Here is a 54,512-nt window from a genome sequence, read left to right as displayed (position 1 = left end):
TTCTTTATTGATTATCTTGCCGCGAAACACCAGCGCCATGCGGTCCAACAGTTTGCCGCACTGGGAGCAATGGGTCTGGCTGTGCTTGTAATCTTTCAGGTAACGGCTAAGCGGCCGTTTCTTCAACAGTATTCCTGGCATAAGGGGCAGTCCGATTGTCGCATGAGTCATCGAGTTGGGGGCGGCGCTCCGCCGTCAGGTATCGTTCGCCAGCCGCGCGCGCAGCCGTTTGATCGCCTGACTGTGCAGTTGGCTGACGCGGGATTCCCCCACGTCCAGCACGGCGCCGATCTCTTTGAGATTCAACTCTTCCTGGTAATACAGCGTCAGCACCATTTTTTCGCGCTCCGGCAACGCCTCGATGGCGTCGATCACCCGCTGGCGCAGGCTGCCTTCCAACAGGTGATGCAGCGGGTTGGCCTCCTCATGCCCTTCCAGCATCGGTTCCGCGCTCTCGCCATGCTCCTCGCGCCATTCGTCGTAGGAGAAAAGCTGGCTGTTATTGGTGTCCAACAGAATTTGACGGTACTCATCCAGCGAGATGTTCAGCGTCTGCGCCACTTCCGTTTCGCTCGCCGGGCGGCCGTAACGCTGTTCCAGTTGCCGCATCACCTGCGCGACCTCGCGCGCGTGGCGCCGCACGCTGCGCGGCACCCAGTCGCGGCTGCGCAACTCGTCGAGCATCGCGCCGCGAATGCGCTGCACCGCATAGGTGGTAAAGGCGGTTCCCTGTAGGGCGTCATAACGCTCAACGGCGTTTAATAGCCCGATTCCCCCGGCCTGCAGCAGGTCGTCAAGCTCCACGCTGGCGGGCAGCCTGACCTGCAGGCGCAACGCCTCGTGGCGCACTAACGGCACGTAGCGCAACCAGAGAGAATTTTTGTCCATCACGCCTTCGGCGGTATACAGATCGCTCACTATGTCTTAAACCTGCGGATAAGAGAGTCAGCGCTATTATGCGTAGGGGGCAGAATGCCAATCGGCTGAACAGTCGCACAAAACGGGCTTTATTTGCGCCATGTAATAACCGCGCGGTGCGCGAGCATAAAAAAACCCCGCCGAAGCGGGGTTTCTTTGCGACAGTTAATCGGGAGAGACGATTAACGCAGCAGGGACAGAACGTTCTGAGTAGACTGGTTAGCCTGTGCCAGAACAGAGGTGCCAGCCTGTTGCAGGATGTTGGCACGGCTCATGTTGGACACTTCGGTCGCGTAGTCAGCATCCTGGATACGGGACTGAGAAGCGGACAGGTTGTTAACGGTGCTGTTCAGGTTGTTGATCACAGAATCGAAACGGTTCTGTACCGCACCCAGGGAAGAACGCAGGCCGTCAACCTGAGACAGTGCTTTGTCCAGCGTTTCCAGAGGGTTGGACATCTTAACATCGCCACCTTCGGTGATTTTAGCCTTGCCTGCGGTTGCACCGTCTTCAGCGATGGTTGCTGATTTGTAAGTTTTGGCGCCTTTGGCATCAGTAGTCTCAACAAAGAAAGTATCTTTGCCATCAACGTCTTTACCCGAGAACAGCTTTTTACCTGCACCCATTGGGTCAACAGTCAGATCTTTACCACCAACGTTCACGGTACCGGTAACTTCTGCACCCAGTTTAGGACCTTTTTTGGTCACGTCGAAGCCATCCAGACCCAGTTTAGTGGAGTCGATTTTCTGCAGGTCGATATCGATGGTTTCACCGTCGTTAGCGCCAACCTGGATGGTCAGCTTCTGATCGCTGCTCAGCACTTTCACGCCGTTGAAGTCAGTCTGCTCGGAGATACGGTTGATTTCCGACATGCGCTGAGTGATTTCGTCCTGGATGGATTTCAGGTCGCTGGAAGAGTTGGAACCGTTCTGCGCCTGTACGGTCAGACGACGGATGTTCTGCAGGTTGTCGTTAACTTCGTTCAGTGCGCCTTCAGTGGTCTGCGCCAGAGAGATACCGTCGTTGGCGTTGCGGGAAGCCTGAGTCAGGCCTTTGATGTTAGCGGTGAAACGGTTGGAGATCGCCTGACCCGCAGCATCGTCTTTCGCGCTGTTGATACGCAGACCGGAAGACAGACGCTCAATCGCAGTGCCCAGAGAAGACTGAGATTTGTTCAGGTTGTTCTGCGCCATCAGAGACAGGCTGTTAGTGTTGATTACTTGTGCCATTGTTTGCTTTCCTTACGAGTCAGTTGCGTTCTTCGCAACACGGTTAAAAGGTTCGGGCTTGTTTGCCCACGGCGTCAACCACCGTCCCCTCAGGTATCGGCCCTCCCCTAACAACCTTTAGCAATTTTTTAAAATTTTTTGCGCCCGTTGCAATGGCGGAAATAACGCGCTTTTTCCCTCCTCTATTGCGCCATCGGTTTTTTGTTTTTTTCGGTAAACTTTTTCACCACTGGGCCGATAACGCGTAAAGCGAATAAAGTCATAATCAAGGAGAATTACTCATGGCAACGATCAGTTCATTAGGTCTCGGCTCAGGACTCGACCTCAATGGCTTGCTGGATAAGCTGACCAAAGCGGAACAACAGCGCCTGACCCCTTACACCACCAAGCAATCCAGCTACAACGCCCAGCTGACCGGTTACGGCACGTTGAAAGGCGCACTGGAAAAATTCGACAATCTCAGCAAAGAGATGGCGAAAGAAGATTTCTTCAAGGCCACCACCGCCACCGAACACGACGCCTTCAAGATCACCACCAACGCCAAGGCGGTGCCGGGCAACTATGTGGTGGAAGTGAACAAACTGGCGCAGGCGCAAACCCTGACCACCCAGGCGAAAGTCAGCGACCAGGGCGCTAAGTTAGGCGCTGAAGGCGTGACAGACCGCTCCCTGACCATCACCGCCGGCAACCCGCCGAAAGAAACCAAAATCCCGCTCAGCGACGATCAAACCTCGCTGGTTGAGCTGCGCGACGCCATCAACGGCGCCAAAGCCGGCGTCACCGCCAGCATCATGCGCGTCGGCGACAACGACTATCAGTTGGCGATCAGCTCCTCCACCACCGGCGAAAACAACAAGATTTCTCTGCAGGTCGATAACGACGACCAACTGGGCGATATCCTGAACTACAACGCTACCCGCGGCACCGGCACCGCCATGAAGCAGACGGTCGCGCCGCAGGATGCTGAGCTGACGGTGAACGGCACCGCTATCAAGCGCAGCACCAACTCGATCAGCGATGCCCTGCAAGGCGTCACCATCGATCTGAAAACCAAAACCAAAACCGATGAACCGCAACATTTGGTGATCAGCACCAACACCGCCGGCACCACCGACAAGATCAAAGAGTGGGTCGACAGCTATAACTCGCTGCTGGACACCTTCAACGCGTTGTCCAAGTTCACCCCGGTGAAAACCGGCGAAGCGCCAAACCCAACCAACGGCCCGCTGCTGGGCGACAACACCCTGCGCGGCATTCAGTCGTCGATCAAAAGCGCGCTGAGCGCAGCCCAGGACAACCCGGAGTTAAAAGGCCTGGGCAACCTCGGCATTTCCACCAACACCAAAACCGGCAAGCTGGAAATCGACAGCGCCAAGCTGAAGAAAGCGATGGATGAGAAGCCGGATCAAGTCAGCAACTTCTTCGTCGGTAACGGCAAAGACACTGGCATGGCCACCGAGATCCACAACGAGATCCAGAGCTACATCAAATCCGGCGGCATCATCGAGAACTCGACCAAAAGCATCAACACCAACCTCGATCGCCTGAACAGCCAGATCACAACGGTCACCGCCAGCATTCAGAACACCATCGATCGTTATAAGCAACAGTTCGTTCAGCTGGATACCATGATGTCGAAAATGAACGGCACCAGTAACTATTTGGCTCAACAGTTCAAGTAACCCTTTAACAAGGTAAAGAAAACAGCATGTATAACCGTAGCGGCACTCAGGCCTATGCACAGGTCAGTCTGGAAAGCGGCGCCATGAGCGCCAGCCCGCACCAGTTAATCGTGATGTTGTTCGACGGGGCGCTCAGCGCCCTGCTTCGCGCACGCATCCTGATGAACCAGGGCGATATCGCCGGCAAAGGCATGGCGCTGTCCAAAGCCATCAATATCATCGACAACGGCCTGAAAAGTGGCCTCGACCCTCAGCAGGGCGGCGAGATCGCCGAAAATCTGGCGGCATTGTACGACTACATGAAGCGTCGACTGATGCAGGCCAACCTGCACAACGACGAAGCGGCGATCGCCGAAGTGGTTAAACTGCTGGAAAACATCGCCGACGCCTGGCGCCAAATCGGCCCTAACTACCAACCTTCGCAGGACGCCGTGTAATGGAACGTCAACAGCAGCTGTTAGCCGCTTATCAACAAATTTATAGCCTGAGCAGCCAGATGATCGCGCTGGCGCAAACCGGGCGCTGGGAGGAGCTCGTCGAGCTCGAATTCGCTTACGTGACGGCGGTGGAAAAAACCGCCGCCTATACCGGGCAAGCCGGCCCGTCCATGGCGCTGCAGGAGATGTTGCGCAATAAGTTGCAACAGATCCTCGACAACGAAACCGAGCTCAAGCGTCTGTTACAGCAGCGAATGGATGAGCTGAAGATGCTGATCGAACAGTCCACGCGCCAGAACGTGGTCAACAATACCTACGGCCAGTTTCATGATCGTGCGCTGTTGCTGGGGGAACCACAGGTCCGATAAGATCGACAATACTGACGAAAATGGATTAAATAGCACTATGCGCTATTACTCTCGGGTTACGTTAGGATATTAATCTATGGCATTTGAATTATTCAGTTTATGGGTAATTGGTAAAATGCGCGCTTCGAGCCTGGCTCTCACTTTAATGGATAAACATCATCCCGACACGGACGTTTTCTGTTCAGCAGGAAATTGATTTTTGATAGATAAAACACGCCGCTGTGTTTCACGGCCCATGGAAAAATGTTGCTCCAACGCTGATCAAAGCGTAAAGATATTCTCAGATAATGGCTGCGAAATGAATATCGATGGAACGTACAATTAATCTCTGTCCTGGAATTGGCGCCTCAGCGCACATCATTCAGCATACTGAATTATTATTCCCTTCAGTCTATTTTGAGCAACCACATCTGTATCTGATACAACAAGGCCATAAGCGCGTACGCTGGCAACAACACGAAGTGGTCGCTCATCCCGGCGAGCTGTTGATTATCGACGGCGGGCAAACGGTGGACATTATTAACGGCCCGTCCGAAGACGGCGTATTCAGCTGTCAGTTGCTGACCTGCGATCCCCTGTTGCTCACCGTCCAACCTCCGGCGGAGGAAACGCCGGCGCCGATGCCGTTCGAGGCCGTCCTGGCGCTGCGCAACCTGCCCTGCGCCCTCAAGCACAGTTTTGAAACCACCGGTCTGGCGCTGACGCTGCGGCAACGCTTTCCCACCATCATCGTGCGGCATAAAATGCTGGAAATTCTGCTGTGGCTGGCCCAATTCGGCATTCGCTTTATTCACAACGAAGCCAAGGATCTGACGCAACGCGTGCGCCGCTGCCTGGCGACCGACCCGCACAGCATTTGGACGGCGGCCAAAGTCGCGGAAAGCCTGTCGATGAGTGAAGTGATGTTGCGCCGCAAACTGTCGATGGAAAATACCGCATTGCGCAATCTGATGATCGACGTGCGCATGAGTAGCGCGCTGGCCCTGCTGCAGTCGACCGACTGGCCGATCTCCGCCATCGCGCAACATGTGGGTTATGAAAGCGCATCGCGTTTCGCCGAACGTTTTCGCAAACGCTTCGGTTTCGCGCCTACCGCCATTCGCGGCCATCAAAGGATTATGGAACCCGGCTCTCAGGGCGTTGAGGCGATGGCCGCCGGAGAAACATAAATAGACGCGCAACAAAATGGCTTTATTTAACACAAGTCCCTAACGGTTGTAACAACGCTGAGATACGCTAAGCAACGCCCATCCGCCGAACAGCGAATTAAATGATGCGTAATGAAAAGCGATTATTTTCTCTGGTAATAATTTTGTTGGGGCTGTGGCTGTTAGCCTTACTGAATGAAGAAGAGATGATGCGTTTACTGGCCGCACAATAAAACGGCCAGGCTTTTTATCGTCTGGTCAGACTTCAGTCCAGTTTAACCAGAACGCCAATTAATACCGCCAGCAGCGTCAACATTAAAATACTGATCAGACGCCATCTGGATTCGCTTTTCGTGCTCATTGACCGGCCTCGAATAATAACCCTACTAATCACGTAATAATAAACGGTCACCTGCGCATTCAATAAACCTGACAGCACCATTTTCTGCCCTCTATTCGGTACATTAGTCGGTTATGGCACCGGCCATGAGCGATGCGATACCCACGGTGCCGCAAGCGCCAATTTTCCCGGCAGCTCCGCCACCAGTTTGTCTACCGCCAGCCGCACCTTGAGCGGCTGGTAAGGCATATAGGGCCACACGACGTTCACCGGGAAACTGAGGCTGGGCTCACCGCGCATGATCTCCACCAACGTCCCCGCCATCAAGCGCTCGCGCACCAGCCACTCCGGCAACCAGGCAATACCGGCGCCGGCGGATACCGCATCGACGATCCCCTGCATGTCATCCATCATCATCTTGGCCGGTGGCCTGAACGGCCGCAGCTCGCCGTTTTCACCGCGAAGCTGCCAGGGCAGCACGGCCCCGGCATGCAGATACCCCACCGCCTGATGTCGGCTTAACGCCTCTACCGTTCTCGGTTCACCGCAGCGCTGCAGATAATCGGGCGAGGCGCACAGCAGCATGCCGTGTTCGCCCAAGCGCCGGGCTACCAGGCTGCCGCTGTCCGCCAGCTCGCCAATGCGAACCGCCAGATCGAACCCCTCGTCGACGAGATCGATCCTGCGGTCGCTGAATGAAATCTCCAGCGTCAGTAAGGGATGCTCATTCGCCAGCGCCGTCAACACGGGCGCAATGCACAAATGGCCGAACAGCACCGGCACCGAGACTCTAAGCCGGCCGCTGACCTGCATCTTGCCGCTGTCGAGCTGGTTTTCCGCCGCCTGAATGTTTGCCAACGCCTGTCGGCAGTGCTCATAGTACAGCGCCCCTTCATCCGTCAGGCTCAGGCTGCGCGTGGTGCGCATAAACAACATCACGCCAAGCCGAGCCTCGAGACGCGACACGATTTTGCTGACCGCAGAGCGCGTCAGATGCAGTTTCTCTGCGGCGGCGGCGAAACTGCCGCCTTCCGCTACGGCAACAAAGGCCGGCAGCGCACTCAGATCGCTTTTCATCTTAACGCTTCCAAATTGGAATCAATTTAGTGAAAACCTATCACCACTGGTGAACCTCAAGCAATGATAACCTGCTGTCATTCCGAATCCCCGGTGAAAACCACAGATGACCGTCAGAGGACAACAGCATGAAAAAAATACTGGTACTCAAATCCAGCATTATGGGAAATGACTCGCAGACCAATAACCTGATTGACCGCTATCTGGCGGCGCGTAAGGCGAAAGGACACGAAGATCGGATCGTCGAACACGATCTGACGGCGTTGGATCTGCCGGTATTGGACGGCGAGCTGTTCGGTGCGCTGCGCGGCGCGGAAAACATCAGCCCACGCGCCAAAGCGGCGGTGGCGCTCTCCGACCGGCTGATTGCCGAACTGAAAGAGAGCGATCTTCTGCTGCTCGGCGCGCCGATGTACAACCTCAACGTCCCGACCCAGCTGAAAAACTGGTTCGATCTGGTAGCCCGCGCCCGGATGACCTTCAACTATACCGCCACCTACCCGGTGGGGTTGGTGGAAGGCGTCAATGCGCTGGTATTCAGTTCACGCGGCGGCATGCACGCCGGGCATCCGACCGATGCCGTAACGCCCTACCTGCGTTCGGTGCTGGGGCTGATGGGGATCGGCGACGTGCAATTTATCTATGCCGAAGGGCTGGATATGAAACCGCACGGCCGCGATCAGGGGCTGGCGAACGCCCACCGGCGGATCGCAGAATTGGCGGGCTGAAGCAAACGCACGACAGCATTGATTTGTTATAATATAACAAATATGATAATCGCGTTGACGCCACCTCGAGCGGCTGTCGACGCTCCTACATGACATAAATGTTTTATCGCACCTTCAGCCAGCTATTTCGATAGCTGGTTTTTTTTCCTCGGTTGGCGCTGCGGCTTCAGCATTGTCGGACTGGCCGTCACTCTAAGGTAACAGCGCCGAGCCAAATTTCACCGAAAAATAGTCGGCACGTTCATCACACCGGCATATTCATGATGTCCTGGTAGGCCGCCACCAGCTTGTTGCGCACCTGCACGCCCAGTTGCAAAGAGACCGACGATTTCTGCAGATCGACCATCACATCGTTCAGGCTGATGCCTGGCGCGCCCAGCTCGAAGTCCTGCGCCTGTTTGCGCGCCGTTTGCTGGGTCTCGCTGATCTTGCCGAGCGCCGCGGTCAGTTCGCTGGCGAAGCTGACGCCCTGCGGCGCCGCATTCTGCCCCATCTTGCCGGCCTGAACCGCCATGGTCTGCATCTGCTGCAGTACCCCTTCAATGCCCTGAATCGCCATCTGGTCCTCAATCCTCTCGTCTCGCCGGGTGACGTTTTCACCCTGCACTTCTCCAATGATGCACACCCTAGCACAGCGTTTTCGGACCTAAAGCGGTTAATTAACTGCAAAAAACCCGGCTTATCGGGCAATCGGAATTGTCTGATAAGGCGAATAATGGCCTGCCCAGAAATGGGAGCGCCGCTATTTAGAAGATATGTGTATCAGGGAGTCTGTTTTGTCACACAACGCTAACCATACCGTTCATCAGCCTGGCAGGGAGCTGCTCAGCGGCCCGTACGGGATCGTGAGCGCCATTGAAGGACGAGACCTAAAATGAGTGCTTCGATAACCGCCGGCGAAAGCCGCGACAACGGCCTGCAGGCCATCTGGAACCGTCTGCGCGCCAACCCGAAAATTCCGTTGCTGGTCGCCGCTTCCGCCGCGATCGCGATCGTCGTCGCGCTGCTGTTGTGGGTGAAAAGCCCCGACTACCGCGTGCTGTACAGCAATCTGAACGACCGCGACGGCGGCGCCATCGTCACCCAGTTGACGCAGATGAATATCCCTTACCGCTTTGCCGAGAATGGCGCGGCGCTGCTGATCCCGGCGGAAAAGGTGCATGAAACCCGTCTGCGCCTGGCGCAGCAAGGGCTGCCGAAAGGCGGCGCCGTCGGCTTCGAACTGCTGGATCAGGAAAAATTCGGCATCAGCCAGTTCAGCGAGCAGATTAACTATCAGCGCGCCCTCGAGGGCGAGCTGTCGCGCACCATCGAATCGCTGGGGCCGGTGCAAAACGCCCGCGTTCACCTGGCGCTGCCTAAACCTTCGCTGTTCGTGCGCGAACAGAAATCCCCTTCCGCCTCGGTAACGCTCACCCTGCAACCCGGCCGTGCGCTGGACGACGGCCAGATAAACGCCATCGTTTATATGGTGTCGAGCAGCGTTGCCGGTCTGCCGCCGGGCAACGTGACCGTGGTCGATCAGGCCGGTCGCCTGCTGACTCAGTCCGACGGCACCGGGCGCGATCTCAACGCCTCGCAGCTGAAATACGCCAACGAAGTGGAAAACGGCTTCCAGCGCCGCATCGAAGCGATCCTCGCCCCGGTGGTCGGCAGCGCCAACGTGCGTGCGCAGGTCACGGCGCAGATCGACTTCGCCACGCGCGAGCAAACCGATGAACAGTACCAGCCGAACCAGCAGCCGGACAAAGCCGCTATCCGCTCCCAGCAAACCAGCCTGAGCGAGCAGATCGGCGGGCCGCAGGTGGGTGGCGTGCCGGGCGCGCTATCCAACCAACCGAGCGCGCCGGCCACCGCGCCGATTGAAACCGCCAAGCCGGCGGCGGGCAATAACGCCAACGCCACCACGCAAAACGCCGCGACCACCCGCAGCGCGGCGGCCAGCGGCGTGCCGCAAAATACCCGTCGCGACGCGACCACCAACTACGAGCTCGATCGCACCATCCGTCATACCCAGCAAAAAGCCGGCACCGTGCAGCGTCTGTCGGTCGCCGTGGTGGTCAACTACCTCGGCGCGGATAAAGACGGCAAACCGCAGCCGATGAGCAAAGAACAGCTGGCGCAGATCGAAGCGCTGGTGCGTGAAGCGATGGGCTACTCCAGCAGCCGCGGCGATACCCTGAACGTGGTCAACACGCCGTTTACCGACAGCCAGGTGACCGGCGGTGAATTGCCGTTCTGGCAAAGCCAGTCGTTCATCGATCGCCTGATCGACGCGGGCCGCTATCTGCTGGTGCTGCTGGTGGCCTGGCTGCTGTGGCGCAAACTGGTGCGGCCGCAGCTGCAACAGCGCCAGGCGGCGCAACAGGCCGCCCTCGCCGCCGCCAACGCCCCTGCCGCCAAAGCGGCCGACAGCAATAAACCGAGCAACGAGGAGCTGGCGCAGCGTCGCAAATCGCAGCAGCGCGTCAGCGCAGAAGTCCAGAGCCAGCGGATCCGCGATCTGGCTGACAAAGACCCGCGCGTGGTCGCTCTGGTAATCCGCCAATGGATGAGTAACGAGATATGAGCCTGACCGGAACCGACAAAAGCGCCATCTTGCTGATGACGCTGGGTGAAGATCGCGCGGCGGAGGTGTTCAAACACCTCTCCTCGCGCGAAGTACAGCTGCTGAGCGGCACCATGGCCGGCATGAGCCAGGTTTCACACAAACAGCTCGGCGAGATACTGACCGAGTTTGAAGACGACGCCGAGCAATATGCGGCGCTGAGCGTCAACGCCAGCGACTACCTGCGCTCGGTGCTGGTCAAGGCGCTGGGCGAAGAGCGCGCCGCCAGCCTGTTGGAAGACATTCTCGAATCGCGCGAGACCACCACCGGCATGGAAACGCTCAACTTTATGGAGCCGCAGAGCGCCGCCGATCTGATCCGCGACGAACACCCGCAGATCATCGCCACCATTCTGGTGCACCTCAAACGCGGCCAGGCGGCGGACATCCTGGCCCTGTTCGACGAACGCCTGCGCAACGACGTGATGCTGCGTATCGCCACCTTCGGCGGCGTGCAGCCGGCGGCGTTGGCGGAACTGACCGAAGTGCTGAACAACCTGCTCGACGGCCAGAACCTCAAGCGCAGCAAAATGGGCGGGGTGCGCACCGCCGCCGAGATCATCAACCTGATGAAAACCCAGCAGGAAGAAGCGGTCATCGACGCGATGCGCGAATACGACGGCGAGCTGGCGCAGAAGATCATCGACGAGATGTTCCTGTTCGAAAACCTGGTGGAAGTCGACGATCGCAGCATCCAACGCCTGCTGCAGGAAGTGGAAGGCGAGTCGCTGCTGATCGCGTTGAAAGGCGCCGAACAGCCGCTGCGCGAGAAGTTCCTCAAGAACATGTCACAACGCGCCGCCGACATCCTGCGCGACGACCTGGCCAACCGTGGGCCGGTGCGCATGTCGCAGGTGGAGAACGAGCAGAAAGCCATCCTGCTGGTGGTAAGACGCCTGGCGGAAACCGGCGAAATGATCATCGGCGGCGGCGAGGACACCTATGTCTGATCGCATTAACACCCTGCCCTGGCAGCCCTGGTCGCTCAACGATTTGGGCGAACAGAAACCGGTTCTCGACCTGCCGCCATTGCCGGATCTCGAACTTGACGATCCGTCGCCGGACGCGCAGGCCGAATTACAGCAGCAGCTGGCGACGCTGCGCCTGCAGGCGGAGCAACAGGGCCAGCAACTGGGCTATGCCGACGGCCAGCAGAAAGGCTATGAGGCCGGTTTTCAGTCCGGTCTGGAAGAAGGCCGTCAGCAAGGGCTGCTGGAAGCGCAGCAGCAGCAACAGCCGCTGACCGCCCACTGGCAGCAGTTGGTTACCGAATTCCAGCACACGCTGGACGCGCTCGACAGCGTGATCGCGTCACGGTTGATGCAGTTGGCGTTGACCGCCGCCAAACAGGTGCTGGGCCAGCCGCCGGTGTGCGACGGCACCGCCCTGCTCGCGCAGATCCAACAGTTGATCCAGCAGGAACCGATGTTCAACGGCAAGCCGCAGCTGCGGGTCCACCCGGACGACTACCCGCGCGTCGAGCAGCAGCTGGGGGTCACCCTCAGCCTGCACGGCTGGCGCCTGCTGGCGGACGGTGAACTGCATCCGGGCGGCTGCAAGGTCAGCGCCGAGGAAGGCGATCTCGACGCCAGCCTGGCGACGCGCTGGCATGAACTGTGCCGCCTGGCGGCACCGGGAGAAGTCTGATGACTGCGCGTCTCGGCCGCTGGCTGAGCTCTCTGGATACGCTGGAAAAGCGCATCGCCCGCGCGCCGACGGTGCGCCGCTACGGTCGCCTGACCCGCGCCACCGGGCTGGTGCTGGAGGCCACCGGCCTGCAGCTGCCGCTCGGCGCGACCTGTCTCATCGAACGGCACGACGCCGGTGAAGTGCAGGAAGTGGAAAGCGAAGTGGTCGGCTTCAACGGCCAGCGGCTATTCCTGATGCCGCTGGAAGAAGTGGAAGGCATCGTGCCGGGCGCGCGGGTTTACGCCCGTATCGCGCCGGAAGGCCAAAGCGCCGGCAAACAGCTGCCGCTCGGCCCGGCCCTGCTGGGGCGCGTGCTGGACGGCAGCGCCAAACCGCTCGACGGCCTGCCTTCGCCGGAAACCGGTTACCGCGCGCCGCTGATCACCGCGCCGTTCAATCCCTTGCAGCGCACGCCGATCGAGCAGGTGCTGGACGTGGGGGTGCGCACCATCAACGGCCTGCTGACCGTCGGTCGCGGCCAACGCATGGGCCTGTTCGCCGGCTCCGGCGTCGGTAAGAGCGTGTTGCTCGGCATGATGGCCCGTTATACCCAGGCGGATGTGATCGTCGTTGGCCTGATCGGCGAACGAGGCCGCGAGGTCAAAGACTTTATCGAGAACATTCTCGGTGCCGAAGGCCGCGCGCGCTCGGTAGTGATCGCAGCACCGGCGGACGTGTCGCCGCTGCTGCGCATGCAGGGGGCGGCTTACGCCACCCGCATCGCCGAAGATTTCCGCGACCGCGGGCAGCATGTGTTGCTGATCATGGACTCCCTTACCCGCTACGCCATGGCGCAGCGTGAGATCGCCCTGGCCATCGGCGAGCCGCCGGCGACCAAAGGCTATCCGCCTTCGGTCTTCGCCAAGCTGCCTGCGCTGGTGGAACGCGCGGGCAACGGCATCAGCGGCGGCGGCTCCATCACCGCTTTCTACACCGTGTTGACCGAGGGGGACGATCAGCAAGATCCGATCGCCGACTCGGCGCGCGCCATCCTCGATGGCCACGTGGTGCTGTCGCGGCGGCTGGCGGAGGCCGGCCACTACCCGGCGATCGACATCGAAGCGTCAATCAGCCGCGCCATGACGTCGCTGATCGACGAAGAGCATTACCGCCGGGTTCGCACCTTCAAACAGATGCTGGCCAGCTATCAACGCAACCGCGATCTGATCAGCGTCGGCGCCTACGCGGCGGGCAGCGATCCATTGCTGGACAAAGCGATGACGCTGTACCCGCAGATGGAAGCCTACCTGCAGCAGGGTATCTTCGAACGCAGCGGCTATGATGAAGCCTGTCAACAGCTGCAGCAGTTGATTGTTTAACGTCACCAGAGGCGCACAGCGATGAAATCACAATCCCCCCTGATTACCCTGCGCGATCTGGCGCAGGATGCGGTGGAGCAAGCCGCGCAACAGCTGGGTCAGGTGCGGCAGGCGCAGCAAGCGGCGGAGCAACAGCTGTCGATGCTGCTCAACTATCAGGACGAATACCGCCAGAAGCTGAATCATACGCTCTGCGACGGCATGGACAGCTCACGCTGGCAAAACTACCAGCAGTTTATCGGCACGCTGGAGCAGGCCATCGACCAGCACCGCCAGCAGCTGCTGCAGTGGGGGCAGAAAGTGGATCACGCGGTGAAGCAATGGCAAGACAAACAACAGCGGCTGAACGCTTTCGAAACCCTGCATACCCGCGCAATGAACGCGGAGCAGCAGCAGGAGAACAAACGGGATCAAAAATTGATGGATGAATTCGCTCAACGCAGCGCACAAAGGAATATCAACCCATGAATCTGAACGCCCTGCCCGGCCTGGCCTTACCCGGCGACGCCGGCGGTCTGACCGAACTGACCTCGGCGCTGGACGAAAGCCAGCTGTCGTCCGCTTTTGCCCAGCTGCTCGGCGCGCGTTTCGCGCCCGCCGCCGATGGCAAACCTCAGCCGGCCACGCTGAGCGCGGACGAGGAGCGCGCCCCGGCCCTGAGCCGCAACCAGCTCAATCAGCTGCTGGCCACCTTCGGCGAGCGCGGCGGCCTGTTGCCGAACCTGTCAGCCTCAGCCGACGCGCCTTCTTCTGAAGCCGTTGAAGGCGATGCGCCCGCCGCCGGCGATAAACCGGCGCAGCCGCCGATCGTCGCCGCCAAAGAGCTGGATGCCGCGACGCTGCAGGCGCTGTACGCCATGCTGCCGGCCGCGATCGTCGCTCAGGCGCAACCGGCCGAAGGCCAACGGTCGCTGCCGATGGAAAACGCTGACGAGGCCACTGCGCTGCAGCCCGGCAACGGCCTGCTGAACATCGCGGCGGCCGGTGATAACACCGCCGCGCGCTCGTCGGCGGCCTCCGCCCCGGCGGTGACGGGCGCGAAAGCGCCGGCTACCGATGGCGACAACGCTGCCGCGGCGCTCCCGCAGCCGACCAGCGGTGAACGCGCAAACGCCGCACAGCCGCTGCCGGCGAACGATGCGCAGCAGCAACCGACGCTCAATCACGCTGTCGCCCTGGCCGCCGCCAGCCCGACGCAAACGGCCGCTCCGGCCAGCGCGCTGGTGACTGCACCGCCGGCTCCGCAGCTCAACGCGCAGCTGGGCAGCCCGGAATGGCAGCAGGCGTTGAACCAACAGGTGCTGATGTTCCACCGCAACGGCCAGCAGAGCGCCGAGCTGCGCCTGCACCCGCAGGAACTGGGCGCCTTGCAGATCACGCTGAAACTGGACGACCAGCAGGCGCAGCTGCACATCGCCTCCGCGCACGGTCAGGTGCGTGCGGCGGTGGAAGCGGCGATGCCGCAGCTGCGGCACGCGCTGGCGGAGAGCGGTATCAACCTGGGGCAGAGCAGCGTGGGCGGCGAGTCCACCCCGCACTGGCAGCAGGCGCAACAGCAGGCTTCCAACGGCCAGGGCCGTTCCAGCTATGCTGAACATCATGGCGCTGACGGCGCAGCCGCCGAGGGCGTCAGCGCACCGGCGACGCTGCAGCGTATGGCCAGCGCGGTCAACGGCGTCGATATTTTCGCCTAAGTCGCCGCAAACGCCCAAGCTGGCACCCATTTGCGCGTCTATTCAGGCTATTGCACGCCACAATAGACGCGATAATACCTTTACATGTCATGCGTGCGGCTTTGCCGCGCGCTATGCCCGCCGCCTCGCCGGCCGCGGGTGGAACAACAGGAATTAGATTTCGCTATGTCTCAGAACTCCCTTCCGGCAGCACCGAAACGCCCCCTTCTGGTCATCCTGCTGGTGTTGATCAGCGTCGTCGCCTGTGGCGCCGCGGGCTACAGCTGGTGGCTGCTGCAACAGCATAAAAACGGCGCCGAACCGGCCGCAGCCAAACAGCAACCGCCGGCCGCGCCGGTGTTCATGCCGCTCGACACCTTTACCGTCAACCTGGTGACGCCGGACAACAACCCGGATCGCGTGCTGTACATCGGCCTCACGCTGCGTCTGCCGGACGAAAGTACCCGCCGCCAGCTGAACGATTTTCTGCCGGAAGTGCGCAGCCGTCTGCTGATGCTGCTCTCCCGTCAGGAAGCGAGCCAGCTGGCCAATGAACAAGGGAAGCAACAGTTGGTGGCGCAGATTAAGGACGTGCTCAGCCCGCCGCTGGTTAAGGGACAACCGAAGCAGGTGGTCAGCGACGTGCTGTTCACCGCCTTCATACTGCGGTAATCACTATGGGCGATAGCATTCTTTCACAGGCAGAGATCGACGCCTTGCTCAACGGCGACAGCGCGGGTGATGAACCCGAGGCGGTGGTCGGCAAAGAGAGCGAGGTCAAGCCTTACGATCCGAACACCCAGCGCCGCGTGGTGCGCGAGCGCCTGCACGCGCTGGAAATCATCAACGAACGTTTTGCCCGGCAGTTCCGCATGGGGTTGTTCAACCTGCTGCGCCGCAGCCCGGACATTACCGTCGGCCCTATCAAAATCCAGCCGTATCACGAGTTCGCCCGCAACCTGCCGGTGCCGACCAACCTGAACCTGGTGCATCTGAATCCGCTGCGCGGCACCGCCCTGTTCGTGTTCGCGCCGAGCCTGGTGTTCATCGCCGTCGATAACCTGTTCGGCGGCGACGGACGCTTCCCGACCAAGGTCGAAGGCCGCGAGTTCACCCCGACCGAACAGCGGGTGATCAAGCGCATGCTGCGCCTGGCGCTGGACGCCTACGGCGACGCCTGGAGCGCCATCTACAAGATCGACGTAGAGTACGTGCGCGCCGAAATGCAGGTGAAGTTCACCAACATCACCACCTCGCCGAACGACATCGTGGTCACCACGCCGTTCCAGGTGGAGATCGGCGCGCTGACCGGCGAGTTCAACATCTGCATTCCGTTCGCGATGATCGAACCGCTGCGCGAGCTGTTGACCAACCCGCCGCTGGAAAATTCGCGGCAGGAAGACAGCCACTGGCGCGAAACGCTGGTGAAGCAGGTGCAGCACTCCGAACTTACGCTTACCGCCAACTTCGTCGATATCCCGATGCGGCTGTCAAAAGTCCTGAAGCTGCAACCGGGCGATGTATTACCGATAGACAAGCCGGAACGCCTGATCGCCCATGTGGACGGCGTACCGGTTCTGACCAGCCAATACGGCACGTTAAACGGGCAATACGCCCTGCGTGTTGAACATTTGATTAACCCTATTTTGAATGCTCTGAGTGAGGAACAGCCCAATGAGTGATCCTAAGCAACCGTCTGGCGAAGGAAAGGAATCCGTGGACGATCTGTGGGCTGATGCGTTTAACGAGCAGCAGTCTTCAGAGAAATCCGGCGCGAGCACCGAAGGGGTGTTCAAGTCGCTGGAAGCTCAGGATGCGCTCGGCAGCCTGCAGGATATCGACCTGATCCTGGATATTCCGGTCAAGCTGACCGTGGAACTGGGGCGCACCAAGATGACCATCAAAGAGCTGCTGCGCCTGTCGCAAGGCTCGGTGGTGGCGCTGGACGGCCTGGCCGGCGAACCGCTGGATATCCTGATCAACGGTTACCTGATCGCACAAGGTGAAGTGGTGGTGGTGGCCGACAAGTTCGGCGTGCGCATCACCGACATCATCACCCCGTCCGAACGCATGCGTCGACTGAGCCGCTGATGACCGCCGCCGCGCCCGTTACCGTGCAAAGCACCCAACAACCCGCCGCGCCGGCCCTGCCGGCCGGTTCGGTGTTGATGCAGGTCAGCAGCGCGCTCGGCGGCATTCTGCTGCTGATCCTGCTGGCCGGTTGGCTGTTCCGTCGGCTGGGGTTCGCCCCGCAGGCGCGCAACAACAAACTGCTCAACCTGCGCGCCAGCTGCCAGGTCGGGCAGCGCGAACGCGTGGTGGTGGTGGAAATCGACGACACCTTGCTGGTCTTGGGCGTCACCGCCCAGCAGATCACCCCGCTGCACACCCTGCCCGCCCCGCCGAAAGACGAGGGCGAGACCAACGCGGCGACACCGGCGGACTTCCGCCAACTGATGCAAAAAGTACTGAAACGCCCGGAAAAATCGGCATGACCTCGACTCTTCATACCCTCGTCCGCCGCCCGGCGGTTTGGCTCCCTGCCGCCCTGCTGCTGATCAGCCCGGCGGCTTTTGCACAACTGCCGGGGCTGATCAGCCAGCCGCTGGCCAACGGCGGCCAAAGCTGGTCGCTGCCGGTGCAGACGCTGGTGCTGTTGACCTCGCTGACCTTCCTGCCGGCCATGCTGCTGATGATGACCAGCTTCACCCGCATCATCATCGTGCTCGGGCTGCTGCGCAACGCGCTGGGCACGCCGTCGGCGCCGCCGAACCAGGTGATGCTGGGGCTGGCGCTGTTCCTGACCTTCTTCATCATGTCGCCGGTGTTCGACAAGGTCTATCAGGACGCCTACCTGCCGTTCAGCCAGGACAAAATCGGGCTGGAGGTCGCGCTGGATAAAGGCGCGCAGCCGCTGCGCGAGTTCATGCTGCGCCAAACGCGCGAAACCGATCTCGCGCTGTACGCCAGACTGGCCAATCAGCCGCCGCTGGCCGGCCCGGAAGCGGTGCCGATGCGCATCCTGCTGCCCGCCTACGTCACCAGCGAACTGAAAACCGCTTTCCAGATCGGCTTTACGGTGTTCATTCCGTTCCTGATCATCGACCTGGTGGTCGCCAGCGTGCTGATGGCGCTGGGGATGATGATGGTGCCGCCCGCCACCATCTCGCTGCCGTTCAAGCTGATGCTGTTCGTGCTGGTCGATGGCTGGCAGCTGCTGCTCGGCTCGCTGGCGCAGAGCTTCTATTCGTAACCCCTGACCGGAGAAAGCGAGATGACACCTGAATCGGTTATGGCGCTCGGCACCGAGGCGATGAAAGTGGCGCTGGCGCTGGCCGCCCCGCTGCTGCTGGCGGCGCTCATCAGCGGCCTGGTGGTCAGCCTGCTGCAGGCCGCCACCCAGATCAACGAAATGACGCTGTCGTTCATCCCCAAAATTCTGGCGGTAGTGGCCACCATCATCATCGCCGGCCCCTGGATGCTGAACCTGTTGCTGGACTACATGCGCACCCTGTTCAGCAACCTGCCTACCCTGATCGGCTGACCGTGCTCACTTTCGACAGCGCCCAGCTCACCGTCTGGCTCAGCCACTATTTTTGGCCGCTGCTGCGCATTCTGGCGCTGATCAGCACCGCGCCGATATTCAGCGAAAAGCAAATCAGCAAAAAGGTCAAAATCGGCCTTGGCGGGCTGATCGTCATCCTGATCGCGCCGACGCTGCCCGCCAGCAATATTCCCATCTTCTCCGCCGCCGGCCTGTGGCTGGCGATTCAGCAAATACTGATCGGCGTGGCGCTGGGGTTGACCATGCAGTTCGCCTTCGCGGCGGTGCGCCTGGCGGGCGAAGTGATCGGCATGCAGATGGGCCTGTCGTTCGCCACCTTCTTCGATCCCAGCGGCGGCCCGAACATGCCGGTGCTGGCGCGCCTGCTTAACCTGCTGGCGATGTTGCTGTTCCTCAGCTTCGACGGCCATCTGTGGCTGATTTCGCTGCTGGCTGACAGCTTCCATACCCTGCCTGTCCAAACGCAGCCGCTGAACGGCAACGGTTTCCTGGTGTTAACCCAGGTCGGCTCGCTGATCTTCATCAACGGCATGATGTTGGCGCTGCCGCTGATCTGCCTGCTGTTGACGCTCAACATGGCGCTCGGCCTGCTCAACCGCATGACGCCGCAGCTGTCGGTGTTCGTGATCGGCTTCCCGGTCACCATGACCTTCGGCATCATGACGCTGGGCATGATGATGCCGATGCTGGCGCCGTTCTGCGAACATCTGTTCGGCGAAGTGTTCGATCGACTGGCGGCGGTGATCGGCGGCATGACCTTCTGAGCCCCTGTGCGGCACCTTCCTTTCCCCCTCTTCCGCCTGAGACAAAATGGCAATAAAAACGCTTTCTTGGGACAAAAGCCTGAGAAACGGCTTTTATCCGGATTAAGGTTCAAATGTCTCCGGCGGCTTGAATAAATAAAACCCCGACTTAAAATAGACCCGGTAGAAAAAATATCGCCCGCACCCCGTCAGTCACCCGCGGCGATAATACAAACTTATTGGTTAGAGAAAAACAAAATAACGCAGCCACGCAGGGTTAAATGCGTGGTAGATAACTTACACCCTGAATAAATGCGTCTGGCAGCCTGCCGGCTGCAGGGCGCAGCATCGACCTTTGCTAACTACAGGAGCGAGATCATGATTAAAGCGAAAAGCAACCGCAAAGCACGCCGGTTATTCGGCATGGCCCACTGGAAAAGCAACAAATTTAAAGTTGCCATCAGCGAAACGGCCGCCGGTGAAAAATGGAAAGTGGTGAAGAAAAAGAAATAATCCCGTACGGTTTTTAGCAAAACATTCCGGGTTGCGCCCGTATCCGGCCTCTGCTGCGCCATTCGACGCTGCACCGGAACGGCAACCCGGCTCCTGCCGTAACCGGCATTGATCACCCGTCGGCAAGCCATGTCGACATCCTGTGCATTTCATTGTCAGGAATGAAATAATGCAGCACGTCGCCCTCGCTGCCACGCTAAATTTAAAGGTAATGCATTAATAATTTGCTTTACTCACATCTCTTATTTATTCACTGACAAGAAAAATAGATTTCCCACCTTATCCCCCCAGCGTTATATTGGAAGCAACCTTACAGACAGCACGCTGCAATCCTCACCCAAATATAATCGGTGTAAACATGAAGATAAAATTCCAGCTGAGTGATTTATTCATCAGCAGCATCGCCCTTTTGATCATGAGCACTATTTTAAATACGCTGGGTTTTTCCTGGGGATTATTTGTTCTTCCGCCTGGCGTCGATAGTTTCGTCATCATCCCGTTTACTTTATTTGGCTCATTGAAGTTGGCCGAGTGCCTCTATACGCCAATACGGTGGCTGTTCAATGAGAGCCGCAAGCCTCAAATCGAAAACAACGTCCCTAAAAATAACGCCAAGTCGCGTTAACAGGAGATCGACCTATGCTGAGAGAACTGACCAGAGAAGAAATGCAACGGATGGGCGGTGCCGGCGACGGCAATAACGGCGGCGATAGGGATCGCGGCGTGCCTTTCCGCTAAGGCTTAAGGTGAATGGGAACACGCAGACAAAAAAAGGCGCGTCGCTCAGTCAGTAGTGGGAGAACGAACGACGCGCCAAACGAGTGCGCCCGGTTTCAAGAAGCCTCCCTCCCCGCGGGGCGGAGAGGGCATTTTCTAAGCGCACTAAAGGGAAACCCGTCGCGGTCAGGCAACGGGGTATTGCTCTTAACGATTCATCTGGAACAACGACATGCCCTGCATATCGCTAAAGGTTTTATACGACGCCTGCAGCGCCGCCTGCTGCATGAAATAAGACGAGATAGACTCGGCCAGGTCGGCATCCGTCAGCGCGCTCATCTGGATCTGGTTGGTCATGTCACGCTCTTTGCCGATGCTGTCCAGTTGATCCATCTCCTGCAGCTGGCTGCCCAGCTCGGCGCGCACGCTCAGCACGTTGTTGTAGGAGTTGTCCAGGCCGCGGTTGGCTTTCGCCAGCGCATCGTTCACCTGCTGCTTGGTGGCCTCGTCGGCGCCCTGCAGCGGGATTTTCAGCGCATTCAACGCGATGTCGATGCTCTCGAAAATGTTGCTGACCGGCGCGCTGCCGTCCGGCTCTGGCTTCGGGTTGCTGGTCAACGACATGAACACCGCGTTGCCGGTATGGCCGATGGTCATGGTGCGGTTGGCGTCCACTTTCTGCTCTACCGTCTTGTCGCCCCCCTGATAGCTGACGGTGCCGCCGTTGTCGACAAACGGCGCCTTGTCGTTCACGTATCCGCCGAACATATAGCGGCCGTTGCCGTCGGTGCTGTTGGCCTGGTTCAGCAGCTGATCTTTCAGCCCCTGCAGCTGGGTGGCCAGCGACTGGCGGTCGTTATCGCTTTCGGTGCCGCCGGCGTTGACGATCAGCGCCTTCATGTCCGCGATGGTGGAGGTCGCTCCGGCCAAGACCGTTTCTTCCATCGACACGTTCTGACGAGCGAAGGTGCGCGCCAGCGTGTACTGGCTGTTTTCCGCCTGCGATTGCGACAACATCACCGCGCGCGACGCCGCCAGCGGATCGTCGGACGGGTTGATCACCCGCTTGCCCGAGGAAAGCTGCTCGGCCGCCTTCATGAACAGCGACTGGTTGCCCGTGATGCCGTTCATGTTCTGTTGGTACATCATGCTGGTGCTCATGCGCATGCTGTGGGTTCCTTACTCTGAGCGACCGGCGCCGTTATCGGCGCCGATTAACAATGAAATCAACGAATATTCAGCAGCGCGTCGAACAGCGAGCTGGCGGTCTGAATCACCTGCGCGTTGGCCATGTAGTACTGCTGGAAACGCAGCAGCTCGCCATACTCTTCGTCAAGGTTGACGCCGGACATCGACTGCTGTTGCGCGCCCAGCTGCGTGACGATCTTGGCCTGCGAGGTGGCGATGGCCTTGGCGGCAGCGGTCTGGTTGCCGACGCCGCTGACGATGCCGGCGTAAGCGCCGCTCAGGGTCGCCTTGCCGTCCACCAGGTTTTTGGTTTGCAGATCCAGCAGCTTCTTGGCGTTTTCGTTATCGCCGCGGCCGCTGTCGTCTTTACCGGCGGCGGCGATCTTGGACGAATCGGTGATGGCCACTTTCAGATTGCCCGCCACGTCGCTGACCGGCTTCACGGTGAAGCTGTCTTTGGCCTGCGCATTGCCGTCGATGCTCACTTCCAACCCGTCGAAGTTCAGCGTCGGCTTGCCGTCGGCGCTGGTGCCCGGCGTCGCGTTGACTTTTACGTTGTCCGGCAGGCGGCTGACCTGCCAGTTGCTGCCGTCGAACTCGACGCGATAATCGTTGGCCTTCACCTTGCCGGTATCGGTGTAAGAGACCGACAGCGACGCGTCGCCGGTGTTGCGGGTGTTATCCACCACCCGGCCGCCGCTGAAGCTGAAGAAGTCGCCGCCCGCGTCGCCGTTCAGATCGAAGCCGGCGCGATGCTGTTGGTTAAAGCTGTCCGCCATCGCCAGCGCCAACTGGCCCAGCTGATTGCGCACGCCGTCCAGCGTTTCGCTGCGGAATTTCAGCACGCCGCTCAGCGTGCCGCTGGTGATCTGGCCTTCCGGCACTTCGCTGGCGCCGTTGCCGCGGTTATAGCCGATGGTCAGACGGGAAGGATCGCTGCTGGAAGGCACGGCTTCCACCTGATAGGTGTTGCTGCCCTGCACCAGGGTCAAGCCGTTGGCGAAGGAGACGGTATAGGCGTCGCCGTCCTGTTGCGTGACCTGTACGCCCACCAGCTGGTTCAATTCGGTGACCAGCTGATCGCGCTGATCCAGCAACGCATTCGGCTCGCCGCCGGCGCTGCCGCGCAGGCGGGTGATCTCGTCGTTCAGTTTGGCGATCTGTTGGCCGTAGCTGTTGATCTGCTGCGCCGTATCGCTGATCTGTTGATTAACGCCGTTATCCATGTCGCGCAGGAATTTATCGGTGTTGTTGAACTGGTTCACCAGGCCGTTGGCCTTGCCCAGCACCGTCTGGCGCGCGGCGTCGTCACCGGCGTTGCTCACCAGGTTCTGCAGGTTGGTGAAGAAGTCCTGCATGTTGGTCGACAGCGGGTTGGTCTTGCTCGCCAACAGGTTGTCGATCTGCGAAATCTTCTCGTAATAGGCGTTTTGCGCCCCGAACGCGCTTTGTGCGCCGCGCAGCTGGTTGGTGATGAACTGGTTGTACTCGCGGTTGACGCTGGTGACGGTCACGCCGTTGCCGATAAAGCCGCTCATGGTGGCCATGCCGCCGTTCTGCGCCAGGATCGCGGTCTGGCGGTTGTAGCCCGCCACGTTGTAGTTGGAGATGTTGTTGCTGACGGTACTGAGCGCCACCTGAGCCGCATTCAGCCCGCTCATCGCGGTATTGATTAAGCTATTGGACATCGGAATTCCTTATGCTGCGGCGCCGGTGGCCCACAGGGTTCTTAATTGAGCTGCTGAGCCTGTTCGCTCAGCCTGTTTCGGTTATCGGCAAAAATGAGAAGAACTTGAGGAAAAAAAGCGGCAATGCGGTCAGCATCCAGCCAGCCTCCATTGCCGCCGATCCCCTAACTCATTGGCGCCGCTGCGGCGTCAAGAATGACGGGGATTTAGAACAAATCTTTCAGATCGTGGGTGTAAGCTTTCACCGCCTGCTCCCCGGCGTTCTTCATCTGCTGAATCACGCTGACCAACTTGCTGGCGTACTGGGGATCGGTGGCATAGCCGGCGCGCTGCAGCGCATGCGCCGCCTGTTCCGGGCTGCGCGCGGCGGCCACGTCGGCGTAGCGCGGGTTGTTGGTCAGCAGTTTGACGTAATCGGCGATCGCTTCGACGTACGAGCCGTAGACGCGGAACTTCGCCTTCACCTTCTTCGCCGCGCCCTGTTCGAACTCGGTGGTGGTGATCTCCGTCACCGGCCCGTTCCAGCTGCCGCCGGCCTTGATGCCGAACAGGTTGTAGCTCGGCGTGCCGTCTGAGGTCGGGATCTCGCGCTGCCCCCAGCCGGACTCCAGCGCCGCCTGCGCGACGATCAGCTGATGCGGAATGCCGCTCTGCTGGCTGGCGACCTTCGCCGGTATCGACAGGCGCGCGACGAAGTTGCCGTTGTTGAGCGACAGCGGCGCGGCGGCCGGCGGGGCTTTCGGCATCGCCCGGCGCACCATCTGCTCCAGCGCCTGGTTCGGCAGCGTTTGCAGCACCTCGTTGTCCAGCGCCATCGGCGACAGGCCCGCCGTTTCGCTCGGCACCGCGTTGGCGTTGCTCATCTGCTTGACCATCATGTCGGCCAGCCCCAGCCCTTTTTGCGACATCTGCTGGGCGATTTGCTGGTCATACATCGAGGTATAGAGCCGCGTTTGATCGCTGCTCAATACCCCGTCCTGCGGCAAGGCGGAACGCATGCTTTTCAGCATCATCTGCACGAACATGCCTTCTACCTGCTGGGCCACCTGCTTGAGGTTGCCCTGCGGGTCGGCCGCCGCGTCGCGCTTCAGGCCGTTCAGCGCCTGGGCGTCATAGGCCGCGCCCGACATCGCCATCAGATCGCCGGCCATCAGATGATTTCCAGCTTGGCGCGCAGGCAGCCGGCGCTCTGCATCGCCTGCAGGATCGACATCAGATCGATCGGCGTGGCACCCAGCGCATTCAGCGCGCGGATCACATTGTTCAGGTTGGCGCTGGCGTTCACCTTCTGCAGCGATCCGCCCTGCTGTTGCACCGAGATCTGGGTGTTTGGCGTCACCACCGTCTGGCCGCCGCCGAACGGGGTCGTTGGCTGGCTGACGGTGTTCTGCCGATCGACCACCACCGACAGGTTGCCCTGGGCGACGGCGCAAGAGTCGAGGATCACATCGCGGTTCATCACCACCGACCCGGTGCGCGAGTTGATGATCACCTTGGCGTCCATCGCGCCGACGTTGACGGTGATGTTTTGAATCTCCGCCAGGAAGCGCACCTGAGAGCTGTTGCCCTGCGGCACCAGCACCTGAATGGTGCGGGCGTCGAGCGGCGTCGCGGTGCCGCCGCCGCGTTGGCGGTTGATGGCGTCGCTGATCTGCTGCGCCAGCGTGAAATCCTCGTCGTTCAGCTGCAGGTTGAGCACCCCGCCGCTGCCGAAGGTGGTCGGCAACTCGCGTTCGATGGTGGCGCCGTTGCTGATGCGCCCGCCCGCCAACTGGTTGACCTGCACGCTGCTGCCGCCGGCCGCCGCGCCCGCGCCGCCCACCAGCACGTTGCCCTGCGCCAGCGCATAAACCTGGTTATCCACGCCTTTGAGCGGCGTCATCAGCAGGGTGCCGCCACGCAGGCTCTTGGCGTTGCCCATCGAAGAAACCACCACGTCGATATTCTGCCCGGCGCGCGAGAACGGCGGCAGTTTGGCGGTCACCATCACCGCCGCCACGTTTTTCAGCTGCATGTTGGTGCCCGGCGGCACGGTGATGCCCAGCTGCGACAGCATATTGCTCAGGCTTTGGGTGGTGAACGGCGTCTGCATGGTCTGGTCGCCGGAGCCGTCCAACCCCACCACCAGGCCGTAGCCGATCAGGGCGTTGTCTCGCACGCCCTGCACCGTCACCAGATCGCGGATGCGCTCCGCCGCCGCCGGCAAGCACACCAGCCCGACGAACAGCGCGATAAACCATTTTTTCAGCATCAGTCAATCCTTAGAACGGTGAAACATTTAAGAAGAAGCGCTGCAGCCAGCCCATGGTCTGCGCTTCGTTGATATAGCCATTGCCGACGTATTCGATACGCGCGTCCGCCACCTGCGTCGAGGTCACCGAGTTGTTGCCGCTGATGGTGCGCGGGTTGACGACGCCGGAGAAGCGGATGAATTCGGTGCCCTGGTTGATGGCGATCTGCTTTTCCCCCACCACGTGCAGGTTGCCGTTGGCCAGTACCTGGTTGACCGTCACCGTAATGGTGCCGTTGAAGGTGTTGTTGGCGTTGGCGCCGCCCTTGCCGCCGAAGGTGCTGTCGCCGGAAATGTCCATATCGGCGCGCGCATTGCCCAACAGGCCGTCGAGGTAACGCGGCGAGGTGGCGACGCCGAACTTGCTGGCGCCGTTGCGGCTGGCGTTGGCGGAGGAGCTCTTGCTGGCGCTGACGTTTTCCTGCAGCACGATGGTCAGGGTGTCGCCGACGTTGCGCGGACGGCGGTCTTCGAACAGCGGCTGATAGCCGTAGTTCATCGGCTGCACCGTCTGGAAGATCGAGCCGTTCGGCATCGGCGCGCTGGCCGGCGCGGGCTGCGCCGTGGTCGCGCCGTCCACCAGCGGTTTATGCGGAATATAAGCGCAGCCGCTCAGCGTCAGCATCACCATTCCCGCCAGCCAGCGTTGTCCCTGCCGCGGCAGGATTGCCATCGAATATGTGGTTACCACGGGTATCGCCTTTGTTTCACGAAAGAGAATGACGGGCGCGACATGCCGGGCCCGTCAAGGACAGATTACAGTTGCGTCAGCTTTTGCAGCATCTGATCGGAGGTCGATACCGCTTTGCTGTTGATCTCATAAGCGCGCTGAGTCTGGATCATGTTGACCAGCTCCTCCGCCACGTTGACGTTGGAGGTCTCCACGTAGCCCTGATACAGCAGACCGGCGCCGTTCAGCCCCGGCGTGCTCTCGTTCGGCGCGCCCGAGCTTTCGGTTTCCTGATACAGATTCTCGCCCACGCTCTCCAGACCGCTGTCGTTGACAAAGGTCGTCAGCGTCAGTTGGCCCACCTGCTGAGCGGCGGTCTGCCCTTGCTGGGTAACGCTGACGATACCGTCGCGGCCGACGGTGATGGACAGCGCGTTCGCCGGAATGGTGATCGCCGGCTGCACCTGGAAACCGCTGGAGGTGACCAGCTGGCCGTTCTGATCGATCTGGAACGACCCGTCGCGGGTGTAGGCCTGGGTGCCGTCCGGCAGCATCACCTGGAAGAAACCCTGCCCCTTGATGGCGACGTCTTTGCTGTTGTTGGTCTGCGACAGGTTGCCCTGGCTGTGCAGGCGCTCGGTCGCCACCGGACGCACGCCGGTGCCGATCTGCAGACCGGAAGGCAGCGTAGTCTGCTCGGAGGACTGCGCGCCCGGCTGACGCATGGTCTGGTACAGCAGATCTTCAAATACCGCACGCTGGCGCTTGAAGCCGTTGGTGCTGACGTTCGCCAGGTTGTTGGCGATCACGTCCATGTTGGTCTGCTGCGCGTCCAGACCGGTTTTGGCAATCCATAAGGATGGAATCATCGGTTATTTCCTTGCTGCTTAGCTCACTGAGAGCAGTGAGTTGGCACGCTGTTCGTTTTCATCCACGCTGTGGATGACCTTCATTTGCATTTCAAAACGGCGGGCGTTGGCGATCATGTCGACCATGGTCTCCATCGGCTTGACGTTGCTGCCTTCCAGCACCCCGGGCATCACCCGCACCTGCGGATCGTTTTGCAACTGATTGCCGCGCAGCTGTTGGGTTTCCGGCGTCAGGCGGAACAGCCCGTCGTCACCGCGCATCACTTCGCGCGCGTCGGCTTTCACCAGCTTCAGGCGGCCAATCTGCGCGATGGTGTTCGGCGGATCGCCGGCGTTCAGCGCCGAAATGGTGCCGTCGGCCGCGATGGTGATCTCCGCCGACGGCGGCACCTCGATCGGCCCGCCGTCGCCCATCAGCGGCATCCCCTGCACCGTCAACTGCCCGGTGGAGGAGATCTGAATGTTGCCGTTGCGGGTGTAAGCTTCACCGCCGCCCGGCAGGCTCACCGCCAAAAAACCATCCTGCTGCAGCGCCACGTCCAGCGGGCGCGCCGTGTAGTTCAGCGCGCCCTGGCTCATGTCGGCGCCCGGCGTCGAGGCAGTCACCAAGGTGCGGGTCGCCAGGCTCGGACCGTCGACCGGCACCGCGCGCAACGCGGCGAGCTGGGCGCGAAAGCCCGGCGTCGACGCGTTGGCCAGGTTGTTGGCGGTAATGGACTGCTGCTCCAGCGTTTGGCGCGCCGCGCCCATCGCGGTATAAATCGCGTGATCCATAACTCGATCCTATTAGCGCAGGCTAACCAGCGTCTGCAGGATGGAGTCCTGCGTCTTGATGGTCTGGGCGTTGGACTGGTAGTTACGCTGTGCGACGATCATGTTCACCAGCTCCTGGCTCAGATCGACGTTGGAAGATTCCAGCGCGCCGCTGGTCAGCTTGCCGAAGCCGCCGCCGCCCGACAGACCGACGCGCGGCTGGCCGGACGCGCCGGTTTCCTGCCAAACGTTATCACCCTGCGACGCCAGCCCTTCCGGGTTGGAGAAGTTGGCCATGACGATCTGGCCAAGCACCTGGGTCTGCTGGTTGGAGTAGATCCCAACGACGGTGCCGTCGTTGTTGATTTGGAAGTTGGTGTATTCACCGGCGGCATAGCCGTCCTGCGCCACTTTGCTCACCGAGTCGCTGCCCACGTTCTGCTGCATGCTGCCGGCGAAGCTCAGGGTGAAGTTTTGCGCCGGCGCGCCGTCTTTGGCGGTCATCGGGATCACCATGCTGAACTCGCCCGGCGCGCCGTTGGTGCTGGTGGTTTTCACCAGGTTGCCGCTGGTGCTGAACTCCATGGTGCCGGCGTCAACCGGCGCGGCGCTGCCGTCCTGGGTGTAGACCTGCCACTTGTTGTCTTCGGTCTTCACAAAGTAAGCATTGATGTTGTGCGCGTTACCCAGCGAGTCGTAGGCGGTGATGGTGTTGACGTAGTTGTAGCTGTCCTGCTTGGTCGGATCGAACGTCTTGTTCTCCGGCACTTTATGGGTGGACTTCAGGTTAGTCACCATCTCGCCGGAGGTGGACGCCTTGGCGTTCATCATGCCTTCAGGAATGCTCAGCGGCACCGGGTTGGCGCCCTGCTGGATGGTCGGCGGGGAACCGGCCGCCGGATAGCCGGTCAGCTGCAGGCCCTGCATGTTGGTCAGGTTGCGGTTCTCGTCAAGCTTGAACTGGCCGTTGCGGGTATAGAAGATGCCGCCGTCTTTATCCTGCATGCGGAAAAAACCGTTGCCGTTGATGGCCACATCCAGCGCGCGGCTGGTGCCGGTGGTGGTGCCGCCCTTGAAGTTCTGGGTGATGCCGGACACTTTGACGCCCAGCCCGACCTGCGAACCGGCGAACATGTCGGCAAAGGAGACGCTGCCGGATTTGAAGCCCGCGGTCGCGGAGTTGGCGATGTTGTTACCGATCACGTCCAGGTTGGTTGCTGCCGCGTTCAAGCCGCTGACTGCCTGAGAAAAGGCCATATTATTCTCCGAATAGTGGTCAGGCTATCGTCCGATTGAGCCTGATGCTTAGGGTTATAAGATCTGTCGCACGTCTTCCAGGGTGGCGTTGCCCGCCAGGCCGAGATCCAGCTTGGCGCCGTTGCCGTCGCGGATCACGCCGTTCACCAGGCCGAAATGCAGGCTGCGCGCCACCAGTTGCTCGCCGTTGCCTTTGGCGTTGACGGCCACTTTGTAGGCGCCGTCGGGCGCGGTGGTGCCATCATCCAGCGATCCATCCCAGGTGAAGGCGTGCACGCCGGCGGTCAGGCCGCCAATTTCAATGGTGCGCACCACCTGCCCGCTGGCGTTGGTAATGGTGGCGGTCACCTGATCGGCTGCGCGCTCCAGTTCCACGCCGAACGGCGTGGTGCTGACCTTGCCGTCCTTGCTGCCGACCAGAATATTGTTGCCCGGCACCATCACGCCGTGACCGATCAGCGCAGTGGCCTGCAGCGACTGGTTGCTGTTGATCTGGCCGGAGATCGACCCCAGCGTGGTGTTGAGTTTTTCGATGCCCTGAACGGTGTTGATCTGCGCCAGCTGCGACGTCAGCTCGTTGTTCTGCATCGGGTTGGTCGGATCCTGGTTTTTCAACTGCGCGACCAGCAGCGTCAGGAAGCTGTTGTGCAGATCCTGGCTGTTGGTGGTCTTGCTGTTGTTACCGATGACGGTGTTGTCCAACGACTCGTTGGTGGTTGCGGCGATAGCCATGGAAATCTCCGGTTACTGACCCAGCGTCAGGGTTTTCATCATCATCGACTTGGTGGTGTTGAGCACCTCGACGTTGGCCTGGTAGCTGCGGGAAGCGGAGATGGTGTTGACCATTTCCCCCACCACGTCGACGTTCGGCATGCGCACATACCCCTTGGCGTCCGCCAGCGGGTTGCCCGGCTGATACACCAGGCGCTCGGGCGCCGGATCGTCCACCACCTGGGCGACGCGCACGCCGCCGGTCGGCTGCCCTGGCGCCGCCGCGACCTGGAACACCACCTGCTTGGCGCGGTAAGGTTCACCGTCCGGGCCGGTCACGCTGTCGGCGTTGGCCATGTTGCTGGCGCTGACGTTCATGCGCTGGGATTGCGCCGATAACGCCGAGCCGGAGATATCAAAAATATTCAGTAAAGACATGCGCCTTATCCTTGTTGCAGCACGGACATCATCCCTTTGATCTGCCCGTTGAGCAGCGTCAGGTCGGTCTGATATTTCAGGCTGTTATCGGCAAAGTTGGTGCGTTCGCGATCCATGTCCACCGTGTTGCCGTCCATCGACGGCTGGTCCGGCACCCGGAACAGCAGATCAAGCTGTGGCGGCTGCAGGGTCTGCGCCGGGATGTGGCGCGCCGCCGTCAGGTTCAGCGCCATGCCGTTGCCGTTGACGCGCCCTTGTTCCAGCACCTTGTTCAATTGGCTGGCGAAATCGATATCCCGCGCCTGATAACCCGGCGTGTCTGCGTTGGCGATGTTGGCGGCCAGAATTTCCTGCCGCTGGGCGCGCAAGTTCAGCGCTTCTTGGCCAAAGCGCAGAGCCGCGTCCAGTTTGTCGAGCATGCTCCCTCCGCGAGGTTAGAATTTGGAGTCGACAGCATAAACGCCCCCTGCGCCACCCTATCGCGGGAATAAACGCAAAATGGGGCGCTATTTATCTGCTTAGCCTGCGCGCGCTGCGGGTACACTTACGCGTATCCCGATGAAGCTTGAGAAGATGACGATGAAAGGTAAAATGCTGCTGCTTATCGGCCTGCTGTGCAGTCTGAACGCGCGCGCCGACGATCTGGCGACGCAAATCGAAAGCTTCATCCAAGGCAAGTTCAGCGGCGAACCGGTACAGGTAAAAGTGCGGGTGCGCACGCCGCCGAACCAATGGCCCGCTTGCGAACTGCCGCAGCTGTCGCTGTCGCCCAACGCGCGGATCGGCGGCAACGTCAGCATTTCGGCGCGCTGTGGCCAGGAGCGGCGTTTTATCCAGACGCAGGTGCAGGTGTTCGGCCGCTATCTCGTTTCGGCGCGCGGCATCAGCGCCGGCAGCCGGTTGACGGCGGCGGATCTGACGTTGAAACAGGGCCGGCTCGATACCCTGCCGCCGCGCGCGCTGACCGAAGCGGGCAAAGCGTTAGGCGCCGTCAGCCTGCGCAACATCAGCCCCGGTCAGCCGCTGACCCTCGCCATGCTGCGCCGCGCCTGGATTATCAAGGCTGGGCAACCGGTGCAGGTCAACGCACAGGGCGAAGGATTCAGCATCAGCGGTGCGGGTAAGGCGATGAACAACGCCGCCGCCGAAGACAGCGTGCGGGTACGCATGGCCTCCGGGCAGATCGTCAGCGGCGTGGTCGGGGACGACGGCGCGATCCGCATTACGTTATAAAAAAGTAAAGGTTCCGCCAACCTTGCCGATAAGACAAAGCAAGCAGCATTTTATTGGCCACCAGGGCCGCAACACTTTCATTGCAGCGTCGTCGCCCGCAAGCGGTCACGGCGTAAACGGAGATGGACCATGAGTATCGATCGCACCCAGCGGTTACAGCCGGTTTCCACTGTGCAACCGCGTGAAACCCCGGCCGACAACCCGCTCCAACCGCGCAAGGCCGCCGTGGCAGAAACCGCCGTCAGCGGCACGCAGGTCAAACTGAGCGAGGCGCAGGCGCGCCTTATGCAGCCGGGCACCCAGGATATCGATATGGGTCGGGTCGAGGCCATCAAACAGGCGATCCGCAACGGTGAACTGAAGATGGACGCCGGCAAAATCGCCGATGCGCTGCTGCAAGACGCGCAGAGCGATGTTCAATGGATCGCCGGACGCGACTGACAGCGCGCGGCGAGTAGCGGTAAAGGATAAGTCATTACTATGGAAAAGCTGGCACAACTGCTGGATAAACTGTTGGAGACGCTGCAGGCGCTCAATGGCGTGCTGGAGGAAGAGCACGACTTGCTGTGCTCCGGCCAGTTGCCGGGCGTGGCCTTGCAGCGCGTCACCGATGCCAAAAGCCAACTGCTGGCGACGGTCGCTTATCTCGAGCAACAGCGCCTGGGGCAGGAAAAAACCTGCGGGCAACGCGCCCCCTATGCCAGCCAAGCGCCCCTGGCCGATCGTTGGCAGCGCGTTCAATTGCTGAGCCAAACGCTGCGCGAAAAGAATCAGCATAACGGTCTGCTGCTCAATCAGCAGATCGACCATAACGCTCAGGCGCTGGCCATCCTCAGCAAAAACAACAAATCGCTGTATGGCCCGGACGGCCAGTCGCACGCCGGCAGCCTGCTCGGCAGAAAAATCGGCGTCTGACCTGACTCATTTGCCCGGTGAGCCTATCACCGGGCATGCGTTAACCGGCTTCTGCGCATCCCGTCGCATTTTCTCCCTATCACTCTTTGAATTCACTTAAGGCTTTGCGTCAGGCTGCGCATGGCGTGAATTTGGCTGTTTCTTTCCCTTTGGCCGCTTGTCACCCTGTGGTTATTTTTAAACCACTTGAAATATACCCTTAACGGGTATAGATTCGCAGGGAGAGCGAATGGCCGACATTTATCTCACCAAAACCTTTCAGGGTTTTGCCGCACGCGAGCGCATTAGCGACGCCACGATAGTGAAAGCGGCGCGAGAGATGCAACATCAGCTGTACGATGCCAATCTTGGCGGTTGCGTATACAAAAAGCGCATCGCTCGGGCTGGTGCGGGCAAACGTGGCGGCTATCGGGTACTGATCGTTTTTCGCGATGAAGACCGCCTGTTTTTTATGCGCGGCTTTGCCAAAAGTGAGAGAGAAAACATCAGTGCGGATGAGTTACAGGGATTGAAACATCTGGCTGCGCTGTATCTGGATTATTCGCCATTCAGACTCTACCAGCTGGTCAACAACAAGGAATTACGGAGGCTAAGCGATGAGTAAAATTCTTGCCGAGATCCACCAGGAAGTTCAGGGCCTGCATCGCGCCGGTTTCGTCGATGACGTGACCATGCGCACCTTCGACATGCTGTGCCTGCGGCCGGTGAAACAGTTCGGGCCGGCCGAGATCCGCGCGCTGCGCGAACGGGAAAACGTCAGTCAGCCGGTGTTTGCGCTGTATCTCAACGTCAGCAAAAAAGCGGTGCAAAAATGGGAGCGCGGCGAAGCGCAACCGAACTCCGCCGCGATGAAACTGCTGACGCTGGTGGAACGCAACGGCCTGCAAATTCTGGCCTGATGTTACTGATAATTGACGATCACCTGATTGCCAATCACCCGCAGCGGCGGATTCAGCCCGCCTTGCGACTGCACGTAATAGACAAAGCGCAATTCCGCATTGGCCGGTTCGCCCTGCAGACCGTTGCTGCTGCCGCTGCCGCCGCCCAGTGGAATGCAGCGGTTTACCGTGCAGAGCTGGGCCTGCAGCCCCACTGGCTCCGGCCCCAGCAAACGGTAGCGCCAGCTGACGCTGGTGATGCGCGCATGGGCATCCGGCAGCGCGTTCGGCGGCCGCAAAGCGGCGGATTCATCGCGCATCCCGCCCTGTTCCAGCGTGACCCCCGCCCCTTCAGCCACCCAGGAGCCGGACACCGCGCCGGCGGCGAGCGGAGCCAGCAAACAAAATACGAACAGACAGCGTTTCATCAGGCCGCTCCGATGGTCGAGGTCATGCGAATCTGGCGATCGTCGTTGATCTCCAGGTTGGACAGCACCACGATCTGCGGCAGGCTGCGGCGCAGGAAGCGCGCCAGCAAGGCCCGCAGCGCATGGTTGACCAGCAGCACCGGCGGCGCGCTGAGCATTTCTTGCCGCTGCAACGCCTGGCGCGCCTGATCCAACAGACGATCGGCCAGCCCCGGCTCCAGACCGCCGCCGCCCTGCAACGCCTGCAGCAACAGACGCTCCAACTGGGTATCCAAGCCGATAACCTGAATCTCGCCGTTGCCCGGGAACCACTGCTGCGTGATCGCCCTGCCCAGCGCCACTCGCACCACGGTGGTCAATTCATAAGGATCGCTCTGCGCCGGGGCATGTTCCGCCAGCGTTTCGACGATGGTGCGCATATCGCGAATGGACACGCGCTCGGCCAGCAGATTTTGCAGCACCTTGTGCAGCGTCGTCAGCGACACCACGCCCGGCACGAAGTCTTCGGTCAGCTTCGGCATCTCCTGCGACACGCGATCCAACAGCTGTTGGGTCTCCTGGCGGCCGAACAGCTCGCTGGCGAACTGGCCAATCAGGTGATTGAGGTGCGTCGCCACCACGGTGCTGGCTTCCACCACGGTATAGCCCTGGATCTGCGCCTGTTCGCGCAAGGCGCTGTCGATCCACACCGCTTCCAGCCCAAAGGCCGGATCGACGGTTTTATCACCCGCCAGATCGCCTACGGCATTGCCGGGGTTGATCGCCAGCCAGCGGCCCGGCTGCGCTTCACCGCTGCCGATCTCGACGCCTTTCATCAGGATGCGGTAGCTGGCGGGCGGCAGTTCCAGGTTGTCGCGAATGTGCACCACCGGCGGCAGATAGCCCATGTCCTGGGCGAATTTCTTGCGGATACCGCGGATACGGCCCAGCAGTTCGCCGTTCTGCTGAAAATCGACCATCGGAATCAGCCGGTAGCCCACCTCCATCCCCAGCGGATCTTCCAACTGCACGTCGGCCCAGCTGGCTTCGGCGGCCTGCGGATTCTCCGGCATCACCGGATCTTCCACCGTTTTCGGCGCCTGTTGTTCACGGCCGCGCAGCCACCAGGCCAGGCCCAGCAAAGCGGCGGTAAACAGCAGGAACACCAGGTTCGGCATGCCCGGCACCAGGCCCAACAGCCCCAGCACCCCGGCGCTCAGCAGCATCACGCGCGGATTGTTGAACAGCTGGCCCACCATCTGCTCGCCGACGTCCTGATCGGTCGCAACGCGGGTGACGATGACGCCGGCGGCGGTGGAGATCACCAACGCCGGGATCTGCGCCACCAGGCCGTCACCGATGGTCAGCAGCGTATAGCTTTCCGCCGCCGCCCCCAGCTCCATGCCATGTTGCACCACGCCGACCAACAGGCCGCCGACTACGTTCAGCACCATGATCATCAGGCCGGCGATGGCGTCGCCGCGCACGAATTTACTGGCGCCGTCCATCGAGCCGTAAAAGTCGGCCTCCTGGGTCACTTCGGCGCGGCGTTTCTTCGCTTCGTCTTCACCGATCAGGCCGGCGTTCAGATCGGCGTCGATCGCCATCTGTTTACCCGGCATGCCGTCCAGCACGAAGCGCGCGCCCACTTCGGCGATACGCCCCGCCCCCTTGGTGATCACCATGAAGTTAATCAGCACCAGGATGATGAACACCACGATGCCGATGGCGAAGTTGCCCCCCACCAGGAAGTGGCCGAAGGCTTCCACCACGCGGCCGGCGGCGGCGGAGCCGGTGTGCCCTTCCAGCAAGATGATGCGCGTCGACGCGACGTTGAGCGATAAACGCAGCAATGTGGAGAACAGCAGGATGGTCGGGAAGGCGGCGAATTCGAGCGTGCGCTGGGTGAACATCGCCACCAGCAGCACCATGATCGACAGCGCGATGTTGAAGGTAAACAGCAGGTCGAGGATAAACGCCGGCAACGGCAACACCATCATCGACAGGATCAGCAGGATCAGCACCGGGCCGGCCAGCACCTGCCACTGCGTATCTTTAAAATTGCCCGGCAAACGAAGCAGGGAGGCCAAATTAGCCATCAGAGTCACTCTCTTTTGCAAAATCCAGTGCTTCCGGCACCGGTAAACGTTCAGGTTTTTTCGGGATCAGGCCGCCCTCACGCCGCCAGCGGCGCAGCTGGTACACCCAGGCCAGCACCTCGGCGACCGCGGCATACAGGGTGGCCGGAATATGCTGGCCGATCTCGCTGTGCCGATACAGCGCGCGCGCCAGCGGCGGCGCCTCCAGCATCGGGATGCGGTGTTCCGCGCCAAGTTCGCGAATGCGCAAGGCGATTTCGCCAGCCCCTTTGGCCAGCACTTTCGGCGCACTCATTTTTTTGTCGTTGTACTGCAATGCGACGGCGTAGTGCGTCGGGTTGGTGACGATCACGTCCGCCTTGGGCACGTCGGCCATCATGCGGCGCCGGGCGATCGCCCGCTGCTGCTGACGAATGCGTCCCTTGACGTGCGGGTCCCCTTCCTGGTCTTTGAACTCGTCGCGAATATCCTGCTTGGTCATCTTCAGCTTCTTGAAGTGACTCCACAGCTGATAAAACACGTCGAACGCCACCATCGGCGTCAACCCCAGCACCACCAGAAAACCGCAGAACAGAATCATCTGCAGCGCGTTGCCCAGCGCATCGAGCGGCTGCTGGGTCATCAGATGCAGCATCGCCGCCCAGTTGTGCCACAGATAGAGGCCAGTCACCCAACCGACCAGCGTCGCTTTCAGGATCCCTTTCAGCAGCTCGGCCAGCACCTGGCTGGAAAAGATGCGCTTCAACCCGGATAGCGGGTTCAGCCGCTTCAAATCGAACTTGATCGACTTGCCGCTGAACAAAATGCCCCCCAGCAACATCGGCGCGGCGAGCGCCACCACCACCAGCCCCGCCATGATCGGCAGCAGCGCCAGCACCGCCTGGCGCAGCAACATGCCCAATTGGCGCAGCATCTGTTTATCGTTGCTGACCATGCCGTGATCGAAGTTCAGACCTTGCGTGAGCATCGCCGCCAGCTGTTGCGCCATGTTGCTGCCGGACATCAGGATAATCGCCAGGCCCGAGAGCAGCATCAGTACCGAGGTCAGCTCGCGCGAGCGCGGGATCTGGCCGTCTTCACGCGCCTTTTCCAGCCTGTGGGGCGTGGGGGCCTCGCTTTTTTCCAGATCGCTGTCTTCAGCCACGAAACGCCGTTCCTGTGTCGGGAGGGTAAAGAATGGCGGTCAGCATGCCAAAAAATTGGCGATGTCATTGGGGGAACAACGGGGAAAAAGGCGGGTTATTTAGGGGATGAGGCAATCAAGGGGGAGACGTTACAGCCAATTTTCCAGCCGTAAGCCATCAACGCGCTCAAATTCGCGTCGGTTATTGGTCACCAGAATCAATCCTTCGCTGCGCGCATGCCCGGCGATATGCAGATCGTTTACGCCAATAGGCGTTCCCTGACGTTCCAGCGCAGCCCGAATGTTGCCGTAGTGCGAAGCCGCTTTGGCGCCGTAATCGAGAATGTCCAATCGGGAGACAAAATCCTCAACCACTCTGGCGTTAACCGCCGGACGCGCGCTTTTCTCCACTCCGTGAACCAATTCGCCATAGGTGACCGACGAAATGACCATTTTGCCCGCATAGCGATTGAACGCCTCCAGCATTTCCAGCGGCCGGCGCTTGATGACATAGATAACAATGTTGGTGTCCAGCATATGGCTGAACATCAAAGTTCTTCCCGCTCGCGCTGGTGTTGCCCGGCACGTTCATCGAGGAAGTCATCGCTCACCTCATTTTCCGCACAGAAGAAACTGTCCCAGGTATTCTCCACCGGCGCAAGAATGCGCTCTTTGCCCACTACGCGGACGGTCACTTTAGAAACGGTATCGGGGAAACGCACCTCTGCAGGCAAGCGCACGGCCTGCGTCCGATTATTGGTAAAGACAGAACCTAACGTCATGGCGACCTCCTTTAACTGGAGTACAAATTATAATCGCCACAGTGTATATAGCAACGCTATATACACCAATCTTTGCGCGACGCTGCGCAACTTTCGGGGCGCGCCGTCGCGCGCCCCGAAAGGCCTCAGAAACCGAGGCTGTCGAGCAGATCGTCGACCTGCGCCTGATTGGCGATCACGCCGACGCCGTTCTGGTCGAGCTGCGGGCCGTTCAGCAGGCTGTCGTTCGGCCGTTTTTCCTTCACCGGCTGCTCCGGCATGTTTTCCATCAGCACCATCAGCAGCTGCTTTTCGATCTCCTGCACCACGTCCATCATGCGCTTGATCACCTGACCGGTCAGATCCTGGAAGTCCTGCGCCATCATGATCTCCAGCAGCTGGGCGTTGGTGAAAGCCGTATGGCCCGGCACCTGATCCAGATACTGGCGCGTGTCATTGACCAGAGAACGCGCGTCGTCCAGTTCGATGGGATTGGCGAACCACTCGTCCCAGCGCCCTTTCAACGCGTTGGCGCCGGATTCCAGCTCCGCCTGGCGCGGTTGCGCCGCCTCCACGCAGTTCAACGCCCGTTCCGCCGCCTGCGCCGTCATGGTTACGACATAGTCAAGACGGTCGCGCGCATCCGGGATCGCCTCTGCCGCCTGGGCGATCGCCTGATCGAGCCCCAGTTCGCGCATGCTGTCGCGCAGCATTCGGGTCAGTTGGCCGATGCGGGAGATGATCTCTCCCGCGGTCGCTGCATCGCTGGCAGGCATTGGAATGTCTCTCATCGCCCTCTCCTTACATGCCCAATTTTTCAAAAATCTTGTTGAGCTTTTCTTCCAGCGTCGCCGCCGTAAATGGTTTTACTACATAACCGCTGGCGCCGGCCTGCGCCGCCGCGATGATATTTTCTTTCTTGGCTTCCGCGGTCACCATCAGTACCGGCATCGCGGCCAGCGCGCTGTCGGCGCGGATGGTTTGCAACAGCTCAAGCCCGTCCATGTTCGGCATGTTCCAGTCGGACACCACGAAGTCGAAACCGCCGGCGCGCAGCTTGTTCAGCGCATCCGCGCCGTCTTCAGCTTCTTCGACGTTGTTGAAGCCCAGCTCTTTGAGCAAATTTCTGACGATGCGGCGCATGGTGGAAAAATCGTCCACAACCAGAAATCTGAGGTTCTTGTCTGCCATTGTTACTCCTGAAATAGTTAACCGTTTAATGATGCAACACCGCAGGCCGCCGCACGGCGAACCTGGGTCATATCGCCGCCGGGAAGACCCTGCGGACTGAAATCAAATGCGCAATGCCTGGCCGCCGGCGATCTGCGCCAGCATGCGCTGGCTCATCCTGTCCAGCTCGACCACTTCGCTGACGCCACCGCTGGCGATCGCCTCGCGCGGCATGCCGAACACCACGCAGCTCGCCTCGTTCTGCGCCAGGGTATAGGCCCCGGCGCGGTGCATCTCCAGCATCCCCGCCGCACCGTCGTTGCCCATGCCGGTGAGGATCACCCCCACCGCATTGCGGCCGGCGTATTGCGCCACCGAGCGGAACAGCACGTCGACCGAGGGGCGATGGCGGTTGACCGCCGGGCCGTCATGCAGCTTCACCTGATAGTTGGCGCCGCTGCGCGTCAGCTCCAGATGGCGGTCCCCCGGGGCGATGTAAGCGTGGCCCGGCAGCACGCGCTCGCCGTCCTCCGCTTCTTTCACCGTGATCTGGCACAGCTTGTTCAGCCGCTCGGCGAACGAACGGGTGAAACCCGGCGGCATGTGCTGGGTGATCAGCAGCGCCGGGCTGGTAGCCGGCAGCGGCTGCAGCACCTGGCGGATCGCTTCCGTGCCGCCGGTGGAGGCGCCGATGGCAATCAGTTTTTCACTGCTCAGCAGCGGCGCATGGCTGAGGATCGCCGGCGCCGGGCTGCTGGAGCGCTGAGGCAGGCGCGCTCTGGCCGCGGTGCGGATCTTCTCGGCAATCAGCTCGCTGTAGGCCAACATGCCCTCGCGAATGCCGAGTTGCGGTTTGGTGACGAAATCCACCGCGCCCAGTTCCAGCGCGCGCAGCGTGATTTCCGAGCCTTTGCCGGTCAGCGAAGAGACCATCACCACCGGCATCGGCCGCAGGCGCATCAGCTTCTCGAGGAAATCCAGCCCGTCCATGCGCGGCATCTCGACGTCCAGCGTCAGCACCTGAGGATTAAATTTTTTGATCAGATCGCGCGCCACCAGCGGATCCGGCGCGGTCGCCACCATTTCCATGTCGGGATGGCCGTTCACGATTTCCGTCATCAGCTGGCGCATCAGTGCCGAATCGTCTACGCATAACACTCTGATTTTACTCATTACCTCTCCTTGGTCAGCCCATACACGGTCTGCCCACGCAAGTAGAAATCCCGGCTGATCTGGCTGAAATTCTCGGAGTGGCCGGCGAACATCAGCCCCCCCGGCTTAAGCAAGGGAACGAAGCGGCGCAGGATGCGCTCCTGCGTCGCCTTATCGAAATAGATCATGACGTTGCGGCAAAAAATGGCGTCGAATTGCCCCGGCAGCGCCCACTCCGGCGCCAGCAGATTCAGCGGCTGAAAGTTCACTCGCGCCGCCAACTCCGGCCGCACGCGCACCAGCCCCTGATGCGGACCGGTGCCGCGCAGAAAATAGCGCTGCATTTGGGTCGGCGTCAGGGTGCGCAGATCTTCCTGGCGGTAAACGCCCGCCTCCGCTTTTTCCAGTACCTGCGTATCGATGTCGCTGGCCCAGACCTGGCAACTGCCGGCCCGCTGCCCCAGGGCATCGCTCAGCGTGATGGCGATCGAATACGGCTCTTCGCCGGTCGAGGCCGCGGTGCTCCAGACGCTGTAGCCGTTCGGCCGCGAGCGCGCATGCTCCGCTAGGATCGGGAAGTGATGCGCCTCGCGGAAAAATGCCGTCAGGTTGGTGGTCAGCGCGTTGATGAACGCCTGCCACTCCGCGCTGTTCGGATCGCTTTCCAGCAGCGCCAGGTAATCGCCGAAATCGTGCAATCCCAACAGCCGCAACCGGCGCACTAGGCGGTTGTAAACCATCTCGCGCTTATGCTCCGCCAGCACGATGCCGGCGCGTTGATAAATCAACTGGCTGATACGGCGAAAATGCACGTCCGACAGCGGCAGGCGCTGCACCATTTGCGTCAACATCGACGCAGTATCCCGGTTAGAAGTTGACGGCGCCTGTTTCATGCCGCCTCACCGGAGTAAAACGTGCTGCTTATGCGGTTTGACAATCTTGGGCTTCCTTTACCACGGGTGAAACTGCGTTGTTGCTGTTACCTGGCGCGACGAAGTTATCGTCCGCCAGACGGAATACCGCGACCGCGTCGGCCAGGGTAATGGCCTGCTCTTCCAGCGCGGTGGCGGCAGAAGCGGACTCTTCCACCAGCGCGGCGTTCTGCTGGGTAACCTGGTCCATCTGGGTCACCGCCTGCGTCACCTGCTCGATGCCGCGGCTCTGTTCATCCGAAGCCGACGCGATCTCACCCATGATGTCGGTGACGCGCGTCACCGAACGCACGATGTCCTGCATGGTGGCGCCGGAATTTTCCACCAGCACCGAGCCGTGTTTGACGCGGCTGACCGATTCGTCGATCAGCAGCTTGATCTCTTTCGCCGCCTGCGCGCTGCGGCTCGCCAGGTTGCGCACTTCGCCGGCGACCACGGCGAAACCGCGCCCCTGTTCACCGGCGCGCGCCGCTTCCACCGCCGCATTGAGCGCCAGAATGTTGGTCTGGAAGGCGATGCCGTCGATCACGCTGGTGATGGCGCCGATTTTCTGCGAGCTGTTGGCGATATCGTGCATGGTGGTGACCACGTCCCCGGCCAGTTCGCCGCCCTTGGCCGCAGTGGCCGAAGCGTCGCGCGCCAGCTGAGAGGCCTGCCGCGCATTGTCGGCGTTCTGTTTCACCGTCGCGGTCAGCTGTTCCATGCTGGCGGCGGTTTCTTCCAGCGAAGCGGCCTGCTGCTCGGTACGGGAAGAGAGATCGTTATTGCCTTCGGCTATCTCCTGCAGGCCGATCAGAATCGACTCCGCACCGTCGCGCACCGCGCCGACGGTGCCAATCAGTGACTGCTGCGTGCGTTGCAGGCTGGCGAACAACATGCTGATTTCATTGCGGCCATACACCTGAATCGGCGTCGCCAAATCGCCGGCGGCGATGCGTTCAAAGTGGCTGCGGATTTGGTTCAGCGGCTGTACCAACATGGTGCGCAACCACCACATGGCGCTGCCGGTCACCACGATCAGCATCAAGACCGCCCCCGCCAGCATCAGGCCCGCCAGCGTGAAGGAGAATTGGTTGGCGTCTCGAGCCTCGCTAATGTCACCGTTGACCAACTGCAGGTACTGCACGAAGTCAGCCTCAAACAGGTCCTGGGTTTTCTGCGTCGGCTGATCCATAAACGCCTGCAGCTCGCCCTTTTCCAGGAAACCGATCAGTTCACGCAGCGCGCCGCGCAGCCGCTCGTAGCTGGCCTTGGTGGTGGCCGTCTGCTGGTTCTGCTGTTCACTGCTGCGTTCAACCGCCATAAACTGATTGAAATAGAGATCGGCCTTCTGCAGCGAACTGCGGGCGCTGCTCATCAATTCGTTCACCTGCTCCTGCGGCAGTTTCAGCGCCGCGCGGGTGCCGGCGCGGTTCAGCGTATTGCGCGCCTGCAACAGCGACACCCAGCTCAGGCTGAGCGAATCGCGCTGCTGGCTGCCGAGGGTGATGATGTCGAGGTTGTGGTTATCGGAGCGAAACGCGGAATACGACAGGCCGCTGCTGGCCAACTGCAGAACGCAGAAGGTCATCAACAACAGGAACAAGCTGGTAGAGATACGGATTCGGTTAAACACTGTGAACCTCCTTGCAGCCGGCCGGCGACCGGCCTACGTAGGGAAAAGGGCCTCTGCGAGAGAGGCCCGATACCGGTCAGAACGTTTCCCAGTTATCCTGCAGATCGCTGGCGTTCATTTTCTTATGATTGATTACCGGTGTTACCGTCGCCTTGCTGGTGACAGGCGCTTTAAACTCTTCCTGGCCTTCCGACCTCAGGCGGAATACCGCTACCGACTGGGTCAGCATGCTGGCCTGTTCTTCCAGCGCCGCCGCCGCCGAGGCGGATTCTTCCACCAACGAGGCGTTCTGCTGGGTCACGCGGTCCATTTCCGCTACCGCCTGGCCAACCTGATCGATACCGCGACTCTGCTCGTCGGAAGCCGAGGCGATTTCGCCCATGATGTCGGTCACGCGGGTGACGGCGTTGACGATGTCACCCATGGTTTCCCCGGCGCTTTCCACCAGCACGGAGCCCATATCGACGCGGCTGACCGAGTCTTCGATCAGGCCTTTGATCTCTTTCGCCGCCTGCGCGCTGCGCTGCGCCAGGTTGCGCACTTCACCGGCCACCACCGCGAAGCCGCGGCCCTGTTCGCCGGCGCGCGCCGCTTCCACTGCGGCGTTCAACGCCAGGATGTTGGTCTGGAAGGCGATACCGTCGATCACGCCGGTAATATCGGCGATCTTCTGCGAACTGCCGGCGATGTCGTGCATGGTCTGCACCACGTTGGCCACCACCTTGCCGCCTTTCTGCGCGGTTTCGGAGGCGCTCAGCGCCAGCTGTGAAGCCTGACGGGCGTTTTCGGCGTTCTGTTTCACCGTCGCGGTCAATTGCTCCATGCTGGCGGCGGTCTCTTCCAGCGAAGCGGCCTGCTGCTCGGTGCGGGAGGAGAGATCGTTGTTGCCCGCGGCGATTTCAGACGCGCCGCTGTAGATGGCGTCCGCACCCTGGCGCACGCCGCTGACGGTTTCGATCAGTTCGCTTTGCATGTGTTTCAGGCTGGCCGCCAGCACGCCCATTTCGTTGCGGCTGTTGACGACGATCTGCTGAGTCAGGTCGCCGGCGGCGATCTGTTTGATGTGGTCGATCATGCGGTTCAGCGGGCGCACCAGGATGTGATGGATACCGGTCCAGACCAGTACGATCACCGCCAGCACAACTACCAGCACCACTACCAGCGTCCAAATGGCCGAGTTGTAGGAGCTGTTGCTGCCGTCGACCGCGATTTGGTAAAGCTTGCCGTTTTGCTCCAGATAAACGTTGTAGCTCTGCTCAAAGTTGTCCTGGTAACTCTGCGTAGGCTGATCGAAGAAGGCGTTGATTTTGCCTTCGCCCAGCAGTTGGATCAGCTCGGAGAGCGCGCCGTACAGCACATCGTACTGCTGCTTGAGGCGTTCCGCCGACTGAGGATCCTGGCGCGGGTCCTGAGGAATTTTCTCGTACGCGGCGTAGTGTCTTTCCGCTTCACCCAGCTCTTCCTTCGCCTTGGCCAGCAGTTCATCAATGGTGGCGCCGCTGCCGATCTTGTTGGTATCCATCATGTAGCGAATACCGGCGCGGTTCAGGGAGTTGCGCGCCTGCAGCAGGTCAACGCGGCTTTCACTCAGCTGCAGCTGCTGCTGGCGGATCGTTTGCAGGACGGTAAAGTTTTCCTTATCGCTTTTCAGCGAGGAGAAAAAGAGTCCGCCCGAAATCAACTGCAAGGCGCCAAACAGCACCAACACCAGCAACAGGCTGGTGACCACCTTCATACGATTTAACATGATTTCCCTTGTTGAAGCCCGCGCAGACAGGCTCTGATGACGTTGAATGTGAGAGTTATCGGCGCCGTGCGGCAAAACTTTATGCGGGAAAGTAACTATTTTTAGTGGGGGTTCCGGGCGCGGCTGAAGCCATCGTGACAGATCAGGGAAAGTGAAGGTTAAAGGGGGCGGCGCCCCGCCCCTTGAGTCTGAAATCAGACGCTTTTCGCCACGCTGTCGACCAGCGACATCTCTTCGCTGCTCAGCAGCTTTTCGATATCCACCAGGATCAGCATGCGCTCGCCCAGCGAACCGAGGCCGGTGAGATATTCGGTCGCCAGCGTCACCGCGAACTCCGGCGCCGGACGGATCTGATCGGCGGTGAGCGACAGCACGTCGGAGACGCCGTCGACCACGATGCCCACCACGCGCTGACCAAAGTTCAACACGATCACCACGGTGTTTTCATCGTAGGAAACGCTCTGCTGCGAAAATTTCACCCGCAGATCGATGATGGGAACAATCACGCCGCGCAGGTTGGTGACGCCCTTGATGAACGCCGGGGTGTTGGCGATGCGGGTCACCTGATCGTAGCCGCGAATTTCCTGCACCTTGAGGATGTCGATGCCGTACTCCTCGTTGCCCAGGGTAAAAATCAGAAACTCTTGCCCTACCGTTTCGCCAGCCAATTTGCTGACGGCTGCCAATCCTGCCATATCATTCACCTTTTAAATCAATAAACTCATTATTATGCGGCGGCGTCCGTCAGACGCTTTTCACGGTTCAAGGTTTGCAACGCCGAGACATCGACGATCAAGGCCACGCTGCCGTCGCCCAGAATGGTCGCGGCGGAGATGCCCGGCACTTTGCGGTAGTTGCTTTCCAGATTCTTCACCACCACCTGATGCTGGCCAATCAGCTGATCTACCAGCAACGCATAGCGGCGGCCGGCGCTTTGCAGGATAACGACGATGCCCTGCGTGGCGTCGGTTTTGGCGCCGTCCACTTCGAATACCCGATACAGCTCCACCAGCGGCAGGTATTCGCCGCGCACCTGCAGCACGCGTTCGCCGCCGGCCAGCGGATGCAGATCTTCCGCCTGCGGCTGCAGCGATTCCATCACCGCGTTCAGCGGCAGGATAAAGACTTCGTCGTTCACCTTGACCGACATGCCGTCGAGGATCGCCAGCGTCAGCGGCAACAGGATGCGGATGGTGGTGCCTTTACCGGCCTGCGAACGGATCTCGACGTGGCCGCCCATCTCCTGAATATTCCGTTTCACCACGTCCATGCCGACGCCGCGGCCGGAAACGTCGGTCACCTGCTCGGCGGTGGAGAAGCCCGGCGCAAAGATCAGCATGCCGACCTCTTCGTCGCTCATGCTGTCGCTGACCGCCAGCCCTTGCGAAACCGCCTTGGCGAGAATTTTTTCGCGGTTCAGCCCGGCGCCGTCGTCGATGACTTCAATACAAATGTTGCCGCCCTGGTGTTCGGCCGACAGCACCAGATTGCCCACCGCCGACTTGCCGGCGGCGATACGGGTAGCCGGCTCTTCGATACCGTGATCGAGGCTGTTGCGCACCAGGTGCGTCAACGGATCGATAATGCGTTCGATCAGGCTCTTGTCCAGTTCGGTCGAGCTGCCCTGCAGCGTCAGCTCCACCTGTTTATTCAGCTTGCCGGCCAGATCGCGCACCAGCCGCGGGTAGCGGCTGAAGACGTATTCCATCGGCATCATGCGGATCGACATCACCGATTCCTGCAGATCGCGCGCGTTACGCTCCAGCTGGCTCATGCTGTTCAGCAGATCGCCGTGGTTCACCGGATCGAGCGTGCCGGAGCGTTGCGCCAGCATCGATTGGGTGATCACCAGCTCGCCCACCAGGTTAATCAGCTGATCCACCTTTTCCACCGCCACGCGGATGCTGGTGGATTCGCTCGCCTTGGCGCGCGCTTTTGGCGCTTCGGCCGGTTTCGCGGCAGGCGGCGCGGCGTTCGCGACCGGCGCAGGCTCCGGTAAGGCGGCCACTTCCGGTAAGCTCGCTTCTGCGATGACCGGTTCGCTCTGGGTCGGCGTCGAGAAGCTGATTTGTTCCGGTTCCAGCACGAAGCACAACACGGCGCTGATGTCGTCTTCACTGGCGGAGGTGAGCAACGTCACGTCCAGACAGTGTTCCGTCTGATGCGGATCTTTAACCTCGCCGAGGTTGCCCAGCTCTTCCAACATCAAGGGGATTTCACTGGCTTTCAGCCCGTTCAGGCTGATGCGCATGCCGCCCTCGATCGCCGCCGGCGCGGCCGATGGCTTAACGACAGGCTGCTGAACGGCCGGTTGAGCCGCAGGCGCCTCTTGCTGCTGTTGCGCTTCCAACGCCAGCTGGCGCAGCGCCTGACAAATGTATTCAAAGCTTTCAGCGTCAGGCTGTTGCGAGGTTTTATAGGCGTCCAGTTGCTCCTGCATAATGTCTTTGGTTTCCAGAAACAGGTTGATAATCTCGGTGCTCAGACTCATTTCCTGGCGTCTTGCACCGTCCAGCAGGTTCTCCAGCAGGTGGGTGGTTTCCTGCAGCACCGAAAAACCAAAGGTCGCCGCGCCGCCCTTGATCGAATGCGCCGCGCGGAAGATGGCGTTCAACGGCTCGATATCGGGGGCCAGCGGATCCAGCTCCAGCAGGTGTTGCTCCATGTCGGCCAGCAACTCGTCTGCCTCATCAAAGAAGGTCTGATAAAAATCGCTAATGTCCATGCTCACGGGGTCACCTCTGGCTGTGAGTCGCGGTTAGTCGGTGCGGGTGCGGACGCCGGTTGTTCCGGCGCCTGATCGGCCGGTGCTATCGCCGGGGATGCCTGCGGTAGAGCGCCTGGCGTTGTCGCCACCGGTTCCGGGGCCGTCGCCGAGGGTTCCGGCGTTTGGCTGGCCGGTGCGGTCGCCGACGGCGCCAGCTGCTTCAGGCTGTCCGGCTGGGCGATATCCATCGCGTTGCTTTCGGCATTTTCGTGCTCAATGCCCTCTTGCGTTTGCTTGTTCAGCACCAACACGGTGATGCGACGGTTAATCGCGTCATCGGCGCCATGCTGTTTCAGGCTCATGGTGGCCGCCATCCCCACCACCCGCAGCACCTTGCCTTCCGCCAGGCCGCCGGCGATCAGCTCGCGCCGGGAGGCGTTGGCGCGATCGGCCGACAGTTCCCAGTTGCTGTAGCCGCGCTCGCCGGTGGCGTAAGGGATGTCATCGGTGTGGCCGGACAGGCTGATTTTGTTCGGCAGGTCGTTAAGGATCGGCGCTATCGCCCGCAGAATATCGCGCATGTAGCTCTCGACCTGCGCGCTGCCGGTTTTGAACATCGGCCGGTTTTGGCTATCGATAATCTGGATGCGCAGCCCTTCGTCCATCATGTTGATCAACAGATGCGGACGCAGCGCCTTCAGGCGCGGATCGGACTCAATCAACTCATCCAGCTTTTCGCGCAGCTTGTTCAGGCGCAGCTCTTCGGCGCGCGCGTCCGGCGAATCGACCTGTTTTTTCACCAGGCCATGCTGCTGCGTGGGATCGTCGCCGCCGCCAGGAATGGGGCTGCTTTCGGCGCTGCTCTTGTCGCCGCTGGTCAGGGCAACCTTGAGCGGCGTACGGAAATATTCGGCGATTTGCGTCAGTTCCTGCGGGCTGGCGATCGCCAGCAGCCACATCACCAGGAAGAACGCCATCATCGCCGTCATAAAGTCGGCATAAGCGATCTTCCAGGAGCCGCCGTGATGGGCGGCATGATGCGACTTGCGCTTTCTGACCAGAACGACCGGATGATTCTGTTTCATGCTTCTTCTTCTTCCGTCGCCTGCTGCGCCGGCGCTTTCACGCGGCGCACGTGTTCTTCCAGCTCAACGAAAGAAGGACGTTCGGTGGTATACAGCGTTTTGCGGCCAAACTCGACTGCGATCTGCGGCGCGTAACCGTTCAGGCTCGACAACAGCGTGACCTTGATGCACTGCATCATCTTGACGTTTTCGGCGCTCTTCTGGCGCAGCAACGTCGCCAGCGGCGAGATGAAACCGTAGGCCAACAAAATGCCGAGGAAAGTACCGACCATGGCGTTGGCGATCAGCGCGCCCAGTTCAGCGGCCGGACGGTCAGCCGAAGCCAGGGCGTGCACCACCCCCATCACCGCCGCGACGATGCCGAACGCCGGCAAGGAGTCGCCCACCATCGCCAGACTGCCGGCGGGCACTTCGCTTTCCTGCTCGTAGGTTTCGATCTCTTCGTCCATCAGCGCTTCGATCTCGAACGCATTCATATTGCCGCTCACCATCAGCCGTAAATAGTCGGTAATGAACTCCACCAGAGTGTTATCGGCAAGGATGCGCGGATAATTAGAGAAAATGTCACTTTCTTGTGGATTATCGATATCGAACTCGAGCGACAGCATGCCCTGCTGGCGCGATTTGGCCAGCAGACGGAACAGCAACGCCATCAGATCCATATACAGATCTTTGTTGTATTTGGAACGGCGCATCAGCCGCGGCAGCGCGCGCAGCGTGGCTTTGATCGCTTTGCCGCTGTTGCCGACGATAAAGGCGCCGACGCCCGCCCCGCCGATAATCAGAAATTCCGCCGGCTGATACAACGCCCCGAGATGACCGCCCACGATCAGGTAGCCGCCAAACACCGCACCCAATACCACGAGATAACCCAAAATAACTAGCACACGCATTCCTTAAATTAACAATGTGGATGGAAGGTGGGGCAAACGCGCCCTGGCGCGACAGACCAGGCTGCATGTCTGGGGGCGGCATGCCGCCCCTGCGTATCACACGTCGGTATTCATTGCCGAGAGCCGGCAACGTGGCGGCTCAGATGGCGCGTTTGACCTGCTCGTCCAGCAGTTGAGGAATAATATCGGCCAGTTGCGGCGAAAGTTTACGTCTTTTTACGGCGCGGGATGGGGGTTGGCATAAACTGCAGATGAAACCATTCAGCGGCTGGTGCGCGTGGGTGATAAATGCGCCGCCGCAGCAGCTGCAGGCGGAAAGCTGCAACATGCCGCTATCGACGAAGCGCACCAGCGTCCAGGCACGGGTCAGCGCCAGCAACGGCGCCTCGCCAGCCTGCTGCGGACACTGCTCGAGATAGAGGCGATAGGCTTTAATCACCGCCTCCACGCCGCTGCACTGCCCGCTTTTCATCAGAAACCGGTAGGCGTTGTAAAACATCGACGAGTGAATATTTTGTTCCCAGGTCATAAACCAGTCGGTTGAGAACGGTAACATTCCTTTTGGCGGCGGGCTGCCGCGTAACTCCTTGTAAAGTTTAATCAAGCGCCCGCGGCTAAGCTGGGTTTCACTCTCCAGCATCTGCAATCGGGCTCCCAGCGAAATCAGCTCCATGGCGAGCTGAATGTCCTTGGCTTCTTGAACGATACTTTTCTCAACCATCATCAGGCTCTTTTCTTCGTCGGGCTAGCGTCTTTACTCGATAGCTCTTGCAGTAAATGGCTTGATAGCAAAATGCCGGTATGGATTTGTTGCAGATCGTCGACGCGCGACTCTTTGGTCAGGCGTTCGATGGTCTGGCTTTCGTTAAAGCGGAAGTGGCAAACCAGCTGGTTGGTCTCGGCCAGTTTAACCATTTGCGGCAAAGTCAGCTGCGCCAGCGCATCGGCCATGGTTTCATCAATACCCAGGCGGAACATCGCGGACGCTTTTTCATCGTTGATCAAACGCTGTGCTAAAAGTAAATATGACAGATTGATGTCATAAATATGCTTAAGTAATTCAGACGTACCCATATTCCCCATCCCGACAGACTATGTTTAAAAACATACGCTGGGTGATAAATTTTATCGCCCGTGACTTGGGTTGTTTCCCAAAGTTGGCAAATTAATCTCTCAAAAACGGCTGCTGAAATGTTCAACAATCGCTAAATTCGACCACTGTTCAGTATTTGCTACGAGCGTAAACCAACGTGTATGGATGTACAGCATTTTGCTTCGATAGTGTTTAGTCACCATGAAACTATTTTTACAAATTTAATAAGATTATTCCTAAAGCAGCGCAACTCTACCCCCGAACCATTAGCACACACAATGTAAGTGAGAGGCAATTTTAAATACAATGTGACCTGCATCACAAAAATAAAAAATAATTAAACCAGATACGCCCAAATACGCTCACTTATTGACCACTATTTTGTTCACAAAACAACCATAGGTAAAAAAACGTCTTAAAAACAATGTTTATCCGCCAAAAAATTATCTTTTTTAGATCAATTCGAACAAAAGCATCACCAAACCAAAATAACAGAACAAAAATCTGCATATAGGCAATAAACTCAGTATAAATAACCATTTGAGTTACTAAGAAATATCCAAGCCGAAGAATAACCAATGTAAACTATAAGGTTATTAGCTATCGGATTTGACTTAAACCCCTAGCCTGAGGCTGTTCTAATTTTCAACATCAGGTGATTATGGCTTATCAATGATTCACGGGCGTAGTGAACAAGCCAACAGACGTAACGATGTGTTTCCGTATTAGCACGATGCAAGAATGCTTTTTTTACGTTAAATATCCCCAAAACGATATATCGGCAGCGTCTCATAAAACTTTAATGCTTTTTATTTCTTTTCTGTCGTCGTGATAATTCCTCCTCATCCCCAGAGAGTATTTACATGGCTTGTGTTTTCATCACGGCGTTGTCATAAAATAAAACGCAGTTTTGTTTTACTCTTCATATTTCGCCATCGAGAAAAACGGCGTTTCAACGCAAGCGGTGGCGACAAACACCGCCCGATGCCACGGCCGAGTGAAAAAATCACCGCAGAATGAGGCGCGGCACGACAACGCGTGCTTGCCCACAGCACGAACGACGACGCGTCGGCCGTCAACCGCCCTGAGACTTTCCCTATTTCTCCATTAATCAGCAGGCTGAGATTGCTGACGGCGCACTGGCATATTATGATTTACCAAAGCGCCGCTACGGGCGGCGCGACATCATTACCCAGTGCAATTTATCTAATTGAAATGATTTTTGTCAGGTCGTACATCGCTGCCTCGACGGCGTCGCCGTGAGTCGCTATGTGTTATTCACCCGGCTTTAACTATTAACAGGCTATATTTTAATCATGATCGATACGCTCGAATATCTGCTGACATTTCGTAAATGCTCCTCTTTGGACAGCCTGGAGAAGGTGTACGACAAACTGAACTACTCCATTGAAAACGATACGGAAATGAGCAATATGTACCGTGCCGCCGACCACCGTCGCGCCGAGCTGGTTGCCGGTAAATTGTTCGACCTGGGCAAGGTGCCGAAAACGCTGTGGGCACAGGTGCTTTAATTCAGTGAAATTACGTGCGGCAACGGTTTTATCTTTTATTGCTATATAACCGGGGCACATTCAGCTTTTATTGCCGCGCGTGATATGAAACACATTTATTAGGCTCACCAGGTTCTACCCTTTATCCGACGCAGTACTTCCACCAAGGCCGCCGATGCAGCAGCCTGAAACACGATGGATACAACAAGGAGTCGGATATGGGGTATCAAAACGTTCTGGTTACCGTCGCCGTTGCCCCTGACAGCCACCGCCTGGTGGAAAAGGCCGTCTCCATCGTTCGCCCCTACGGCGGCAGCATCACCCTGTTGAGCACCCTCGCCAATCCGGAAATGTACAATAATTTCGCCGGACCGATGCTGGGCGATTTGCGCTCGCTGATGGAAGAGGAAACCCGGCTGTTTATGGAGGAACTGCGCCAACGCGCCGGCTACCCTATCGCCGATACGCTGATCGTGCATGGCGAGCTGGGTGACAGCCTGGCATTCGCCAGCCGCCGTCAGCCGTTTGACCTGCTGCTCTGCGGCAATCACCGAGACAGCATGATGAACAAAGTCTCCTGTTCCGCCGCCCGCTTTATCAATATCAGTCATATCGACGTGTTGATCGTTCCGCTCTGAGCTAAGCACATTCGGTCACGTCGCCTCAGCGCTCCTGCACTAGGCTTAACGGACCTTGTTTGCCGCACCACAAAGGAGCTTTCGATGTCCCCTTCTCAACAGAACCGCCGCTTCCTGCTGGCCTCGCGTCCGAACGGCGAACCGACAGCGGCGAACTTCCGTCTCGATACCGTCCCCGCACCGCAACCCGGCGCCGGCCAACTGCTGCTGCGCACCGTATATCTGTCGTTGGATCCTTATATGCGCGGACGCATGAGCGATGCCCCCTCCTATGCGCCGCCGGTGGAGATCGGTCAGGTGATGGTGGGCGGTACGGTATCGCGCGTGGCGGCCTCACAGCATCCCGATTTCAGCGTCGGCGATTGGGTGTTGGGGTATGACGGCTGGCAGGAATATGCGCTGTCCGACGGCAGTGGCCTGCGCAACCTCGGCCCGCATTTGCCGCACCCTTCTCGCCTGCTTGGCGTGCTCGGCATGCCGGGATTTACCGCATACATGGGGCTGCTCGACATCGGTCAACCGCAGGCGGGTGAAACGCTGGTGGTGGCCTCCGCCAGCGGTGCGGTTGGTTCGGTGGTCGGCCAAATCGGCAAACTGAAAGGCTGCCGCGTCGTCGGCGTCGCCGGCGGTGCGGAAAAATGCCGCTATGTGGTGGAAGAGTTGGGTTTCGACGCCTGTATCGATCACCGCGCCCCAGACTTTGCCGAACGGCTGGCCGCCGCTTGCCCACAGGGTATCGACATCTATTACGAGAATGTCGGCGGGGCGGTGTTCGACGCCGTACTGCCGCTGTTGAACACCAAAGCGCGTATTCCGGTATGCGGCATCATCGCCCATTACAATGCCACCGGGTTACCTGCGGGGCCGGACCGTTTGCCGCTGCTGGAGGGGCTGATCCTGCGCAAACGCATCCGTATGCAGGGCTTTATCATATTCGACGACTACGGCTCACGCTTTGACGAGTTCTTGCAACAAATGAGCAGTTGGGTCGAACAGGGGAAAATCAAGTTCCGTGAAGACATCGTCGACGGGCTGGAGCAGGCGCCGCAGGCGTTTATCGGCCTGCTGCAGGGCAAAAACTTCGGCAAACTGGTGATCCGCGTCGCCGACGAATAACCCGTAGCAGGGCGTGGTACGCCGCGCTCTGCTTTTAATGTACGGCGCCGTCGCCGAATCGCACATCTTCCTCTACCGTCAGCGTCACCTGAACGACAGTGCGCACCGCTTCCACCATCGTCGCCAGTGCCATGCTCGGCTTGCCCGGGTGCGCTGCCGCCAGTTCATGGCTGTACGGAATATGCACGAACCCGCCCCTGGCCCGCGAATGCTGCGTCTCCAGATAGTGACGCAGACCATAAAAAATGTGGTTGCAGTTGTAGGTGCCTGCCGTATAAGAGACCGCCGCGGGGATCCCCTGCCGGCGCAGTTGCTGCACCGCCGCCTTGACGGGCAGCGTACTGAAATAGCCCACTGGCCCGCCGGCAACCACCGGCACGTCAATCGGCTGTTTACCGGCATTGTCGGGAATGCGGGCATCGATCAGATTGATGGCTACCCGTTCCAGGGATATCTCGGCCCGGCCGCCGGCCAGCCCCAGACAAATCACCGCCAGCGGCTGCAATGCCTCAATCGCCGCGATCAACCGCTGATTGGCTACGCCCAATACGCAAGGTAGCTCGAGCACCACAATCTCCGCGCCGGCAATATGTTCACCGGCCAACGCCTGCGCAATCTGCCAGGAAGGATTCACCGCATCACCCTCGAACGGCTCAATGCCGGTGATCAAAACTTTGTTCATCATTTCCCCTGATTGAAGGCTTAATTCGTGTACTTCCAGCCTAAAGAACGCAGTATGATTCTGGAAATGGATTATCTTTATATAGAGTATTCATAAAATGAATTTATCCAGCGTCGATCTCAACTTGCTGGTGGTGT

63 protein-coding genes (2 of these 63 only partly in view) are annotated in these 54,512 nt (G+C 59.8%); 29 read left to right on the top strand and 34 right to left on the bottom strand.

What is annotated here, in order from left to right:
* The 3 genes from fliZ to ACOWVD_RS01640 all read right to left on the bottom strand — a co-directional run.
* On the bottom strand, positions 1-141 hold the 5' portion of the coding sequence (fliZ, locus tag ACOWVD_RS01650; protein WP_004934751.1) for a flagella biosynthesis regulatory protein FliZ. 369 nt of this gene lie to the left of the window's left edge; the window shows 141 of its 510 coding nt (coding positions 1-141); the start codon lies at positions 139-141; its stop codon lies off the left edge, out of view.
* A gap of 54 nt (positions 142-195) precedes the next feature.
* Positions 196-918 (bottom strand): RNA polymerase sigma factor FliA, encoded by a 723-nt coding sequence (locus ACOWVD_RS01645; protein ID WP_016927322.1) that lies wholly within the window; start codon positions 916-918, stop codon positions 196-198.
* A 182-nt stretch (positions 919-1,100) separates the two neighbouring features.
* Complete coding sequence (locus ACOWVD_RS01640; RefSeq protein ID WP_049240600.1) at positions 1,101-2,147, bottom strand: flagellin FliC; 1,047 nt, start codon at positions 2,145-2,147, stop codon at positions 1,101-1,103.
* A gap of 281 nt (positions 2,148-2,428) precedes the next feature.
* Between ACOWVD_RS01640 and fliD the strand changes: the two genes are divergently transcribed.
* The 4 genes from fliD (at position 2,429) to ACOWVD_RS01620 (ending at position 5,803) form a co-directional block, all read left to right on the top strand.
* The gene (fliD, locus tag ACOWVD_RS01635) at positions 2,429-3,829 is read left to right on the top strand and encodes a flagellar filament capping protein FliD (RefSeq protein ID WP_049240601.1); all 1,401 of its coding nucleotides are present in this window, start codon (positions 2,429-2,431) and stop codon (positions 3,827-3,829) included.
* Between the two features lie 26 nt (positions 3,830-3,855).
* A complete protein-coding gene (fliS, locus tag ACOWVD_RS01630) occupies positions 3,856-4,266 on the top strand; it encodes a flagellar export chaperone FliS (protein WP_004934758.1) in 411 nt (136 codons plus the stop codon).
* A complete protein-coding gene (fliT, locus tag ACOWVD_RS01625) occupies positions 4,266-4,634 on the top strand; it encodes a flagella biosynthesis regulatory protein FliT (protein ID WP_033632765.1) in 369 nt (122 codons plus the stop codon). Before fliS ends, fliT begins: the two co-directional genes overlap by 1 nt.
* Positions 4,635-4,942: 308 nt before the next feature.
* The gene (locus ACOWVD_RS01620) at positions 4,943-5,803 is read left to right on the top strand and encodes a helix-turn-helix transcriptional regulator (RefSeq protein ID WP_049240604.1); all 861 of its coding nucleotides are present in this window, start codon (positions 4,943-4,945) and stop codon (positions 5,801-5,803) included.
* 451 nt (positions 5,804-6,254) lie between these two features.
* On the opposite strand, the gene ACOWVD_RS01615 is transcribed toward ACOWVD_RS01620, so the two are convergent.
* A complete protein-coding gene (locus tag ACOWVD_RS01615; RefSeq protein ID WP_049240605.1) occupies positions 6,255-7,199 on the bottom strand; it encodes a LysR family transcriptional regulator in 945 nt (314 codons plus the stop codon).
* A gap of 128 nt (positions 7,200-7,327) precedes the next feature.
* On the opposite strand from ACOWVD_RS01615, the gene ACOWVD_RS01610 reads away from it, so the two are divergent.
* On the top strand, positions 7,328-7,927 hold the full coding sequence (locus ACOWVD_RS01610; RefSeq protein ID WP_049240607.1) for an FMN-dependent NADH-azoreductase: 600 nt from the start codon (positions 7,328-7,330) through the stop codon (positions 7,925-7,927).
* A 244-nt stretch (positions 7,928-8,171) separates the two neighbouring features.
* Here the strand turns inward: ACOWVD_RS01610 and fliE are convergent, their stop codons facing one another.
* The gene (fliE, locus tag ACOWVD_RS01605) at positions 8,172-8,486 is read right to left on the bottom strand and encodes a flagellar hook-basal body complex protein FliE (RefSeq protein ID WP_004934773.1); all 315 of its coding nucleotides are present in this window, start codon (positions 8,484-8,486) and stop codon (positions 8,172-8,174) included.
* 315 nt (positions 8,487-8,801) lie between these two features.
* Here fliE and fliF point away from each other — a divergent pair, with 315 nt between their 5' ends.
* The 15 genes from fliF to ACOWVD_RS01530 all read left to right on the top strand — a co-directional run bounded on the left by fliF (position 8,802) and on the right by ACOWVD_RS01530 (position 20,662).
* A complete protein-coding gene (fliF, locus tag ACOWVD_RS01600; protein WP_171403843.1) occupies positions 8,802-10,496 on the top strand; it encodes a flagellar basal-body MS-ring/collar protein FliF in 1,695 nt (564 codons plus the stop codon).
* Entirely contained in the window at positions 10,493-11,485 is a 993-nt protein-coding gene (gene fliG / locus ACOWVD_RS01595) for a flagellar motor switch protein FliG (protein ID WP_004934775.1), read from the top strand. Before fliF ends, fliG begins: the two co-directional genes overlap by 4 nt.
* Positions 11,478-12,182 carry a flagellar assembly protein FliH gene (gene fliH, locus ACOWVD_RS01590; protein WP_044031017.1) on the top strand — a complete coding sequence of 235 codons (705 nt, stop codon included), beginning with the start codon at positions 11,478-11,480 and terminating at the stop codon, positions 12,180-12,182. Before fliG ends, fliH begins: the two co-directional genes overlap by 8 nt.
* Positions 12,182-13,543 carry a flagellar protein export ATPase FliI gene (gene fliI, locus ACOWVD_RS01585; RefSeq protein ID WP_004934781.1) on the top strand — a complete coding sequence of 454 codons (1,362 nt, stop codon included), beginning with the start codon at positions 12,182-12,184 and terminating at the stop codon, positions 13,541-13,543. The genes fliH and fliI overlap by 1 nt, the downstream gene beginning before the upstream one ends.
* Before the next feature lie 21 nt (positions 13,544-13,564).
* On the top strand, positions 13,565-14,011 hold the full coding sequence (gene fliJ, locus ACOWVD_RS01580; protein WP_004934783.1) for a flagellar export protein FliJ: 447 nt from the start codon (positions 13,565-13,567) through the stop codon (positions 14,009-14,011).
* Entirely contained in the window at positions 14,008-15,237 is a 1,230-nt protein-coding gene (locus tag ACOWVD_RS01575; RefSeq protein WP_421105388.1) for a flagellar hook-length control protein FliK, read from the top strand. The genes fliJ and ACOWVD_RS01575 overlap by 4 nt, the downstream gene beginning before the upstream one ends.
* A gap of 165 nt (positions 15,238-15,402) precedes the next feature.
* Entirely contained in the window at positions 15,403-15,888 is a 486-nt protein-coding gene (gene fliL / locus ACOWVD_RS01570; protein WP_004934797.1) for a flagellar basal body-associated protein FliL, read from the top strand.
* Between the two features lie 5 nt (positions 15,889-15,893).
* Entirely contained in the window at positions 15,894-16,898 is a 1,005-nt protein-coding gene (gene fliM / locus ACOWVD_RS01565; RefSeq protein ID WP_049240611.1) for a flagellar motor switch protein FliM, read from the top strand.
* Positions 16,891-17,307, top strand: coding sequence for a flagellar motor switch protein FliN (gene fliN / locus ACOWVD_RS01560; RefSeq protein ID WP_004934799.1), 417 nt, complete (start codon positions 16,891-16,893; stop codon positions 17,305-17,307). The genes fliM and fliN overlap by 8 nt, the downstream gene beginning before the upstream one ends.
* The gene (fliO, locus tag ACOWVD_RS01555; protein WP_049240613.1) at positions 17,307-17,711 is read left to right on the top strand and encodes a flagellar biosynthetic protein FliO; all 405 of its coding nucleotides are present in this window, start codon (positions 17,307-17,309) and stop codon (positions 17,709-17,711) included. The genes fliN and fliO overlap by 1 nt, the downstream gene beginning before the upstream one ends.
* The gene (gene fliP / locus ACOWVD_RS01550) at positions 17,708-18,469 is read left to right on the top strand and encodes a flagellar type III secretion system pore protein FliP (RefSeq protein ID WP_004934802.1); all 762 of its coding nucleotides are present in this window, start codon (positions 17,708-17,710) and stop codon (positions 18,467-18,469) included. The genes fliO and fliP overlap by 4 nt, the downstream gene beginning before the upstream one ends.
* A gap of 21 nt (positions 18,470-18,490) precedes the next feature.
* Positions 18,491-18,760: a flagellar biosynthesis protein FliQ gene (gene fliQ / locus ACOWVD_RS01545; protein WP_004934803.1), complete on the top strand. Its 270-nt coding sequence runs from the start codon at positions 18,491-18,493 to the stop codon at positions 18,758-18,760.
* Between the two features lie 2 nt (positions 18,761-18,762).
* Entirely contained in the window at positions 18,763-19,545 is a 783-nt protein-coding gene (fliR, locus tag ACOWVD_RS01540; RefSeq protein ID WP_021504085.1) for a flagellar biosynthetic protein FliR, read from the top strand.
* A gap of 357 nt (positions 19,546-19,902) precedes the next feature.
* Positions 19,903-20,037 (top strand): stationary-phase-induced ribosome-associated protein, encoded by a 135-nt coding sequence (sra, locus tag ACOWVD_RS01535; protein ID WP_004934807.1) that lies wholly within the window; start codon positions 19,903-19,905, stop codon positions 20,035-20,037.
* A 358-nt stretch (positions 20,038-20,395) separates the two neighbouring features.
* The gene (locus tag ACOWVD_RS01530; protein WP_049240616.1) at positions 20,396-20,662 is read left to right on the top strand and encodes a hypothetical protein; all 267 of its coding nucleotides are present in this window, start codon (positions 20,396-20,398) and stop codon (positions 20,660-20,662) included.
* A gap of 299 nt (positions 20,663-20,961) precedes the next feature.
* Here ACOWVD_RS01530 and flgL read toward each other — a convergent pair whose 3' ends face one another.
* The 11 genes from flgL to flgB all read right to left on the bottom strand — a co-directional run bounded on the left by flgL (position 20,962) and on the right by flgB (position 31,037).
* Positions 20,962-21,921, bottom strand: coding sequence for a flagellar hook-associated protein FlgL (gene flgL / locus ACOWVD_RS01525; protein ID WP_060559816.1), 960 nt, complete (start codon positions 21,919-21,921; stop codon positions 20,962-20,964).
* A 59-nt stretch (positions 21,922-21,980) separates the two neighbouring features.
* Positions 21,981-23,630 carry a flagellar hook-associated protein FlgK gene (gene flgK / locus ACOWVD_RS01520; protein WP_033643519.1) on the bottom strand — a complete coding sequence of 550 codons (1,650 nt, stop codon included), beginning with the start codon at positions 23,628-23,630 and terminating at the stop codon, positions 21,981-21,983.
* A 206-nt stretch (positions 23,631-23,836) separates the two neighbouring features.
* The gene (gene flgJ, locus ACOWVD_RS01515) at positions 23,837-24,781 is read right to left on the bottom strand and encodes a flagellar assembly peptidoglycan hydrolase FlgJ (protein ID WP_021504087.1); all 945 of its coding nucleotides are present in this window, start codon (positions 24,779-24,781) and stop codon (positions 23,837-23,839) included.
* A complete protein-coding gene (locus tag ACOWVD_RS01510; RefSeq protein ID WP_049240620.1) occupies positions 24,781-25,881 on the bottom strand; it encodes a flagellar basal body P-ring protein FlgI in 1,101 nt (366 codons plus the stop codon). Before ACOWVD_RS01510 ends, flgJ begins: the two co-directional genes overlap by 1 nt.
* A 10-nt stretch (positions 25,882-25,891) precedes the next feature.
* Positions 25,892-26,593, bottom strand: a complete 702-nt coding sequence (gene flgH, locus ACOWVD_RS01505; protein WP_004934817.1) for a flagellar basal body L-ring protein FlgH — start codon at positions 26,591-26,593, stop codon at positions 25,892-25,894.
* A gap of 83 nt (positions 26,594-26,676) precedes the next feature.
* Positions 26,677-27,459: a flagellar basal-body rod protein FlgG gene (flgG, locus tag ACOWVD_RS01500; RefSeq protein ID WP_004934819.1), complete on the bottom strand. Its 783-nt coding sequence runs from the start codon at positions 27,457-27,459 to the stop codon at positions 26,677-26,679.
* Between the two features lie 18 nt (positions 27,460-27,477).
* Positions 27,478-28,233 (bottom strand): flagellar basal body rod protein FlgF, encoded by a 756-nt coding sequence (locus ACOWVD_RS01495; protein ID WP_015378254.1) that lies wholly within the window; start codon positions 28,231-28,233, stop codon positions 27,478-27,480.
* A 12-nt stretch (positions 28,234-28,245) separates the two neighbouring features.
* A complete protein-coding gene (gene flgE / locus ACOWVD_RS01490) occupies positions 28,246-29,469 on the bottom strand; it encodes a flagellar hook protein FlgE (protein WP_164094836.1) in 1,224 nt (407 codons plus the stop codon).
* A gap of 54 nt (positions 29,470-29,523) precedes the next feature.
* On the bottom strand, positions 29,524-30,201 hold the full coding sequence (gene flgD / locus ACOWVD_RS01485) for a flagellar hook assembly protein FlgD (RefSeq protein WP_019452954.1): 678 nt from the start codon (positions 30,199-30,201) through the stop codon (positions 29,524-29,526).
* 12 nt (positions 30,202-30,213) lie between these two features.
* Complete coding sequence (gene flgC, locus ACOWVD_RS01480; protein ID WP_004934826.1) at positions 30,214-30,618, bottom strand: flagellar basal body rod protein FlgC; 405 nt, start codon at positions 30,616-30,618, stop codon at positions 30,214-30,216.
* 5 nt (positions 30,619-30,623) lie between these two features.
* Positions 30,624-31,037, bottom strand: a complete 414-nt coding sequence (gene flgB / locus ACOWVD_RS01475) for a flagellar basal body rod protein FlgB (RefSeq protein WP_004934827.1) — start codon at positions 31,035-31,037, stop codon at positions 30,624-30,626.
* A 160-nt stretch (positions 31,038-31,197) separates the two neighbouring features.
* Between flgB and flgA the strand changes: the two genes are divergently transcribed.
* From flgA to ACOWVD_RS01450, 5 genes are all read left to right on the top strand, one after another.
* Positions 31,198-31,851, top strand: a complete 654-nt coding sequence (flgA, locus tag ACOWVD_RS01470; protein ID WP_004934829.1) for a flagellar basal body P-ring formation chaperone FlgA — start codon at positions 31,198-31,200, stop codon at positions 31,849-31,851.
* Between the two features lie 129 nt (positions 31,852-31,980).
* Positions 31,981-32,292, top strand: a complete 312-nt coding sequence (gene flgM, locus ACOWVD_RS01465; RefSeq protein ID WP_004934832.1) for a flagellar biosynthesis anti-sigma factor FlgM — start codon at positions 31,981-31,983, stop codon at positions 32,290-32,292.
* Positions 32,293-32,331: 39 nt separating this feature from the next.
* Positions 32,332-32,766: a flagella synthesis protein FlgN gene (locus ACOWVD_RS01460; protein WP_004934835.1), complete on the top strand. Its 435-nt coding sequence runs from the start codon at positions 32,332-32,334 to the stop codon at positions 32,764-32,766.
* 229 nt (positions 32,767-32,995) lie between these two features.
* Positions 32,996-33,370, top strand: a complete 375-nt coding sequence (locus ACOWVD_RS01455; protein WP_004934837.1) for a type II toxin-antitoxin system RelE/ParE family toxin — start codon at positions 32,996-32,998, stop codon at positions 33,368-33,370.
* Positions 33,363-33,665: a helix-turn-helix domain-containing protein gene (locus ACOWVD_RS01450; RefSeq protein ID WP_015378258.1), complete on the top strand. Its 303-nt coding sequence runs from the start codon at positions 33,363-33,365 to the stop codon at positions 33,663-33,665. Before ACOWVD_RS01455 ends, ACOWVD_RS01450 begins: the two co-directional genes overlap by 8 nt.
* 2 nt (positions 33,666-33,667) lie before the next feature.
* Here the strand turns inward: ACOWVD_RS01450 and ACOWVD_RS01445 are convergent, their stop codons facing one another.
* From ACOWVD_RS01445 to flhD, 17 genes are all read right to left on the bottom strand, one after another.
* A complete protein-coding gene (locus tag ACOWVD_RS01445) occupies positions 33,668-34,072 on the bottom strand; it encodes a flagellar protein FlhE (RefSeq protein ID WP_015378259.1) in 405 nt (134 codons plus the stop codon).
* Complete coding sequence (gene flhA, locus ACOWVD_RS01440) at positions 34,072-36,150, bottom strand: flagellar biosynthesis protein FlhA (RefSeq protein WP_049240627.1); 2,079 nt, start codon at positions 36,148-36,150, stop codon at positions 34,072-34,074. Before flhA ends, ACOWVD_RS01445 begins: the two co-directional genes overlap by 1 nt.
* The gene (gene flhB / locus ACOWVD_RS01435; protein ID WP_421105387.1) at positions 36,143-37,294 is read right to left on the bottom strand and encodes a flagellar biosynthesis protein FlhB; all 1,152 of its coding nucleotides are present in this window, start codon (positions 37,292-37,294) and stop codon (positions 36,143-36,145) included. Before flhB ends, flhA begins: the two co-directional genes overlap by 8 nt.
* A gap of 129 nt (positions 37,295-37,423) precedes the next feature.
* A complete protein-coding gene (gene vapC / locus ACOWVD_RS01430) occupies positions 37,424-37,822 on the bottom strand; it encodes a type II toxin-antitoxin system tRNA(fMet)-specific endonuclease VapC (RefSeq protein WP_049240629.1) in 399 nt (132 codons plus the stop codon).
* On the bottom strand, positions 37,822-38,055 hold the full coding sequence (gene vapB, locus ACOWVD_RS01425; RefSeq protein WP_049240631.1) for a type II toxin-antitoxin system VapB family antitoxin: 234 nt from the start codon (positions 38,053-38,055) through the stop codon (positions 37,822-37,824). The genes vapC and vapB overlap by 1 nt, the downstream gene beginning before the upstream one ends.
* Positions 38,056-38,180: 125 nt before the next feature.
* A complete protein-coding gene (cheZ, locus tag ACOWVD_RS01420; protein ID WP_004934858.1) occupies positions 38,181-38,825 on the bottom strand; it encodes a protein phosphatase CheZ in 645 nt (214 codons plus the stop codon).
* A 10-nt stretch (positions 38,826-38,835) separates the two neighbouring features.
* Positions 38,836-39,225: a chemotaxis response regulator CheY gene (gene cheY, locus ACOWVD_RS01415; RefSeq protein WP_004934862.1), complete on the bottom strand. Its 390-nt coding sequence runs from the start codon at positions 39,223-39,225 to the stop codon at positions 38,836-38,838.
* Between the two features lie 102 nt (positions 39,226-39,327).
* Positions 39,328-40,377 (bottom strand): protein-glutamate methylesterase/protein-glutamine glutaminase, encoded by a 1,050-nt coding sequence (locus ACOWVD_RS01410; RefSeq protein WP_004934865.1) that lies wholly within the window; start codon positions 40,375-40,377, stop codon positions 39,328-39,330.
* Entirely contained in the window at positions 40,377-41,249 is an 873-nt protein-coding gene (gene cheR / locus ACOWVD_RS01405; protein WP_025159837.1) for a protein-glutamate O-methyltransferase CheR, read from the bottom strand. Before cheR ends, ACOWVD_RS01410 begins: the two co-directional genes overlap by 1 nt.
* Before the next feature lie 28 nt (positions 41,250-41,277).
* The gene (locus ACOWVD_RS01400) at positions 41,278-42,903 is read right to left on the bottom strand and encodes a methyl-accepting chemotaxis protein (RefSeq protein ID WP_049240632.1); all 1,626 of its coding nucleotides are present in this window, start codon (positions 42,901-42,903) and stop codon (positions 41,278-41,280) included.
* A 76-nt stretch (positions 42,904-42,979) separates the two neighbouring features.
* Positions 42,980-44,650 carry a methyl-accepting chemotaxis protein gene (gene tsr, locus ACOWVD_RS01395; protein ID WP_049240633.1) on the bottom strand — a complete coding sequence of 557 codons (1,671 nt, stop codon included), beginning with the start codon at positions 44,648-44,650 and terminating at the stop codon, positions 42,980-42,982.
* Between the two features lie 194 nt (positions 44,651-44,844).
* Positions 44,845-45,345 (bottom strand): chemotaxis protein CheW, encoded by a 501-nt coding sequence (gene cheW / locus ACOWVD_RS01390; RefSeq protein ID WP_004934876.1) that lies wholly within the window; start codon positions 45,343-45,345, stop codon positions 44,845-44,847.
* A gap of 32 nt (positions 45,346-45,377) precedes the next feature.
* Positions 45,378-47,381, bottom strand: a complete 2,004-nt coding sequence (cheA, locus tag ACOWVD_RS01385) for a chemotaxis protein CheA (protein WP_421105386.1) — start codon at positions 47,379-47,381, stop codon at positions 45,378-45,380.
* Positions 47,378-48,442: a flagellar motor protein MotB gene (gene motB, locus ACOWVD_RS01380; RefSeq protein WP_197799698.1), complete on the bottom strand. Its 1,065-nt coding sequence runs from the start codon at positions 48,440-48,442 to the stop codon at positions 47,378-47,380. Before motB ends, cheA begins: the two co-directional genes overlap by 4 nt.
* On the bottom strand, positions 48,439-49,329 hold the full coding sequence (gene motA, locus ACOWVD_RS01375; protein ID WP_421105385.1) for a flagellar motor stator protein MotA: 891 nt from the start codon (positions 49,327-49,329) through the stop codon (positions 48,439-48,441). Before motA ends, motB begins: the two co-directional genes overlap by 4 nt.
* A gap of 145 nt (positions 49,330-49,474) precedes the next feature.
* Positions 49,475-50,059, bottom strand: coding sequence for a flagellar transcriptional regulator FlhC (gene flhC, locus ACOWVD_RS01370; protein WP_170310329.1), 585 nt, complete (start codon positions 50,057-50,059; stop codon positions 49,475-49,477).
* Positions 50,059-50,409: a flagellar transcriptional regulator FlhD gene (gene flhD, locus ACOWVD_RS01365; protein WP_004934891.1), complete on the bottom strand. Its 351-nt coding sequence runs from the start codon at positions 50,407-50,409 to the stop codon at positions 50,059-50,061. The genes flhC and flhD overlap by 1 nt, the downstream gene beginning before the upstream one ends.
* Positions 50,410-51,744: 1,335 nt before the next feature.
* On the opposite strand from flhD, the gene ydgT reads away from it, so the two are divergent.
* The 3 genes from ydgT (at position 51,745) to ACOWVD_RS01350 (ending at position 53,693) form a co-directional block, all read left to right on the top strand.
* Entirely contained in the window at positions 51,745-51,960 is a 216-nt protein-coding gene (gene ydgT, locus ACOWVD_RS01360) for a transcription modulator YdgT (RefSeq protein ID WP_049240637.1), read from the top strand.
* Positions 51,961-52,157: 197 nt separating this feature from the next.
* Positions 52,158-52,577: a universal stress protein UspC gene (uspC, locus tag ACOWVD_RS01355; protein ID WP_016927278.1), complete on the top strand. Its 420-nt coding sequence runs from the start codon at positions 52,158-52,160 to the stop codon at positions 52,575-52,577.
* Positions 52,578-52,661: 84 nt separating this feature from the next.
* Positions 52,662-53,693, top strand: a complete 1,032-nt coding sequence (locus ACOWVD_RS01350; protein WP_164094832.1) for an NADP-dependent oxidoreductase — start codon at positions 52,662-52,664, stop codon at positions 53,691-53,693.
* Positions 53,694-53,727: 34 nt separating this feature from the next.
* Here the strand turns inward: ACOWVD_RS01350 and pcp are convergent, their stop codons facing one another.
* Positions 53,728-54,375 carry a pyroglutamyl-peptidase I gene (gene pcp, locus ACOWVD_RS01345; RefSeq protein WP_004934904.1) on the bottom strand — a complete coding sequence of 216 codons (648 nt, stop codon included), beginning with the start codon at positions 54,373-54,375 and terminating at the stop codon, positions 53,728-53,730.
* A 97-nt stretch (positions 54,376-54,472) separates the two neighbouring features.
* Here pcp and ACOWVD_RS01340 point away from each other — a divergent pair, with 97 nt between their 5' ends.
* Positions 54,473-54,512, top strand: the start of a protein-coding gene (locus ACOWVD_RS01340; protein WP_004934907.1) for a LysR family transcriptional regulator. The gene runs 893 nt beyond the window's last position; the window shows 40 of its 933 coding nt (coding positions 1-40); it begins with the start codon at positions 54,473-54,475; the stop codon falls past the right edge of the window.

It is taken from the genome of Serratia sp. SA088 (assembly GCF_049065515.1).
GTDB lineage: Bacteria > Pseudomonadota > Gammaproteobacteria > Enterobacterales > Enterobacteriaceae > Serratia > Serratia nematodiphila.
The sequence above is the reverse complement of the archived record's forward strand: the minus strand, read 5'-3'. Positions and strand labels throughout refer to the sequence as shown.

Excerpts from the sequence above, each read along its gene's own strand:
- cheY (WP_004934862.1), bottom strand. The coding sequence starts at position 39,225 with ATGGCAGACAAGAACCTCAGATTTCTGGTTGTGGACGATTTTTCCACC.
- fliT (WP_033632765.1), top strand. The coding sequence starts at position 4,266 with ATGGAACGTCAACAGCAGCTGTTAGCCGCTTATCAACAAATTTATAGC.
- vapB (WP_049240631.1), bottom strand. The coding sequence starts at position 38,055 with ATGACGTTAGGTTCTGTCTTTACCAATAATCGGACGCAGGCCGTGCGC.
- fliM (WP_049240611.1), top strand. The coding sequence starts at position 15,894 with ATGGGCGATAGCATTCTTTCACAGGCAGAGATCGACGCCTTGCTCAAC.
- flgE (WP_164094836.1), bottom strand. The coding sequence starts at position 29,469 with ATGGCCTTTTCTCAGGCAGTCAGCGGCTTGAACGCGGCAGCAACCAAC.
- flhA (WP_049240627.1), bottom strand. The coding sequence starts at position 36,150 with ATGGCTAATTTGGCCTCCCTGCTTCGTTTGCCGGGCAATTTTAAAGAT.
- ACOWVD_RS01455 (WP_004934837.1), top strand. The coding sequence starts at position 32,996 with ATGGCCGACATTTATCTCACCAAAACCTTTCAGGGTTTTGCCGCACGC.
- ACOWVD_RS01450 (WP_015378258.1), top strand. The coding sequence starts at position 33,363 with ATGAGTAAAATTCTTGCCGAGATCCACCAGGAAGTTCAGGGCCTGCAT.
- fliJ (WP_004934783.1), top strand. The coding sequence starts at position 13,565 with ATGAAATCACAATCCCCCCTGATTACCCTGCGCGATCTGGCGCAGGAT.
- fliH (WP_044031017.1), top strand. The coding sequence starts at position 11,478 with ATGTCTGATCGCATTAACACCCTGCCCTGGCAGCCCTGGTCGCTCAAC.
- fliQ (WP_004934803.1), top strand. The coding sequence starts at position 18,491 with ATGACACCTGAATCGGTTATGGCGCTCGGCACCGAGGCGATGAAAGTG.
- flgH (WP_004934817.1), bottom strand. The coding sequence starts at position 26,593 with ATGGCAATCCTGCCGCGGCAGGGACAACGCTGGCTGGCGGGAATGGTG.
- uspC (WP_016927278.1), top strand. The coding sequence starts at position 52,158 with ATGGGGTATCAAAACGTTCTGGTTACCGTCGCCGTTGCCCCTGACAGC.
- fliP (WP_004934802.1), top strand. The coding sequence starts at position 17,708 with ATGACCTCGACTCTTCATACCCTCGTCCGCCGCCCGGCGGTTTGGCTC.
- ACOWVD_RS01410 (WP_004934865.1), bottom strand. The coding sequence starts at position 40,377 with ATGAGTAAAATCAGAGTGTTATGCGTAGACGATTCGGCACTGATGCGC.
- tsr (WP_049240633.1), bottom strand. The coding sequence starts at position 44,650 with ATGTTAAATCGTATGAAGGTGGTCACCAGCCTGTTGCTGGTGTTGGTG.
- flhC (WP_170310329.1), bottom strand. The coding sequence starts at position 50,059 with ATGATGGTTGAGAAAAGTATCGTTCAAGAAGCCAAGGACATTCAGCTC.
- fliE (WP_004934773.1), bottom strand. The coding sequence starts at position 8,486 with ATGGCGATTCAGGGCATTGAAGGGGTACTGCAGCAGATGCAGACCATG.
- flgB (WP_004934827.1), bottom strand. The coding sequence starts at position 31,037 with ATGCTCGACAAACTGGACGCGGCTCTGCGCTTTGGCCAAGAAGCGCTG.
- ACOWVD_RS01445 (WP_015378259.1), bottom strand. The coding sequence starts at position 34,072 with ATGAAACGCTGTCTGTTCGTATTTTGTTTGCTGGCTCCGCTCGCCGCC.
- ACOWVD_RS01510 (WP_049240620.1), bottom strand. The coding sequence starts at position 25,881 with ATGCTGAAAAAATGGTTTATCGCGCTGTTCGTCGGGCTGGTGTGCTTG.
- flhD (WP_004934891.1), bottom strand. The coding sequence starts at position 50,409 with ATGGGTACGTCTGAATTACTTAAGCATATTTATGACATCAATCTGTCA.
- ACOWVD_RS01640 (WP_049240600.1), bottom strand. The coding sequence starts at position 2,147 with ATGGCACAAGTAATCAACACTAACAGCCTGTCTCTGATGGCGCAGAAC.
- flgD (WP_019452954.1), bottom strand. The coding sequence starts at position 30,201 with ATGGCTATCGCCGCAACCACCAACGAGTCGTTGGACAACACCGTCATC.
- fliN (WP_004934799.1), top strand. The coding sequence starts at position 16,891 with ATGAGTGATCCTAAGCAACCGTCTGGCGAAGGAAAGGAATCCGTGGAC.
- fliO (WP_049240613.1), top strand. The coding sequence starts at position 17,307 with ATGACCGCCGCCGCGCCCGTTACCGTGCAAAGCACCCAACAACCCGCC.
- motB (WP_197799698.1), bottom strand. The coding sequence starts at position 48,442 with ATGAAACAGAATCATCCGGTCGTTCTGGTCAGAAAGCGCAAGTCGCAT.
- fliI (WP_004934781.1), top strand. The coding sequence starts at position 12,182 with ATGACTGCGCGTCTCGGCCGCTGGCTGAGCTCTCTGGATACGCTGGAA.
- pcp (WP_004934904.1), bottom strand. The coding sequence starts at position 54,375 with ATGAACAAAGTTTTGATCACCGGCATTGAGCCGTTCGAGGGTGATGCG.
- cheZ (WP_004934858.1), bottom strand. The coding sequence starts at position 38,825 with ATGAGAGACATTCCAATGCCTGCCAGCGATGCAGCGACCGCGGGAGAG.
- ACOWVD_RS01575 (WP_421105388.1), top strand. The coding sequence starts at position 14,008 with ATGAATCTGAACGCCCTGCCCGGCCTGGCCTTACCCGGCGACGCCGGC.
- ACOWVD_RS01610 (WP_049240607.1), top strand. The coding sequence starts at position 7,328 with ATGAAAAAAATACTGGTACTCAAATCCAGCATTATGGGAAATGACTCG.
- vapC (WP_049240629.1), bottom strand. The coding sequence starts at position 37,822 with ATGTTCAGCCATATGCTGGACACCAACATTGTTATCTATGTCATCAAG.
- fliS (WP_004934758.1), top strand. The coding sequence starts at position 3,856 with ATGTATAACCGTAGCGGCACTCAGGCCTATGCACAGGTCAGTCTGGAA.
- ACOWVD_RS01495 (WP_015378254.1), bottom strand. The coding sequence starts at position 28,233 with ATGGATCACGCGATTTATACCGCGATGGGCGCGGCGCGCCAAACGCTG.
- flgK (WP_033643519.1), bottom strand. The coding sequence starts at position 23,630 with ATGTCCAATAGCTTAATCAATACCGCGATGAGCGGGCTGAATGCGGCT.
- fliD (WP_049240601.1), top strand. The coding sequence starts at position 2,429 with ATGGCAACGATCAGTTCATTAGGTCTCGGCTCAGGACTCGACCTCAAT.
- cheR (WP_025159837.1), bottom strand. The coding sequence starts at position 41,249 with ATGAAACAGGCGCCGTCAACTTCTAACCGGGATACTGCGTCGATGTTG.
- fliG (WP_004934775.1), top strand. The coding sequence starts at position 10,493 with ATGAGCCTGACCGGAACCGACAAAAGCGCCATCTTGCTGATGACGCTG.
- fliF (WP_171403843.1), top strand. The coding sequence starts at position 8,802 with ATGAGTGCTTCGATAACCGCCGGCGAAAGCCGCGACAACGGCCTGCAG.
- ACOWVD_RS01530 (WP_049240616.1), top strand. The coding sequence starts at position 20,396 with ATGAAGATAAAATTCCAGCTGAGTGATTTATTCATCAGCAGCATCGCC.
- cheW (WP_004934876.1), bottom strand. The coding sequence starts at position 45,345 with ATGGCAGGATTGGCAGCCGTCAGCAAATTGGCTGGCGAAACGGTAGGG.
- flgJ (WP_021504087.1), bottom strand. The coding sequence starts at position 24,781 with ATGGCCGGCGATCTGATGGCGATGTCGGGCGCGGCCTATGACGCCCAG.
- flgC (WP_004934826.1), bottom strand. The coding sequence starts at position 30,618 with ATGTCTTTACTGAATATTTTTGATATCTCCGGCTCGGCGTTATCGGCG.
- flgA (WP_004934829.1), top strand. The coding sequence starts at position 31,198 with ATGAAAGGTAAAATGCTGCTGCTTATCGGCCTGCTGTGCAGTCTGAAC.
- ACOWVD_RS01460 (WP_004934835.1), top strand. The coding sequence starts at position 32,332 with ATGGAAAAGCTGGCACAACTGCTGGATAAACTGTTGGAGACGCTGCAG.
- ACOWVD_RS01620 (WP_049240604.1), top strand. The coding sequence starts at position 4,943 with ATGGAACGTACAATTAATCTCTGTCCTGGAATTGGCGCCTCAGCGCAC.
- ACOWVD_RS01615 (WP_049240605.1), bottom strand. The coding sequence starts at position 7,199 with ATGAAAAGCGATCTGAGTGCGCTGCCGGCCTTTGTTGCCGTAGCGGAA.
- flgM (WP_004934832.1), top strand. The coding sequence starts at position 31,981 with ATGAGTATCGATCGCACCCAGCGGTTACAGCCGGTTTCCACTGTGCAA.
- ydgT (WP_049240637.1), top strand. The coding sequence starts at position 51,745 with ATGATCGATACGCTCGAATATCTGCTGACATTTCGTAAATGCTCCTCT.
- sra (WP_004934807.1), top strand. The coding sequence starts at position 19,903 with ATGATTAAAGCGAAAAGCAACCGCAAAGCACGCCGGTTATTCGGCATG.
- fliL (WP_004934797.1), top strand. The coding sequence starts at position 15,403 with ATGTCTCAGAACTCCCTTCCGGCAGCACCGAAACGCCCCCTTCTGGTC.
- flgG (WP_004934819.1), bottom strand. The coding sequence starts at position 27,459 with ATGATTCCATCCTTATGGATTGCCAAAACCGGTCTGGACGCGCAGCAG.
- ACOWVD_RS01350 (WP_164094832.1), top strand. The coding sequence starts at position 52,662 with ATGTCCCCTTCTCAACAGAACCGCCGCTTCCTGCTGGCCTCGCGTCCG.
- flgL (WP_060559816.1), bottom strand. The coding sequence starts at position 21,921 with ATGCGCATGAGCACCAGCATGATGTACCAACAGAACATGAACGGCATC.